Annotated in this window: 51 protein-coding genes, 2 tRNA genes and 2 pseudogenes (1 of these 55 cut by a window edge); 26 read left to right on the top strand and 29 right to left on the bottom strand. The window is 66.2% G+C overall.

Going from position 1 to position 56470, the window contains the following annotated elements:
* The 3 genes from ACR80S_RS07395 to ACR80S_RS07385 form a co-directional block, all read left to right on the top strand.
* Positions 1-94: the end of an exoribonuclease II gene (locus tag ACR80S_RS07395; RefSeq protein WP_435403021.1), read on the top strand. Its footprint begins 1847 nt before the window's first position; the window shows 94 of its 1941 coding nt (coding positions 1848-1941); its start codon lies off the left edge, out of view; it ends in the stop codon at positions 92-94.
* Between the two features lie 125 nt (positions 95-219).
* A complete protein-coding gene (locus tag ACR80S_RS07390) occupies positions 220-1338 on the top strand; it encodes a glycosyltransferase (protein WP_435402920.1) in 1119 nt (372 codons plus the stop codon).
* 52 nt (positions 1339-1390) lie between these two features.
* On the top strand, positions 1391-2353 hold the full coding sequence (locus tag ACR80S_RS07385; protein ID WP_435402919.1) for a lysylphosphatidylglycerol synthase transmembrane domain-containing protein: 963 nt from the start codon (positions 1391-1393) through the stop codon (positions 2351-2353).
* 8 nt (positions 2354-2361) lie between these two features.
* Here ACR80S_RS07385 and ACR80S_RS07380 read toward each other — a convergent pair whose 3' ends face one another.
* From ACR80S_RS07380 to ACR80S_RS07370, 3 genes are all read right to left on the bottom strand, one after another.
* On the bottom strand, positions 2362-3231 hold the full coding sequence (locus tag ACR80S_RS07380) for an urea carboxylase-associated family protein (protein WP_435402918.1): 870 nt from the start codon (positions 3229-3231) through the stop codon (positions 2362-2364).
* Between the two features lie 85 nt (positions 3232-3316).
* Positions 3317-4681 carry an extracellular catalytic domain type 1 short-chain-length polyhydroxyalkanoate depolymerase gene (locus ACR80S_RS07375; RefSeq protein ID WP_435402917.1) on the bottom strand — a complete coding sequence of 455 codons (1365 nt, stop codon included), beginning with the start codon at positions 4679-4681 and terminating at the stop codon, positions 3317-3319.
* Between the two features lie 23 nt (positions 4682-4704).
* On the bottom strand, positions 4705-5121 hold the full coding sequence (locus ACR80S_RS07370) for a CopG family transcriptional regulator (protein ID WP_435400028.1): 417 nt from the start codon (positions 5119-5121) through the stop codon (positions 4705-4707).
* 430 nt (positions 5122-5551) lie between these two features.
* Between ACR80S_RS07370 and siaA the strand changes: the two genes are divergently transcribed.
* The 4 genes from siaA to siaD are packed head-to-tail and all read left to right on the top strand — an operon-like array spanning position 5552 to position 9326.
* Positions 5552-7603: a biofilm regulation protein phosphatase SiaA gene (gene siaA / locus ACR80S_RS07365; RefSeq protein ID WP_435402916.1), complete on the top strand. Its 2052-nt coding sequence runs from the start codon at positions 5552-5554 to the stop codon at positions 7601-7603.
* A gap of 9 nt (positions 7604-7612) precedes the next feature.
* The gene (siaB, locus tag ACR80S_RS07360; RefSeq protein WP_435402915.1) at positions 7613-8146 is read left to right on the top strand and encodes a biofilm regulation protein kinase SiaB; all 534 of its coding nucleotides are present in this window, start codon (positions 7613-7615) and stop codon (positions 8144-8146) included.
* 8 nt (positions 8147-8154) lie between these two features.
* Positions 8155-8547, top strand: coding sequence for a biofilm regulation phosphoprotein SiaC (siaC, locus tag ACR80S_RS07355; protein ID WP_435400031.1), 393 nt, complete (start codon positions 8155-8157; stop codon positions 8545-8547).
* Positions 8544-9326: a biofilm regulation diguanylate cyclase SiaD gene (gene siaD, locus ACR80S_RS07350; RefSeq protein WP_435400032.1), complete on the top strand. Its 783-nt coding sequence runs from the start codon at positions 8544-8546 to the stop codon at positions 9324-9326. The genes siaC and siaD overlap by 4 nt, the downstream gene beginning before the upstream one ends.
* An 85-nt stretch (positions 9327-9411) precedes the next feature.
* Here the strand turns inward: siaD and sucD are convergent, their stop codons facing one another.
* The 9 genes from sucD to sdhC all read right to left on the bottom strand — a co-directional run bounded on the left by sucD (position 9412) and on the right by sdhC (position 21014).
* Complete coding sequence (sucD, locus tag ACR80S_RS07345; protein WP_435400033.1) at positions 9412-10284, bottom strand: succinate--CoA ligase subunit alpha; 873 nt, start codon at positions 10282-10284, stop codon at positions 9412-9414.
* Complete coding sequence (gene sucC / locus ACR80S_RS07340; protein ID WP_435400034.1) at positions 10284-11450, bottom strand: ADP-forming succinate--CoA ligase subunit beta; 1167 nt, start codon at positions 11448-11450, stop codon at positions 10284-10286. Before sucC ends, sucD begins: the two co-directional genes overlap by 1 nt.
* Before the next feature lie 139 nt (positions 11451-11589).
* Positions 11590-13029, bottom strand: coding sequence for a dihydrolipoyl dehydrogenase (lpdA, locus tag ACR80S_RS07335; protein WP_435400035.1), 1440 nt, complete (start codon positions 13027-13029; stop codon positions 11590-11592).
* 63 nt (positions 13030-13092) lie between these two features.
* Positions 13093-14649, bottom strand: coding sequence for a 2-oxoglutarate dehydrogenase complex dihydrolipoyllysine-residue succinyltransferase (odhB, locus tag ACR80S_RS07330; RefSeq protein ID WP_435400036.1), 1557 nt, complete (start codon positions 14647-14649; stop codon positions 13093-13095).
* A 42-nt stretch (positions 14650-14691) separates the two neighbouring features.
* A complete protein-coding gene (locus ACR80S_RS07325) occupies positions 14692-17526 on the bottom strand; it encodes a 2-oxoglutarate dehydrogenase E1 component (RefSeq protein WP_435400037.1) in 2835 nt (944 codons plus the stop codon).
* 262 nt (positions 17527-17788) lie between these two features.
* Positions 17789-18493: a succinate dehydrogenase iron-sulfur subunit gene (locus tag ACR80S_RS07320; RefSeq protein WP_435400038.1), complete on the bottom strand. Its 705-nt coding sequence runs from the start codon at positions 18491-18493 to the stop codon at positions 17789-17791.
* Positions 18494-18519: 26 nt separating this feature from the next.
* The gene (gene sdhA, locus ACR80S_RS07315) at positions 18520-20292 is read right to left on the bottom strand and encodes a succinate dehydrogenase flavoprotein subunit (protein WP_435400039.1); all 1773 of its coding nucleotides are present in this window, start codon (positions 20290-20292) and stop codon (positions 18520-18522) included.
* A gap of 3 nt (positions 20293-20295) precedes the next feature.
* Positions 20296-20643, bottom strand: a complete 348-nt coding sequence (gene sdhD / locus ACR80S_RS07310) for a succinate dehydrogenase, hydrophobic membrane anchor protein (protein WP_435400040.1) — start codon at positions 20641-20643, stop codon at positions 20296-20298.
* Complete coding sequence (sdhC, locus tag ACR80S_RS07305) at positions 20637-21014, bottom strand: succinate dehydrogenase, cytochrome b556 subunit (RefSeq protein ID WP_435400041.1); 378 nt, start codon at positions 21012-21014, stop codon at positions 20637-20639. The genes sdhD and sdhC overlap by 7 nt, the downstream gene beginning before the upstream one ends.
* A 453-nt stretch (positions 21015-21467) precedes the next feature.
* Here sdhC and gltA point away from each other — a divergent pair, with 453 nt between their 5' ends.
* Entirely contained in the window at positions 21468-22763 is a 1296-nt protein-coding gene (gltA, locus tag ACR80S_RS07300) for a citrate synthase (protein ID WP_435400042.1), read from the top strand.
* 110 nt (positions 22764-22873) lie between these two features.
* Positions 22874-23764, top strand: a complete 891-nt coding sequence (locus tag ACR80S_RS07295) for an NAD(P)-dependent oxidoreductase (protein WP_435402914.1) — start codon at positions 22874-22876, stop codon at positions 23762-23764.
* Between the two features lie 449 nt (positions 23765-24213).
* Here ACR80S_RS07295 and ACR80S_RS07290 read toward each other — a convergent pair.
* From ACR80S_RS07290 to gltX, 3 genes are all read right to left on the bottom strand, one after another.
* Positions 24214-24289, bottom strand: a tRNA-Glu gene (locus tag ACR80S_RS07290).
* A 22-nt stretch (positions 24290-24311) separates the two neighbouring features.
* A tRNA-Ala gene (locus ACR80S_RS07285) sits at positions 24312-24387 on the bottom strand.
* A gap of 56 nt (positions 24388-24443) precedes the next feature.
* Positions 24444-25925: a glutamate--tRNA ligase gene (gene gltX, locus ACR80S_RS07280; RefSeq protein ID WP_435400044.1), complete on the bottom strand. Its 1482-nt coding sequence runs from the start codon at positions 25923-25925 to the stop codon at positions 24444-24446.
* Positions 25926-26076: 151 nt separating this feature from the next.
* Here gltX and ACR80S_RS07275 point away from each other — a divergent pair, with 151 nt between their 5' ends.
* Both ACR80S_RS07275 and ACR80S_RS07270 read left to right on the top strand, forming a co-directional pair.
* Complete coding sequence (locus ACR80S_RS07275) at positions 26077-26817, top strand: SDR family NAD(P)-dependent oxidoreductase (protein WP_435400045.1); 741 nt, start codon at positions 26077-26079, stop codon at positions 26815-26817.
* Positions 26818-26942: 125 nt separating this feature from the next.
* Entirely contained in the window at positions 26943-27548 is a 606-nt protein-coding gene (locus ACR80S_RS07270; protein WP_435400046.1) for a helix-turn-helix domain-containing protein, read from the top strand.
* A 57-nt stretch (positions 27549-27605) separates the two neighbouring features.
* On the opposite strand, the gene ACR80S_RS07265 is transcribed toward ACR80S_RS07270, so the two are convergent.
* A complete protein-coding gene (locus ACR80S_RS07265; RefSeq protein WP_435400047.1) occupies positions 27606-28187 on the bottom strand; it encodes a hypothetical protein in 582 nt (193 codons plus the stop codon).
* A 71-nt stretch (positions 28188-28258) separates the two neighbouring features.
* A complete protein-coding gene (locus tag ACR80S_RS07260; RefSeq protein ID WP_435400048.1) occupies positions 28259-28582 on the bottom strand; it encodes a TraR/DksA family transcriptional regulator in 324 nt (107 codons plus the stop codon).
* A 243-nt stretch (positions 28583-28825) separates the two neighbouring features.
* On the opposite strand from ACR80S_RS07260, the gene ACR80S_RS07255 reads away from it, so the two are divergent.
* The 3 genes from ACR80S_RS07255 to dusA all read left to right on the top strand — a co-directional run bounded on the left by ACR80S_RS07255 (position 28826) and on the right by dusA (position 31162).
* Positions 28826-29632, top strand: coding sequence for a sulfite exporter TauE/SafE family protein (locus tag ACR80S_RS07255; RefSeq protein ID WP_435402913.1), 807 nt, complete (start codon positions 28826-28828; stop codon positions 29630-29632).
* A gap of 231 nt (positions 29633-29863) precedes the next feature.
* Positions 29864-30079 (top strand): hypothetical protein, encoded by a 216-nt coding sequence (locus tag ACR80S_RS07250; protein WP_435400050.1) that lies wholly within the window; start codon positions 29864-29866, stop codon positions 30077-30079.
* Positions 30080-30169: 90 nt separating this feature from the next.
* Positions 30170-31162 carry a tRNA dihydrouridine(20/20a) synthase DusA gene (gene dusA / locus ACR80S_RS07245; protein WP_435402912.1) on the top strand — a complete coding sequence of 331 codons (993 nt, stop codon included), beginning with the start codon at positions 30170-30172 and terminating at the stop codon, positions 31160-31162.
* A 390-nt stretch (positions 31163-31552) separates the two neighbouring features.
* On the opposite strand, the gene aptA is transcribed toward dusA, so the two are convergent.
* Positions 31553-32833, bottom strand: coding sequence for an omega-aminotransferase AptA (aptA, locus tag ACR80S_RS07240; protein ID WP_435403020.1), 1281 nt, complete (start codon positions 32831-32833; stop codon positions 31553-31555).
* A 93-nt stretch (positions 32834-32926) separates the two neighbouring features.
* Complete coding sequence (locus ACR80S_RS07235; RefSeq protein WP_435402085.1) at positions 32927-33958, bottom strand: succinylglutamate desuccinylase/aspartoacylase family protein; 1032 nt, start codon at positions 33956-33958, stop codon at positions 32927-32929.
* A gap of 175 nt (positions 33959-34133) precedes the next feature.
* On the opposite strand from ACR80S_RS07235, the gene ACR80S_RS07230 reads away from it, so the two are divergent.
* Entirely contained in the window at positions 34134-34751 is a 618-nt protein-coding gene (locus ACR80S_RS07230) for a TetR family transcriptional regulator (RefSeq protein WP_435402086.1), read from the top strand.
* A 60-nt stretch (positions 34752-34811) separates the two neighbouring features.
* Here ACR80S_RS07230 and ACR80S_RS07225 read toward each other — a convergent pair whose 3' ends face one another.
* From ACR80S_RS07225 to ACR80S_RS07210, 4 genes are all read right to left on the bottom strand, one after another.
* Positions 34812-35567 (bottom strand): enoyl-CoA hydratase-related protein, encoded by a 756-nt coding sequence (locus ACR80S_RS07225; RefSeq protein ID WP_435402911.1) that lies wholly within the window; start codon positions 35565-35567, stop codon positions 34812-34814.
* Between the two features lie 74 nt (positions 35568-35641).
* On the bottom strand, positions 35642-37051 hold the full coding sequence (locus tag ACR80S_RS07220) for an efflux transporter outer membrane subunit (protein ID WP_435402088.1): 1410 nt from the start codon (positions 37049-37051) through the stop codon (positions 35642-35644).
* Positions 37044-40187, bottom strand: a complete 3144-nt coding sequence (locus ACR80S_RS07215; RefSeq protein WP_435402089.1) for an efflux RND transporter permease subunit — start codon at positions 40185-40187, stop codon at positions 37044-37046. Before ACR80S_RS07215 ends, ACR80S_RS07220 begins: the two co-directional genes overlap by 8 nt.
* The gene (locus ACR80S_RS07210; protein WP_435402910.1) at positions 40187-41422 is read right to left on the bottom strand and encodes an efflux RND transporter periplasmic adaptor subunit; all 1236 of its coding nucleotides are present in this window, start codon (positions 41420-41422) and stop codon (positions 40187-40189) included. The genes ACR80S_RS07215 and ACR80S_RS07210 overlap by 1 nt, the downstream gene beginning before the upstream one ends.
* Positions 41423-41803: 381 nt before the next feature.
* Between ACR80S_RS07210 and ACR80S_RS07205 the strand changes: the two genes are divergently transcribed.
* Positions 41804-42718, top strand: coding sequence for an alpha/beta fold hydrolase (locus ACR80S_RS07205; protein ID WP_435402909.1), 915 nt, complete (start codon positions 41804-41806; stop codon positions 42716-42718).
* 10 nt (positions 42719-42728) lie between these two features.
* On the opposite strand, the gene ACR80S_RS07200 is transcribed toward ACR80S_RS07205, so the two are convergent.
* Positions 42729-44657 carry a sigma-54 interaction domain-containing protein gene (locus ACR80S_RS07200; protein ID WP_435402908.1) on the bottom strand — a complete coding sequence of 643 codons (1929 nt, stop codon included), beginning with the start codon at positions 44655-44657 and terminating at the stop codon, positions 42729-42731.
* Between the two features lie 291 nt (positions 44658-44948).
* On the opposite strand from ACR80S_RS07200, the gene ACR80S_RS07195 reads away from it, so the two are divergent.
* Genes ACR80S_RS07195 through cynS form a run of 4 tightly spaced genes read left to right on the top strand, consistent with a single transcriptional unit; the run spans position 44949 to position 48664 of the window.
* Positions 44949-46370, top strand: coding sequence for a CmpA/NrtA family ABC transporter substrate-binding protein (locus ACR80S_RS07195; protein ID WP_435402093.1), 1422 nt, complete (start codon positions 44949-44951; stop codon positions 46368-46370).
* A 1-nt stretch (position 46371) separates the two neighbouring features.
* A complete protein-coding gene (gene ntrB / locus ACR80S_RS07190; protein ID WP_435402094.1) occupies positions 46372-47232 on the top strand; it encodes a nitrate ABC transporter permease in 861 nt (286 codons plus the stop codon).
* 15 nt (positions 47233-47247) lie between these two features.
* Entirely contained in the window at positions 47248-48231 is a 984-nt protein-coding gene (locus tag ACR80S_RS07185; RefSeq protein WP_435402907.1) for an ABC transporter ATP-binding protein, read from the top strand.
* Positions 48224-48664: a cyanase gene (gene cynS / locus ACR80S_RS07180; RefSeq protein ID WP_435402096.1), complete on the top strand. Its 441-nt coding sequence runs from the start codon at positions 48224-48226 to the stop codon at positions 48662-48664. The genes ACR80S_RS07185 and cynS overlap by 8 nt, the downstream gene beginning before the upstream one ends.
* A 267-nt stretch (positions 48665-48931) precedes the next feature.
* Here cynS and ACR80S_RS07175 read toward each other — a convergent pair whose 3' ends face one another.
* On the bottom strand, positions 48932-49444 hold the full coding sequence (locus ACR80S_RS07175) for a fasciclin domain-containing protein (protein WP_435402906.1): 513 nt from the start codon (positions 49442-49444) through the stop codon (positions 48932-48934).
* A gap of 228 nt (positions 49445-49672) precedes the next feature.
* On the opposite strand from ACR80S_RS07175, the gene ACR80S_RS07170 reads away from it, so the two are divergent.
* On the top strand, positions 49673-49987 hold the full coding sequence (locus ACR80S_RS07170; RefSeq protein ID WP_435402098.1) for a YqfO family protein: 315 nt from the start codon (positions 49673-49675) through the stop codon (positions 49985-49987).
* A gap of 58 nt (positions 49988-50045) precedes the next feature.
* Here ACR80S_RS07170 and ACR80S_RS07165 read toward each other — a convergent pair whose 3' ends face one another.
* On the bottom strand, positions 50046-50603 hold the full coding sequence (locus ACR80S_RS07165) for an NUDIX hydrolase (protein WP_435402099.1): 558 nt from the start codon (positions 50601-50603) through the stop codon (positions 50046-50048).
* 78 nt (positions 50604-50681) lie between these two features.
* Between ACR80S_RS07165 and ACR80S_RS07160 the strand changes: the two genes are divergently transcribed.
* Genes ACR80S_RS07160 through ACR80S_RS07145 form a run of 4 tightly spaced genes read left to right on the top strand, consistent with a single transcriptional unit; the run spans position 50682 to position 54236 of the window.
* The gene (locus ACR80S_RS07160; protein ID WP_435402905.1) at positions 50682-51317 is read left to right on the top strand and encodes a CoA pyrophosphatase; all 636 of its coding nucleotides are present in this window, start codon (positions 50682-50684) and stop codon (positions 51315-51317) included.
* A complete protein-coding gene (locus tag ACR80S_RS07155; RefSeq protein ID WP_435402904.1) occupies positions 51314-52006 on the top strand; it encodes a 2OG-Fe(II) oxygenase in 693 nt (230 codons plus the stop codon). Before ACR80S_RS07160 ends, ACR80S_RS07155 begins: the two co-directional genes overlap by 4 nt.
* A complete protein-coding gene (locus tag ACR80S_RS07150) occupies positions 52006-53589 on the top strand; it encodes a PAS domain-containing sensor histidine kinase (protein ID WP_435402102.1) in 1584 nt (527 codons plus the stop codon). Before ACR80S_RS07155 ends, ACR80S_RS07150 begins: the two co-directional genes overlap by 1 nt.
* Entirely contained in the window at positions 53586-54236 is a 651-nt protein-coding gene (locus ACR80S_RS07145; protein ID WP_435402103.1) for a response regulator transcription factor, read from the top strand. Before ACR80S_RS07150 ends, ACR80S_RS07145 begins: the two co-directional genes overlap by 4 nt.
* Before the next feature lie 104 nt (positions 54237-54340).
* On the opposite strand, the gene ACR80S_RS07140 is transcribed toward ACR80S_RS07145, so the two are convergent.
* The 3 genes and pseudogenes from ACR80S_RS07140 to ACR80S_RS07130 form a co-directional block, all read right to left on the bottom strand.
* A complete protein-coding gene (locus ACR80S_RS07140; protein ID WP_435402104.1) occupies positions 54341-55396 on the bottom strand; it encodes a L,D-transpeptidase family protein in 1056 nt (351 codons plus the stop codon).
* A gap of 115 nt (positions 55397-55511) precedes the next feature.
* Positions 55512-55712 (bottom strand): annotated as a pseudogene (locus ACR80S_RS07135) (integrase core domain-containing protein); the annotation flags it as partial.
* Positions 55713-55748: 36 nt separating this feature from the next.
* Positions 55749-55910: pseudogene (locus ACR80S_RS07130) on the bottom strand (transposase); the annotation flags it as partial.
* 202 nt (positions 55911-56112) lie between these two features.
* On the opposite strand from ACR80S_RS07130, the gene ACR80S_RS07125 reads away from it, so the two are divergent.
* The coding region (locus tag ACR80S_RS07125; RefSeq protein WP_435402903.1) for a transposase at positions 56113-56470 on the top strand (358 nt) is incomplete at its 3' end.

The following is a 56470-nucleotide window of genomic DNA, read 5'->3' as shown; positions in this document are numbered from 1 at the left end:
CGAGGAGCGCTTCAAGCTGGGCGACCACATCCGTGTGGCCCTGACCGAAGCCCGCGAGGAGACCCGCTCCCTGGTGGGACGCCCGACCGACTGACCTTCCAGCAACGACAGGCAACAAAAGACGGCGACCCTAGGGTCGCCGTCTCGCATTGCAGCTGTCGCACAACTGTCGCATGGCCGCCCTAGGCTGGCAGAAAACATCTGAGCCAGGAGGACTTCTTGCATATCGTCGACGTCACCATGCTCCACGCGCCTGCCAGCGGAGGAGTGCGTACCTATCTCGAGGCCAAGCAACGCGTGTTGACCACCCGGGCGGGCATACGCACCAGCCTGCTGGTCCCCGGCGCCGAGCGCGGCTCGCTCGGTGGGGTGTATACCCTCCCGGCCCCGCGGATTCCCCTGGGCCTGGGCTACCGCTTCCCGCTGCGCCGCCGACCCTGGCGAGATGCCCTGATGACGATGGCCCCCGACCTGATCGAGGCCGGTGACCCCTATGTCACCGCCTGGGCCGCCGTGGAGGCCGGCCAGGCCCTGGGGGTGCCCACGGTGGGTTTCTTCCATTCCGACCTGCCGCGGCTGATGGGCGATCGCTTCGGGGCCGGTGTCCGCCGCCGCCTGCAGCGCTATGTCGGAGACCTCTATGGGCAATTCAACAGCGTCCTGGCCCCCTGCACCGCCATGGCCGAACGGCTGGCGGACTGGGGCGTCGACAACCTGCGTGTGCAGCCGCTGGGCGTCGATCTTGACGCCTTCCATCCGCGTCATCGCGACCCAGACCTGCGCCGACGCCTGGGGCTTGGCGACCACCAGCGGCTGCTGGTCTTCGCCGGCCGCCACTCGCCCGAGAAGCATATCGACGTGCTGCTCGAGACGATGGGGCGGCTGGGGACGGACTATCACCTGTTCCTGATGGGCCCGGGGATGCCCTTCCGAGTCCCCGACAACGTCAGCGTGATGCCCCGCTACTGTCCCCCGTCGGAAGTCGCCTCCACCCTGGCCAGCGCCGATGCCATGCTGCATGCCGGTACTCGAGAGACCTTCGGCCTGGTGGCCCAGGAGGCCATGGCCTGTGGAGTGCCGGTGGTAGCGGCCCGGGCCGGCGCCCTCAAGGAGTATATCCCGCTGGGTGCCGGCATCCTCTGCCGCCCCCGAGACCCCGACGACATGGCTCGGGCGACTCGTGAGCTATTCCTGAACGACCCCGCGGCCATGGGCCGCTACGCCCGTCGCCACGTCGAGCGTCACTTCGACTGGGAGCGGGTCATCGACGGCCTGCTCGAGCACTATCGACAACTGAGTCACGGCAGCGAGCGCCATGCCATCCCGCAGAACGGCTGATCCTCACCGACCATTGCCTCAGTGGCGGCCGCTGCACGGTCTGATGATCGTGATGGCGCTCATCGCACCTATCGGGGTCACCGCCTGGTTGGGCGGGGCCGATGCCCTGGCAGCGGTCAAGCGCTTCCCGCTGGATGTGCTGGGCCTGATGCTGCTGATGGCATTCGCGTGCTGGAACCTCAACGCCGCCCGGCTGCGCTTGATGCTGGATGGACGCATCGGCCGACTTGGCCAGCGTGGGGCACTGGGCATCGAACTGGCGTCCAAGTTCGCCCTGTGTGCCACGCCCGGGGGCAGCGGTGGCCCGGCCACGCTGCTGGTTATGTTGGCTCAGCGCGGTTTACCCGCCTCCAGGGGAGCGGCCATCTTCCTGCTCGACCAAGGCTGCGACCTGCTGTTTTTCCTTAGCATGCTGTCGGGAGTGGTAGCCCTCTCCCAGCTGGGGGAGACCCAATGGCCCTACCAGGCAATGATCCAGATGGCCCTGGTCGCGTTGGCTCTGATGGCCATTGGCTTTACGCTGGTGATAGCGTACCTGCCACATCTGCTGCGCTACCCCGCATCGCTGGGCACACGCTGGCTGAGCGGGTATCGGCGCCGTTGGCTTGCCCGCCGCCTGCTGAAGTGTCGCCAGGCGCTTCAGTCCACCCTACGGCTACCCATCGCTACGCTGCTGGCGATGTTGATGCTCACCGCAACCCATTGGCTACTGCGCTACAGCCTGCTCTACCTGGCGGTACTGGGAGCAGGTGGAAACGCCGACTGGCTATGGACCTTCCTGACCCAGATGCTGGCCATGGCGGCGAGCCAGTTCAGCTTTTTGCCCGGCGGCGCTGGTGCAGCCGAATTGGGGGTCGGCGGGCTGCTGCTGCCGATGATGGCACGCGAGCAGGCCGCCGCTGCCGTGCTGGTCTGGCGCCTGGTGTCCTACCACCTTTACCTGATCGCCGGTGCCCCGCTGTTTATACTGTCGGCCTATCGGCTGATGCGGCGACGGTCGCCCGAGCGAACCTGAGCGCTTACTCAGGTGTTGAAGCGACGCTGCTTCTCCGCCGTCCAGTCGACGGTAGGGGTTCGCATGCCGTGGCCGCCCCGGTAAGGCGCGTAGGCCGGTGACTCCCAGCCGGCCAGCAGTGAAGGCTCGAGTCGAAAGACCTCGACCCCGATGGGATGGCAGGTTTCCAGCGGGTCCCGGGCGTCGGGGCCCCACAGGTCTACCGACAAGTCTCCGCCCGGGCAGCACGACAGCGCACACAGCAGGTCGATTTCGGCGAACAATTCGATATAGTCGCCCTCTCGGGCCGGACAGGCCTTCATGAAGTACTGGTCATCGTCATTGAGTCCGGTGCATTGGAAGACATTGAGCACGTCATGCACATCAAACTCGGTGAGTCCGAAGGGGGCCACCGCACGCACCAGATTGGAGTGACAGTGATGGTCGAAATCTTCGCCGGTCAGCAGCTTGTTGACGTAAGGGTCGCATCGCGTACCCAACAGGTCATGCACGCGCCCACCGTCGGCGTCCATGCCGTAGACCGCCAGGGTATCGTCGATGATGGTCGCCATGGGTCGCAGATAGGGTAGTGTCGACCACAAGCGATCGAAGGTCGACACATGGGCCCCCTGCAGCTGGCGAGTCCGCGAGGCCCAGAAGCGCTCCCGCGGATTGTGGCGATGCCAGAGATTGAGATCGCCTACCTGGGGTCCATCACGCGTCGAGAAACGCAGCACATGGCCGGCCGGCACCTCCCAGGCCAGACCCTCGCGAATCGGCACGACCCGATCCTGGACACGCGTCCTCGCCTCTGGCGTCGTCAATCGGGCATAGAAGTCGCGATCCACGTCGAGAATGGAGCCTTTCGTGGCGCGATAGGCGGCCGGCACCTTTGCCATGTCCCTGTCCCCCTGGCTGATCAAACGATACCCGACATGCTAGCGGATTGTGCCCAAGGGCTCTCAACATCTGCTAAATGACACCTTAGCTCACGCTGAGTCCGTCCTGCCGATGGCGATAGAAGAAGCGCAGCATCTCCTTCGCAGCATCGGGGCCTCTGGGGTCGGTATAGCTTCCCTGCGCACTACCGCCCGACCAGGCATGACCCGCGCCCTGTACCTGCCACTGCTCCAGGCGTGGCTCACCCTTCGCATCGTGATGGGTGGTACGCGTATAGGCATGACCATTGGCCACCCGCCCCTGCTCAACCGTGACCCTGGCGTTGCCCTCACGGTGACTTGTCGTCTCACCCCCTCTACGCGCGGCGGCATACTGGGCGGCAACGCGTTCCGCATTGCTGGGGTGCACGGTGGTGTCGTGATCGCCGTGAAAGATGATGGCAGGCACCTCCGATGACCACCCTAACGCCCGGGCCGCGCCGCCACCGAGGGGACCCGCGCCCCCCCGCATCGCCCCCAGTGCATCGGGGAGACTCTGGGCCACCGCGTGGGGCAGCCCTGAATGCACGCCCACCGCCGCAAACAGATCCGGATAGGTCATCGCCAGGGTCGTTGCCATGGCGCCACCCGCCGATAGCCCGGCGACATAGACGCGGCTCGCATCGAGGTCATGGGTGTCGATGACCTGACGTGTCATGCCGGCAAGGATCGCCGGTTCACCCCCCTCGCGCTGCTGGTCCTCGGCCTTGAACCAGTTCCAGCACTTCGAACTGTTGGCGGTCATCGGCTGGGCCGGATAGAGCACGCAAAACAGTTGCTCTTCGGCCAGCCGGTTCATGTTGGTTCCGGCAGCGAAGTCATCGGGATTCTGCGTGCAGCCATGCAGCATGACTACCAGTGGTAGTGCCTGGCCGTGATAGCCGCTGGGGATATACAGCTTGTAATCGCGAGTGCCGGCATGATTGGAATAGCTACCAGCGGTGAAGGCGCCAGGCTCCGCTTTCTCGTTGGTGCCCCGTGCCTGCTCGGGCTGCACCACGGACTCACGCAGCTGGCGCCACTTGTCTCGCCATGCAGAAGGCAGCCCGATATCACCGCCCGGGATATGCCCGAGGGTCGCCGGTCGGGCATGGCCAAACGCCGAGGATCGCGCCGGTCCTGCTGACGGTTCACCTGCCCGGTACGAACCCGACTCGGCAGATGCCGGCCTTGACGCTGCCTCCTCTTCGTCGATGACCCGGCAGGTTCCTTCGAAAGTAGTGCCCGCGAAAGGCCTCCCCGCGAAGGGAGTGCCCGCACGGCCCAGGTCATCCGGCGCTTCCTCTCCCATGCCCTCGGACGTGGCCTCGGGCGTGGCGCCCTGGAGGATGGCCATGGCCTCGTGCAGCTTCCCGGCGCGGGTGAGCCGCGTCGCTTCTTCCATTCGTCGCGTCATGGTGGGGTCGATCATTGTCAATATTCCTGTTCAGTGATTTAGTGGATCCGATCCGCCAGGGCCGCCTTGACGGCCGTGCTGGCATGCAGGGCGCCCAATACGACCACCGATTCGATGGTGGCGCGGGCGAGTTCCGGTGATACGTCGTCGGCGATGCGGGCCAGCCCCAGCACCTGGATCTGCAACACCTGCCCGGCGGCCTGCAGCGCCTCGAGATCGCTGCGACTGTAGTCTTGCAGGCCCAGCACGAACGTCTTGCGCGCCACGGTTTCCTTGACGACGTCCGCATGGGTGGCCAACTGGTTGCGGATCGCCGTACGAATCAGGTCGGTACGGTTGGAGTAGAACCCTTCCTGGACCAGCAGATCGATCTGCCCCAGGTCGACCACCCCCAGGTTGATGGTGATCTTCTCGCTGGCGTCGCCGCTCTTGCGGCGCAGTTCAAGCGCGCTCATCGGTGATACCTCGTCGGCCCAGGAGGGAAGCCCCTCGCTCGGCGATGCAGAAACATCCTATTGGAATCCATGCGCCATCCATATGGATGGTCGGATAGAGGGTATACTAGACCCATCGGGGCGATAGTCAAGCCGGGGACAGACAAAACGACCCGGCGACGGGTGGGTCGTTACGCGGGTGCCGAGTTCGCAGGTGCCGAGAGAGAAGCAGCGGGAAAATAATTATCGCGGTGGATGAAAGCGTGGCGGCGAAGACGCGACTGTCGCCCATGCCCGCTTCGCCTGTAGGAGATCACCGCACACGAGGGGTGGGCAATGTCGGCAATTTGCGCTGCGTTGACGGTGCCGGGATCCGGCCATCGCCTGCATCGGCGCTTTATGGCAAGGTCTGAAGGTGGATGGAACCCAATCGTCACGAGACTCGCATGACATGGCAGCTCGACTCGGCCTACGCGGTAAATCGGTCAGCCTCCTCCTGCTGGCCTGCCTGCTGGCACTGATTCCAGCGGGGCTGATCGGCTGGAAGGCAGTCGCCGAGGTCCGTGATCATTTCGCCGGCGCCTTCGCCGAGCAGTACACCCTGCTGCAGATGCAGCGGGTGATCGCGCCCGTGACGCGGGAACTCGCCCTGTCACGACGCCTTGCCGACTCCATCGTGACCCGTGAATGGCTGCGCGCCCCCGAGGATCCGACGCGCCAGGCACGGTTCCTCGCCGAGGCCGAAGGCTTCCGGCAACACTTCGCCAGCCGCTCCTATTTCATCGTCGACCATGCCTCCGGGGACTACTACCTCGGGGATGGCGGCGGGGACAACGGCACAGAACCGCGCTATCGCCTTTCCCAGGAGGCGCCCGACCATGCCTGGTACTTCGCCACCATGGACAGCACCTCCACCTACGACATCAACGTCAGCGCCGACCAGGCCCTCGATCTGGCCATGGTCTGGTTCAACGTCAAGGTGATGGACAACGACACCCTGTTAGGCCTGGCCGGGGGCGGCATCGATCTTCAGCAGTTCATCCGACGCTTCCTCGGCAACACCCCGTCCGGCATGACGCCGATGCTGGTCGACTCCCGCGGAACCCTGCAGGTGCATCCCGACACCTCACGCATCGCCCTCGGTTCGGGCCGCCATCCCCTGGAGGACGGTGATCGCCCGCGGATCCAGGCACTCGTCGGCGAGTCCGACCGTGAGCCACTGCGGCGAGCCATGCACGACGCCATGCGCCGTCCCGGGACCGTGGTGGCCCTGGAGGCCGAACTGGAGGGGGAGCCCCGGCTGCTGAGCGTGGGCTACCTGCCGGAGCTGCAGTGGCTGCTGATCACCGCCCTGGACCTGCAGGCCGCTCCGCTCCTCGACCGCCGCTGGTTCTGGCCCATGGCGCTCGCCTTCGGCCTGCTGCTAATGCTGTTGACGGCCAGCTTCGCCTACAGCACCCATCGCCTGATCCTCACCCCGCTGCAGCGACTGAAGCTCTCCGCCCAGGCCATCGCCGAGGGCGACTACCACTCCGGGCTTCCCACCGAGCGCCGGGACGAGATCGGCGAGCTGTCGCGGACCTTTGCCCATATGGCAAGCCAGGTGGAAGGTTACACCCGAGACCTGGAAGCCCAGGTGCGCGAGCGCACACGGGATCTCGAACAGACCCATGCCCAGATGGTGACGGCCCACCGCCAGCTCGAGGCCTCCATCCAGTATGCCGGCATCATCCAGCAGGCGATTCTGCCCGACGACGCCCTCGATCAGCACCTGCGCCATCGCTATGGGGTCCTCTGGAAGCCGCGCGACGTGGTGGGCGGCGACTTCTATGTCTTCCAGGCCACCGAGCGCGGCTACCTGCTGGGCATCGTCGACTGCGCCGGCCACGGCGTGCCGGGGGCCCTGATGACCATGCTCGCCCGGGCCATCATCGACCACGCCCTCGCCCAGAAAGGCGCCGAGGATCCGGCGGCGGTGCTGGCAGAGATCGACCGCCAAGGCCGCTTGCTGCTGCCCCAGGACCAGCTGCCCGCCTCCATCGCCACCAGCATGGACATGGGCCTGGCCTGGGTCGACCCAGGCGCCGGGACCCTGACCTACGCCGGGGCCAAGATCGACCTCCATGCCAGCGACGGCGAGCGCCTGGAGACGTTGGCCGGCCACCGGCGCGCCCTGGGCCATCGCCGGCCGACCCGCTATGAAAACCGGGTGGCTCCGCTGCGCCGCGGCTGGACCTACACCCTGTGCAGCGACGGCTTACTCGACCAGGCCGGGAGCAACGACGGCTTCGGCTTCGGCAACCGCCGCTTCCGGGCCCTGTTACTGGCCCAGGCCGGTCAACCGCTGGCGGAGCAGATGGCGGCCTTTGAGGCGGCCCTGCGCGACCACCAGGGCGACCTCCCCCAGCGCGACGACATCACCCTGCTGGCCTTCCGCCTGGAGCCGCCACTCCCGGACGCCCCTTCCCCCTTGCCACCCGAGGAGACGGGCGACGCCCGTTGAGGAGAGCCCATGGACCTGCTGAGCATGCGGGAAAGTTACCAGCGCGATCGCATCATGCTGTGCTTCAACGGCCCCATCTCGCGCAGCCTCATCGAGGAGATCGGCAAGGCGCTGCGCAACTACCTAGACACCCAGCAGACGACGCCGTCGGCGGCCATGGATGTCTTCGCCGTGTATATCGAGATGACCCAGAACATTCGCCACTACGCCCGCCGCCAGGGCTATGACGAGACCCAGGCCTCGGCCACGGTGGCCGTGGCCCAACACGCCGAGGGGCGCTACCTGGTCTCGGCGGGCAACCTGGTCGAGCTCGCCGACGGCGAGCGCCTGGTCGGCATGATCGAGGCGCTGGCGCCGCTTGACCGCGCCGAGCTCAAGGCCGCCTACAAGAAGCAGCTGCGACGCCCGCGCGATGCCGAACGCGAGAGTGGCGCCGGCCTCGGGCTACTGGATATGGCCCGCAAGGCCAACCGCCCCCTGCAGGCCTCGCTGCAGGCGTTGCCCGACGGGCAAGGTTTCTTTAGCCTGACCGCTACCATCTGATGGGTACCATGATCACCATGACTCCTGACCTCGACATTCCCGGCAGCCAGTCGACGCCGGCCATCCAGAGCAACTGGAAGGCCGGCCGCCTGGCCATGCAGGGTGACTCCTACCCCGAGAACTCCTACGAACTCTTCGACCAGGTGATCGACTGGGTGCGTCGCTACCTCGACGACGAGGCGCGGCCGCTGCACCTCGACCTGGGCCTCGTCTACCTCAACACCAGCTCGGTGAAGGCGATGATGGACATCTTCGACCTGCTGCAGGAGGCCCACGGCGAGGGCCGCAAGGTCTCGGTCGAGTGGCTCTACGACGCCCGCAATGAGCGCATCGCCGAGTTGGCCGACGAGTTCCGAGAGGACTGCAGCTACCCCTTCGCCATCACTCCGGCGCTGGCATGAACCGCCGGGACGAGCAGGCGCTGCTGCAGCGGGTCGCTACCCTGCTGGCCGACCCGGCCCATGGGGAACACCCGCTCTTCGAGCCCCTGAAGGCCCTCGCTGAGCAGTACCGCAGCCAGCAGCAGCAGCTCGAGCGCCTGATCAGTATCTCCGACCGCTATCAGCAGTTGGCCCTGGAGGCGCGACAGGTGACCCAGAAGCGCTACGAACGCAGCCTTTGTCGTCAGCAGAAGCTGTCACGCATCTCCGACGGCTACCAGGCGATGATGCGCGAGCGCAACCGGGCACTTCACCAGGCCTCCACCCACGACCCGCTGACCCAGCTGGCCAATCGCCGGCTGATCGACGAACGCCTGCATGAGCTCGAGACCTCCGGACGAAACTACACCCTGGCCCTGCTGGATATCGACCGCTTCAAGACCATCAACGACCGCCATGGTCACGACGTCGGCGACCGGCTGCTGGTGGCCATCGCGGACGCCATGCGCGAGGTGCTGCGGGAGTCCGACCTGTGCGGGCGCTGGGGCGGCGAGGAGTTCATCCTGCTGCTCGCCGAGACCCGCATCGACGAGGCCCACACGATCGTCGAGCGGCTGCGGGATCGCGTGTCGGCCGTCATGGTCACCAGCTGCGAAGAGAGGCTCTCGGTGACCCTCAGCGCCGGGATCAGCGAGCATCGCCTCGGCGAACGCCACCTCATCACCCTGCAGCGCGCCGACCAAGCCCTGCTGGAGGCCAAGCGCAGCGGTCGCGACCGCTGCCTGATCACCACCCGCTGAGCGCCAGCGGCAACGGCCCAAACGCAGGACGGGCACCGCTGGGGGTGCCCGTCCTGTGGTTCCGCACTTGTCGGCAGGGATCGGCTTACCAGCCGGTCACTTCCTTCAGGGCATCGCCGATCTCGGCCAGCGAACGCACGGTCTTCACGCCGGCGTCTTCCAGGGCGGCGAACTTCTCGTCCGCAGTGCCCTTGCCACCCGAGATGATGGCGCCCGCATGGCCCATGCGCTTGCCCGCAGGAGCGGTCACACCGGCGATGTAGGAGACCACCGGCTTGGAGACGTTGGCCTTGATGTAGGCCGCTGCCTCTTCCTCGGCGGTGCCGCCGATCTCGCCGATCATCACGATCGCCTCGGTGGCCGGGTCCTTCTCGAACATCTCGAGGATGTCGATGAAGTTGGACCCCGGGATCGGGTCGCCGCCGATGCCCACGCAGGTGGACTGGCCGAAGCCGTGGTCGGTGGTCTGCTTGACGGCTTCATAGGTCAGGGTGCCGGAACGCGACACGATACCGACCTTGCCCGGCTTGTGGATATGACCTGGCATGATACCGATCTTGCACTCGCCGGGGGTGATCACGCCCGGGCAGTTGGGCCCGATCAGGCGCACGCCCAGCTGGTCGCACTTCACCTTGACGTCGAGCATGTCCAGAGTCGGAATGCCCTCGGTGATGCAGACGATCAGCTTGATGCCGGAGTTGGCGGCCTCGAGGATCGAGTCCTTGCAGAACGGGGCCGGCACGTAGATCACGCTGGCCTCGGCGCCGGTCTTCTCCACGGCCTCCTTGACGGTGTTGAACACCGGCAGGCCGAGGTGCTCCTGGCCACCCTTGCCCGGGGTCACGCCGCCGACCATCTGGGTGCCGTAGGCGATCGCCTGCTCGGAGTGGAAGGTCCCCTGGCCGCCGGTGAAGCCCTGGCAGATGACCTTGGTGTTCTTGTCGATCAGGATACTCATTACTTGCCCTCCGCGGCCTTGACGACCTGCTGAGCCGCATCGGTCAGACTGGTAGCCGCGATGATGTTCAGACCACTGGAGGACAGCTTTTCGGTCCCCAGTTCGGCGTTGGTACCTTCTAGACGCACCACGACCGGCACGTTGACACCGACCTGCTCGACGGCACCGATGATGCCCTCGGCGATCATGTCGCAGCGCACGATGCCGCCGAAGATGTTGACCAGCACCGCCTTGACGTTGTCGTCGGAGAGGATCAGCTTGAACGCTTCGGCCACGCGCTCCTTGGTGGCGCCGCCGCCCACGTCAAGGAAGTTGGCGGGCGAGCCGCCGTGCAGGTTGACGATGTCCATGGTGCCCATGGCCAGGCCGGCGCCGTTGACCATGCAGCCGATGTTGCCATCCAGCGCCACGTAGTTCAGCTCCCACTCGGCCGCCTCGGCCTCGCGCGCATCCTCCTGGGAGGGGTCGCGCATGGCCTGCAGGTCCGGGTGACGGTACAGGGCATTGCCGTCCAGGTTGAGCTTGGCGTCGAGGCAGTGCAGGTTGCCCTCGTCGGTGATCACCAGTGGGTTGATCTCGAGCAGCGCCAGATCCTTGTCGTGGAACAGCTTGGAGAGTCCCAAGAAGATCTTGGTGAACTGCTTCACCTGGTCGCCCTTCAGGCCCAGGGCGAAGGCCAGCTCACGCGCCTGGTAGGGCTGAGCGCCCACCAGCGGATCGATCTCGGCCTTGAGGATCTTCTCGGGCGTCTCCTCGGCGACCTTCTCGATCTCCACGCCGCCCTCGGTGGACGCCATGAAGACCACGCGGCGGGTGGCACGATCGACCACCGCGCCCAGGTAGAGCTCCTCGGCGATGTCGGTGCAGTTCTCGACCAGGATCTTGGCCACCGGCTGACCGTTGGCGTCGGTCTGGTAGGTCACCAGGTTCTTGCCAAGCCACTGCTCGGCAAAGGCCTTGGCCTCCTCCGCGCTCTTGATCAGCTTGACGCCGCCGGCCTTGCCGCGGCCACCGGCGTGGACCTGTGCCTTGACGACCCACTTGTCGCCGCCGATCTTCTTGCAAGCTTCCGCCGCTTCTTCCGGGGTGTCGACGGCAAAGCCCTTGGACACCGGAAGACCGTAGTCGGCAAACAGCTGTTTGCCCTGATATTCGTGAAGGTTCATCGATTCATGCCATTGGTTGCATGTGACTCGAACGGTGGTTCTGTCTCACCTGCTGGTGGACGCTTCGAACCACCACCGTCCCTTCCGATGCATCGCCGGAAGGGGCGCGCCGCCCGGTGGGCGGCGCTCGTTGTGCGACTTACTTGCGCTTCTTGCGGTTGACCATGTGGATGGCATGGCCCTCGACTGCCAGGGCCGCCTCGTGCACGGCCTCGGACATGGTCGGGTGCGCATAGCAGGTCAGCGCAAGGTCCTCGGCGCTGGAGCCGAACTCCAGGGCGATGACGCCCTGGGCGATCATCTCGCCGGCATGCTGGCCGACGATATGCATGCCCAGCACGCGATCGGTCTCGGCATCGGCGACGATCTTGGCCTGGCCATCGGTGGCGTTGTTGGCCATGGCGCGGCCGCTGGCGGCGAACGGGAAGGCGCCGACCTTGACCTCGAGGCCCTTGGCCTTGGCCTCCTCCTCGGTCAGACCGACCCAGGCCACCTCGGGGAAGGTGTAGATGACGTTGGGGATGGCGTCGTAGTTCATCTCGGCCTTGTGGCCGGCGATGATATCGGCCACCACCACGCCCTCTTCCGAGGCCTTGTGGGCAAGCATCGGGCCGCGCACGCAGTCGCCGATGGCGTAGACGCTCGGCACCCCGGTGCGGCACTGGTCATCGACGTGGATGAAGCCGCGTTCGTCCAGGTCGATGCCCAGCCCGTCGGCCACGACACCCTGGGTGTAGGGCTTGCGGCCGACGCAGACGATCAGCTTGTCGAAGGTCATCTCCTGGTCGCCTTCACCGTCGGTGTACTTGACGACCACTTCTTTGCCCTTGACCTCGGAGCCTGTGACGCGAGCACCCAGCTTGATGTCCAGGCCCTGCTTCTTGAGCAGCTTCTGGGTCTCCTTGGCGATGGCGGTGTCCACCATCGGCAGGAAGCTATCCATGGCCTCGAGCACGGTGACCTCGGAACCCAGGCGGCACCAGACGCTGCCCAGTTCCAGGCCAATGACGCCGGCGCCGATCACGCCGAGGCGCTTGGGTGTCTCCTGGAATTCCAGGGCGCCGGTGGAGTCGACGATCAGGCCCTCGGTCAACGGCGTCGGCGGGATCTCAACCGGCACGGAACCGGTGGCGATGATGATGTTGTCGGCGTCATACGTGGTGGCCTTGCCGTCCTTGTCGGTGACCTCGACCTGCTTGGCGCCGGTGACCTTGCCGGTGCCCTGGATGGCGGTCACGCCATTGCCCTTGAGCAGACCCGCCACGCCGCCGGTCAGGTTGGCGACGATCTTGTCCTTGCGGGCGATCATCTTCTTGACGTCCATCTGGACGTCGCCGGCCTGGATCCCCATGTCGTCGAAGTCGTGTTTGGCCTCGACGAACTTGTGGGAGGCCTCCAGCAGCGCCTTGGAGGGAATACAGCCCACGTTGAGGCAGGTGCCGCCGAACACCGGCTTGCCATCCTCGCTGATCCACTTCTCGACGACGGCAGACTTGAGGCCCATCTGGGCGGCACGGATGGCGGCCACGTAGCCGCCGGGGCCCGCACCGATCACGATCACATCGAACTTGTCAGCCATGTTGGCTCCCCTTGCGTGTCTTGAATTGGGGTGCCGCCGGGATCATCCGGCGGCACGTGCCGCTCAGATATCCAGCAGCAGGCGCGACGGATCCTCGAGCAGTTCCTTGATGGTGACCAGGAACCGGACCGCGTCCTTGCCATCGATCATGCGGTGGTCGTAGGAGACTGCCAGATACATCATCGGACGGATCTCGACCTTGCCGTTCACCGCCATGGGACGCTCCTGGATCTTGTGCATGCCCAGGATCGCGGTCTGCGGCGGGTTGATGATCGGCGTTGACATCAGCGAGCCGAAGGTGCCGCCGTTGGTGATGGTGAAGGTGCCACCCTGCATCTCGTCGATGCCGAGCTTGCCGTCACGTGCCCGCTTGCCGAAGTCCACGATGCCCTTCTCGACGTCGGCGATCTTCATGCTGTCGGTATCGCGCAGCACTGGAACCACCAGGCCGCGGTCGGTGGAAACCGCCACGCCGATGTCCTGATAGCCGTGGTAGACGATGTCGGTACCGTCGATGGAGGCGTTCACGTCCGGGAAGCGCTTGAGGGCCTCGGAGGCCGCCTTGACGAAGAAGCCCATGAAACCGAGCTTGACGTCGTGAGTCTTGGCGAAGGTGTCCTTGTACTGGGCGCGCAGGGCCATCACCGCGCTCATGTCCACCTCGTTGTAGGTGGTGAGCATCGCGGCGGTCTGTTGGGCCTGGACCAGGCGCTTGGCGATGGTCTGGCGCAGGCGGCTCATCGGCACGCGCTTCTCGGGGCGCTCGCCCTCCACGGCCGGCGCGGCGGCAGCGACCTTGGCGGCGCCGCCAGCGGCCGGCTTGGCGGTCTTCTTCGCAGCGCCTTCCTTGACCGCCTTCTGCACGTCCTCCTTGAGGATACGCCCCCCCTTGCCAGTGCCCTGGATGGCACTCACGTCGAGATCATGCTCGGCCACCATCTTGCGGGCCGCCGGGGCGAGGATCTTGTCGCCCACCTTCTCGTCGCCCGCGCCGTCATCGGCAGAGGCCGCCGGGGTCTCGTCGGCGGAGGTGTCGGCGCTGCCGCCGGCGCCTTCGGTGAAAATTGCCAGCACCGCCTCGGACTCGACCTGGCTGCCCTCCTCGGCCTTGATCTCGGTGAGAACGCCGTCGGTCGGCGCCACCACTTCCAGTACCACCTTGTCTGTCTCGATCTCGGCCAGCACCTCGTCACGGGAGACGACTTCGCCGACCTGCTTGTTCCAGCTGGCGACGGTACCTTCCTGGATGGACTCGGGGAAGGTCGGCGCCTTCACCTCGTGCTGCTTGCCACCGCTGGCGGCGGGCTTCTCGGCCTTGGCGCCGCTCTTCGGCTCGGCCTTGGCGTCGGCCTTGGCGCCGCTTTCCTCCTTGCCCGCCGCCTTGCCCTCGCCGATGCGGCCCAGCACCTGCTCGGACTGCACGGTATCACCCTCGTCGGCGAGCACCTCAGTGAGCACGCCGGCCTCGGGAGCCAGCACCTCGAGCACCACCTTGTCGGTCTCGATCTCGACGATCAGCTCGTCGCGCTCGACGCTGTCACCGGCCTTCTTGTGCCAGGCGGCCACGCTGCCCTCGGCAACGGATTCCGGAAAGGTTGGGGCCTTGATCTCGGTAGCCATGTCGTATCCCTTGTCTGTTCTCTCTCGTCCCGGTGGCGTGCCTTACAGATTGAAGGCGTCTTCCACCAACTGGCGCTGCTGTTCGATATGGACGGACATGTAGCCCGCGGCGGGTGCTGCAGAAGCCGGACGACCGGCAAACTTGAGCGCTCCGCCCAGATTGCCCTTGAGCATGTCGGCCACGGCCCGCAAGTGATGCTGGCTCGAATACCAGGCGCCCTGGTTGAGGGGCTCCTCCTGGCACCACACCACGTCCCTGACGTTGACATAGGCATTGAGCGCCTCGAAGAGCTCCTCCTTAGGGAAGGGGTAAAGCTGCTCGATGCGCACGATGGCGACGTCCTGGCGGTCGTTCTCCTCGCGCCAGGTGGCCAGGTCGTAGTAGACCTTGCCGGCACACAGGATGATGCGCTCGACCTTCTTGGGGTCGCGCACGCCCTGGTCGGGCAACACCATCTGGAAGTGGCCGGTGGCCAGATCGTCGAGGCTGGAGGTGGCCTCCTTGTGACGCAGCAGGCTCTTGGGCGACATCACCACCAGTGGCTTGCGCAGCTGGCGAATCACCTGGCGACGCAGCAGATGGAAGATCTGCGCCGGGGTGGTGGGGACGCAGATCTGCATGTTCTGCTCGGCACACATCTGCAGGAAGCGCTCCAGGCGCGCCGAGGAGTGCTCGGGACCCTGGCCTTCATATCCGTGGGGCAGCAGCATGGTCAACCCGCACAGGCGGCCCCACTTGGTCTCGCCGGAGGAGATGAACTGGTCCACCACCACCTGGGCGCCGTTAAAGAAGTCACCGAACTGGGCTTCCCAGATCACCAGGTGGGTGGGCGCCGTGGTGGCATAGCCGTACTCGAATGCCAGCACCGCCTCCTCGGAAAGGTAGGAGTCGTGGATGGTGAAGCGCGGCTGGCCGTCGGCCATGTGCTGAAGTGGCACGTAGCTACTGCCGTCCTTCTGGTTGTGCACCACCGCATGGCGGTGAGAGAAGGTGCCGCGCCCCACATCCTGGCCGGTGATGCGCACCGGGTGGCCCTCATCGAGCAGCGTGGCGTAGGCCAGGGTCTCGGCGAAGCCCCAGTTCAACGCCATGCCGCCGGCCTGCATCTTGCGGCGGTCTTCGTAGATCTTGGCGACCTGACGCTGCACCTCGACCCCGTCGGGGACCTCGCACATCCTGGCGGCCAGGCGCTGGAGGCGCTTCATCTCCACGGCGGTATCGGCATGGCCGGTCCACTCATGGCCCAAATAGGGCTTCCAGTCGACGAACAGCGAAGTGTTGGGCTCCTGCACCAGGGCGTTGGCCACGTGGTTGCCGGCCATCAGATCCTGGCGATAGGTCTCGATCATCGCCTTGGCGTCTTCCTCGGAGAGCACGCCCTGCTCGACCAGACGCGCTGCGTAGAGCTCGCGGGCGGTCTTCTGCTCGCGGATCTTCTGGTACATCAGCGGCTGGGTGCCGCTCGGCTCGTCAGCCTCGTTGTGGCCGCGGCGACGGTAGCAGACCAGATCGATCACCACGTCCTTCTTGAATTGCTGGCGGAAATCGAGCGCCACCTGGGTAGCATGCAGCACGGCGTCCGCGTCGTCGCCGTTGACGTGGAAGATCGGCGCCTGGACCATCTTGGCGATGTCGGTGCAGTACTCGGTGGAGCGCGTATCCAGCGGGTTGGAGGTGGTGAAACCGACCTGGTTGTTGATCACGATATGGATCGTGCCGCCGGTCTTGTAGGCGCGGGTCTGGGACATCTGGAACGTCTCCATGACCACGCCCTGACCGGCGAAGGCGGCGTCGCCATGGACGTTGATCGGCAGTACCTTGGTGCCGTCGCTGTCGTCGCGGCGATCCTGGCGGGCGCGCACCGAGCCCTCGACTACCGGAGAGACAATCTCCAGGTGAGAGGGGTTGAAGGCCAGCGCCAGGTGCACTTCCCCGCCCGGGGTCATGACGTTGGAGCTGAAGCCCTGGTGGTACTTGACGTCGCCGGAGCCCCGCTCGATGACCTTCTTGCCGTCGAACTCGTCGATCAGCTCGCCGGGGTTCTTGCCGAGGATGTTGACCAGCAGGTTGAGGCGGCCGCGGTGGGCCATGCCGATCACCATCTCCTTGATGCCATAGCCGCCGCCACGCTGGATCAGCTCGTCCATCATGGGGATGAAGGCCTCGCCTCCTTCCAGGCCGAAGCGCTTGGTGCCGGGGTACTTGGACGCCAGGTAGTTCTCCAGGCCCTCGGCCGCGGTCAGCCGCTCGAGCACATGCTGGCGCACCTCGTTGCCGAACTTCGGCGCGCTGCGCACCGATTCGAAGCGCTGCTGCAGCCAGCGCTTCTCCTCGGTGTCGACAATGTGCATGATCTCGCAGCCGATGGAGCGACAGTAGGTGTGCTCCAGGGCCTCGACGATCTCCTTGAGCGGGGCGCGATCCAGGCCGAGGAAGAAGGAGCCGGTCTGGAACTCGGTATCCATGTCGCTCTTGGAGAGCTGGTGGAAGGAGAGGTCGAGGTCGGGAACCGGCGTTGGGCTGCGCAGGCCGAGCGGATCGATATTGGCCTTCTGATGGCCGCGGAAGCGGTAGGCGTTGATCAGTTGGAGAACCTTGACCTGCTTCTTGTTCTCTTCGCCGTCGGCGGCGGCGGGGGCCAGGGCGGTGCGGCGAGCGCGGCCTAGCTGGTAGAACTGGTCGCGGACCGGGGAAAGGGGGACGTCCCGGGAGGCGCTGCCTTCAGGGGCCGGCAACTGGTCGAAGTAGTTGCGCCACTCATCCGGGACAGCGGCGGGATCATCGAGGTACTGCTCGTAGAGCGCTTCCACATAGTGGGCATTGCCGCCACTGACGTGGGAGGAGCGCCACATCAACTCCATTATGCCTTGTTGCATCTCTCGGTCACCCTGCACTGATGGGGTGGTATCGGCGTCACCGCACACGTGGTGCAGCGACATCGGTGGTGCCCTGCCGGTCGGGCCAAGCTCATTCCGGCGCTAACGGCCAGCGGCCGAAAGCCTTGAATTCCATGCTCAGGAGCCGGTGCCTTGGGCACCGGCTCCTGACGCTACTGTGCCGCCGTGCGGCCGCGACAAGGCGTCGCAGCCGGAAACCGTGACTCATGATAACAAGCCCCGGACCACGTTTTAAGTGGCATTAAGTGGCATTCGCCAGCAGCATGTCGCGGATCTTGCCGATCGCGCGGGTGGGGTTGAGCCCTTTCGGGCAGACCGCCACGCAGTTCATGATGCCGCGGCAGCGGAACACGGAGAACGGATCCTCAAGCTCGGACAGGCGCTCACGGGTCGCGGTATCGCGGGAGTCGGCCAGGAAGCGATAGGACTGCAGCAAACCGGCCGGACCCACAAACTTGTCCGGGTTCCACCAGAACGACGGACAGGAGGTGGAACAGCAGGCGCACAGGATGCACTCGTAGAGACCGTCGAGCTTGTCGCGATCCTCCGGCGACTGCAGACGCTCGATGGACGGTGCCGGGGTGTCGTTCTGCAGGTACGGCTGGATGCGCTCGTACTGCTTGTAGAACAGCCCCATGTCGACTACCAGGTCACGGATGACCGGCAGGCCAGGCAGCGGACGCAGCGCCAGCTTGCCGTTCTTCACCACCTCGGAGAGCGGGGTGATACAGGCCAGGCCGTTCTTGCCGTTCATGTTCATGCCATCGGAACCGCACACGCCCTCGCGGCAGCTGCGGCGGTAGGCCAGGCCGTTATCCTGCTCCTTCATCAGGTGCAGTACATCCAGCACCATGATGTCACGGCCCTGGGTGTCAACCTGGAACTCCTGCATGTACGGCGCGGAGTCGGTTTCCGGGTTGTAGCGATAGATGGATACCTGAAGCATCTTGACTCACCCTCGTGATGGCGGAGTTAGTAGGTGCGGATTTTCGGCTCGAAGGTGTCGACGGTCTTGGGCTTGAAGTTGACGTCGCGCTTGGCGAGCCGCTTGTCGGCCGGGAAGTAGAGCGAGTGCTTCAGCCAGTTGACGTCGTCACGGTCCGGATAGTCGTAGCGGGAATGCGCGCCGCGGCTCTCCTTGCGCTCCAGGGCCGAGATGGCGGTGGCTTCGGCCACTTCCATCAGGTTGTCCAGCTCCAGGGCCTCGACACGAGCGGTGTTGAAGGCGTTGGTCTTGTCCGGCAGGTAGGCGTTGGCGATGCGCTCGCGCAGTTCGGCCAGCTGCCCGACGCCCTTCTGCATGTTCTCTTCCTCGCGGAACACGCCGAAGGAGTTCTGCATGATGTTCTGCAGGGCGCGCTTGAGCTCCGGCACGGTCTCGCCGCCCTCTGACTCGTTCCAGCGGTTCATGCGCTTCATGGCAGACGCGATATCGGACTCGGAAGCGTCGAGGTACTCGATACCCTCGTTGAGCGCGCCCTCGATGAACATGCCGGCCGCACGACCGAAGACCACCAGGTCGAGCAGCGAGTTGCCGCCCAGGCGGTTGGCGCCGTGGACCGAGACGCAGGCCGCTTCGCCGCAGGCGAACAGGCCGTTGACGATCTGGTCGTTACCATCGGCGTCCTGCATGATCGCCTGGCCATGCACGTTGGTGGGGATCCCGCCCATCATGTAGTGGCAGGTCGGCACCACCGGGATCGGCTCCTTGGCCGGATCGACGTGGGCGAAGGTCTTGGAGAGCTCGACGATGCCGGGCAGGCGCTTGCCGAGCACTTCCTCGCCCAGGTGGTCCAGCTTGAGGAAGACGTGGTCGCCGTGCTCGCCGCATCCGCGCCCCTCGAGAATCTCCATGACCATGGAGCGCGCGACCACGTCGCGGCCGGCCAGATCCTTGGCGTTGGGCGCGTAACGCTCCATGAAGCGCTCGCCATCCTTGTTCACCAGGTAGCCACCCTCGCCGCGGCAACCCTCGGTCACCAGGGTGCCCGCGCCGTAGATCCCGGTCGGGTGGAACTGCCACATCTCCATGTCCTGCATCGGGAAGCCGGCGCGCAGCGCCATGCCGATGCCGTCGCCGGTATTGATCAGCGCGTTGGTGGTGGAGGCGTAGATGCGCCCGGCACCGCCGGTGGCCAGCACGGTGGCCTTGGACTTGACGTGCACAACCTCGCCGGTCTCGATGTCCATGGCGATGCAGCCCACCACATCGCCGTTGGCGTTCTTGACCAGGTCGACGGCATACCACTCGTTGAGGAAGGTGGTGTTGTTCTTCAGGTTGTTCTGATAAAGCGTATGCAGCAGGGCGTGACCGGTACGGTCGGCCGCGGCACAGGTGCGAGCCGCCTGGCCGCCGGCGCCGAAGTCCTTGGACTGACCGCCAAACGGGCGCTGGTAGATGCGACCGTTGTCGAAGCGGGAGAACGGCAGACCCATGTGCTCGAGTTCGAACACCGCCTTGGGGCCCTCGGAACACATGTACTCGGCCGCGTCCTGATCGGCGATGTAGTCGCCGCCCTTGACCGTGTCGTACATGTGCCAGCGCCAGTCGTCATCGGGGTCGGCGGAGGCGATGGCACAGGTGATGCCGCCCTGGGCCGAAACGGTATGTGAGCGGGTCGGAAAGACCTTGGAGAGCACGGCGGTCTTCTTGCCGGACTTGGCCAGCTCGAGGGCGGCACGCAGGCCGGCACCGCCACCGCCGATGATGATGGCGTCGAAAGAAAGGCTACGCAGGTTGGACATGTATCAAGCTCCCCACAGAATCTGAATGCCCCAGACCAGGAACACGAAGATGGCCAGGATGATGACGGTCTGGGCGCCGACGCGAATGCCGGTCGGCTTGATGTAGTCGGTGGTCACGGTCCACAGGCCGACCCAGGCGTGGGCCGACAGCGACACGAAGGCCAGCAGAGAGAAGATGCGCATCCAGGTCTGGGCGAACAAGCCGCTCCAGGTGGCATAGTCGAGGCCCGGGTTGAACAGCAGATAGAGAACGATGAAAACGGTGTAGAGCGCCAGGATGACCGCCGACACGCGCTGGATGAGCCAGTCGGAGAGGCCGCTGCGGCCGAAACTCGTAATGTTGGTTACCATACCCAGACTCCCGCCAGAATGATCAGGACAGCACTCACCACCACGGTGATCTGTGCTTTCTTGTGGCCGCCCTCGAGGGTCACGCCGATATCCATGTCCATGATCAAGTGCTTGATGCCGGCCACGAAGTGAAAGGCCAGCGCCGACAGCAGGCCCCAGGCGATCAGCTTGGCCAGGAAGTTGTTGGACAAGGCATCACTGACGGCGGCGAAGCCCGCCGGCGACGACAGCGACTTGCCGAGGGCCCAGAAGGCGAAGATCAGGCCGACGAACAGGATCACGCCGGTGATGCGGTGAGCGATCGACGTCAGGGCGGGAAGTGGAAACTGTATCGTGGACAGATCCAGATTTACGGGTCGTTTGCTATTCACGGCTCTCTACACACTCTCTATGGCCCACTTGACGACAGGACGGGCAAGGCCCGAGCGGGCGGTGGTTTCGGGAAATAGCGGTACTTGCCAAGATGCAGGGCAAGACCGCCTGTTCCTGCCAGTCGCGCGGGGTGGATTATAGGGACATGGCCAGGCCATGACAAACGAAGCGACGGTTAACTAGACCATGGTGCAAAGGCCCCCGCCTCCCCAACTACACCCTTCGGGAGCAATTCCGTTCGCGCGTCCGCACAGGAATGGTGCACAGCACCATTAATTATACAACACTTTTAACTTGATGAGTTATGTGCACAACCACTGAGTCGCCATGGGCTAATTGACAATCGCTGGAACGCTTCTATAGTGGGCGAACCTTTTCGCCGGCCATCGCCGCGAACTCGCTAGTGAAATAAACGACTTATCGCCCTAACACGAACTCGAGAGGAGGCTTCCATGGCTGACAGGAAAGCGACGCTGACGGTAGACGGTCTGGACAAGACGATCGAACTGCCTGTCTATTCGGGCACCTTGGGCCCGGATGTGATCGACGTGCGCGGGCTTGGTGCCGAAGGCCTCTTCACCTATGACCCCGGCTTTATGGCCACCTCTTCCTGCCAGTCTGCCATCACCTACATCGATGGCGGTCAGGGCGTGCTGCTGCATCGGGGCTACCCGATCGACCAGCTGGCCAAGGAATCCAACTTCGTCGAGATGTGCTACCTGCTGCTGTTCGGCGAACTTCCGGACGACGCGCAGTACGCCGATTTCGAGTCGCGGGTTCGCAACCACACCATGGTTCACGACCAGATCAACAACTTCTTCAAGGGCTTCCGCCGCGATGCCCATCCTATGTCGATCCTGTGTGGCGTCGTGGGTGGCCTGGCCGCCTTCTACCATGACCACATGGACACCACGATCGAGGAGGATCGCATCATCAGCGCGATCCGCCTGATCGCCAAGATGCCGACCATTGCGGCCATGTCCCACAAGTACAACGTAGGTCAGCCCTTCAACTACCCGCGCAACGACCTGAGCTATGCAGAAAACTTCCTCTACATGATGTTCAGCAACCCGTGCGAGGAGTACAAGATCAACCCGGTCTACGCCAAGGCCATGGACCGCATCTTCATGCTGCATGCGGACCACGAGCAGAACGCCTCCACTTCCACGGTGCGCCTGGCGGGCTCCACCGGCGCCAACCCCTTCGCCTGCATCAGCGCCGGCATCGCGGCTCTCTGGGGCCCGGCCCACGGCGGCGCCAACGAAGCGGTGCTGAAGATGCTCGACGAGATCGGCGACGACTCCGAAGAGAACATCCAGCGTTTCATCGACAAGGCCAAGGACAAGGATGACCCCTTCAAGCTGATGGGCTTCGGGCATCGCGTCTATCGCAACTTCGATCCCCGCGCCAAGGTGATGAAGGAGAGCTGCGACGAGGTGCTGGCCGAACTGGGCCTGGCCGACGACCCGCAGCTCAAGATCGCCAAACGCCTGGAGCAGATCGCCCTGGAGGACGAGTACTTCGTCGAGCGCAAGCTCTACCCCAACGTCGACTTCTACTCCGGCATCATCCTCAAGGCCATGGGCATCCCGACCAACATGTTCACCGTGATCTTCGCGGTGTCCCGGACCATCGGCTGGATCTCCCACTGGAACGAGATGCTCGGCGACAGCTACAAGATCGGCCGCCCGCGTCAGCTCTATACCGGCCACACCCAGCGCGACTATCCTGCCGCCCCTGCCAAGTAAGCAGCCGGCAGAGGCGGCCAGGGCCGCTTGCGCTACCCTGCGGAAAGCCGCCTTCGGGCGGCTTTCTGCGTCATGATCCCCAATACCCCCAACAAGAGTGAGTCATCAGGATGAGCAAGAGCATTTCCACAGTCGCCTTCATCGGCCTAGGCGTGATGGGCTATCCCATGGCCGGCCACCTGGCCCGCGCCGGCCTCACCGTCCGCGTCTACAACCGCACCGCCACCAAGGCCGATGCCTGGGCCGCGGAGCACGGTGGCAGCGACCACTCCACCCCGCGCGAGGCGGCCCAGGGCGCCGAGCTGGTCCTGCTCTGCGTGGGCAACGACGACGATGTGCGTCAGGTCACCATCGGCGACGACGGCGCGCTGCACGGCATGACCGAGGGCAGCCTGCTGGTGGACCACACCACGGCATCGGCGGATCTCGCCCTGGAACTCGACGCCGCCTGCAGCGAACGCGGGATCGGCTTTGTGGACGCCCCGGTCTCGGGCGGCCAGCAGGGTGCCGAAAACGGCGCCCTGACCATCATGTGCGGCGGCAGCGAGGCCGACTTCGCCCGCGTCGAGGGCACCCTCGGGCACTTCGCCAAGGCGGTGACCCTGATGGGTCCCGCCGGCAGCGGCCAGCTGACCAAGATGGTCAACCAAATCTGCATCGCCGGGCTGGTCCAGGGACTGGCCGAGGGCCTGCACTTCGCCGAGCAGGCCGGCCTCGATCAGCAGCGCGTGATCGATGTCATCTCCAAGGGGGCCGCCGGCTCCTGGCAGATGGAGAACCGCCACGGCACCATGATCGCGGACAAGTACGAGCACGGCTTCGCCGTGGATTGGATGCGCAAGGATCTCGGTATCTGCCTGGAGCAAGCACGGCGCCTGCAGGCACGCCTGCCGGTGACGGCACTGGTGGATCAGTTCTACGCCGACGTCCAGGTGATGGGAGGAGGACGCTGGGACACCTCCTCGCTGCTGCGTCGACTGCGTGCCCTGGGTCACCGCTGAGGACTCGGGCAGCGCCTGGGCGCTGCCCTCATCCAGCCCTCCTGCCAGCATGAATTTACTACTATTTTAGGTTGACAAGTCTCATACCAGAGGCATCCGAACGGTCTAAAACCGTTGTCCACACATTCTGTGGATAAACCTGTTCACAACCACGCAAAAACGCCGTCAAATCGCCATGGAATGGGGGCTCGGCTTAGATTGATCAATTTTTGACCTCATTTAAGCCATTGATTTTAATATGTTTTAAGAAAATCCCTGTGATCACGGGCGATTGCATACCTGCTGTGCACAGACACCGGGGCGGAACCCCGGCTAGTGGACAAGTCAAGCGAAATTCACCTTGGAAAAGGGGTCGTGAGGGAGGCCGTTCGTGGGGGGCTTCAACGCTGACGGCTGGCGTCCGGCGATGAAAAAAGGGCACTCGAGGAAGAGTGCCCTTTCAGGAAGAGTGGCGTCCCATAGGGGGTTCGAACCCCTGTTACCGCCGTGAAAGGGCGGTGTCCTAGGCCACTAGACGAATGGGACGCAGATGCCTCGAGGACGGGAATGGTGGAGCCTAGCGGGATCGAACCGCTGACCTCGACACTGCCAGTGTCGCGCTCTCCCAGCTGAGCTAAGGCCCCTCGCCCTGAAGACGAGTCGTATAGTACTGATTACTCTCGTCTTCGTCAACAGGAAATCACGCGATTTCTTGAAACTCCTTCTCGAAGCGCTTGGCCTGCTTCTTGGAGACGCCGCCCAGCACCTCGATGGCGTGACGCAACCGCGCACGGGTCATGTCGGAGCCGAGAATCGCCATGGCGTCCATCACCGAGGTGCTGGCGGTGGAGCCGGTGATGGCGATGAACACCGGCGCCAGGAACTCCTTCATCTTCAGATCGAAGTGACCGGCCAGCGCCTTCACCTCGGCCAACAGCGCCTCCTTGTGCCAGGCCGGCACGACCTCGAAGCGCCACACCAGGAACTGCAGCAGCCTGAGCAGGTCCTCGCGGCCGAGCTTGACAGCGTCAAAGCTCTCCTCGGTGATGCGCGGCAGCCCCGAGAAGAAGTGGCCGGCCAGGGGCACCACCTCGGAGAGGGTCTCCACCCGTGGACGCACCTGGGGCAGGATCTCCATCACGTAGCGCTCGTTGAAGGCCCACTCCATCAGCGCCCGGAGGAAGGCCCCGTCGTCGAGCTCCTCCCGAATATAGAGGCCATTGAGCCAGGTGAGCTTCTCCAGATCGAACACCGGGCCACCCAGGGAGACCCGCTGGATATCGAAGTGGGCCATCATCTCGTCGAGGCTGAACTTCTCGCGCTCGTCGGGCATCGACCAGCCCATGCGGCCCAGGTAGTTGGTCACCGCCCGGGGCAGGTAACCCATGCGCCGGTAGTAGTTGATCGAGGTCGGGTTCTTGCGCTTGGAGAGCTTCGACTTGTCGGGGTTGCGCAGCAGCGGCATGTGGCAGAGCTCGGGCATCTCCCAGCCGAAGTACTCGTAGAGCAGCTGGTGCTTGGGTGCCGAGTTGATCCACTCCTCGCCGCGCAGCACATGGGTGATCCCCATCAGGTGGTCGTCAACCACGTTGGCCAGGTGATAGGTGGGCATGCCGTCGGACTTGAGCAGGATCTGGGCATCCACCTGGGCCCAGTCCACCTCGATGGTCCCACGCAGCATGTCCTGAATCACGCAGGTGCCGCTGGCAGGTACCGCCATGCGCACCACATGGGGCCAGCCCTCCTTCTCGCGACGCGCCTGCTCCTCGGCAGGCAGGGCCAGGTCGGCGGGCTTGAGCGCCAGGTGCATGCCGGCGGCCTTGCGCGCCTCACGCAGCTCATCGAGCTCCTCACTGGTGCGGTAGCACCTGAAGGCGTGCCCCGCCTCGATCAGCTGACGGGCGTACTCGGCGTAGATGTCGCCGCGCTCGCTCTGGCGGTAGGGACCATGGGGGCCACCCACGTCGGGGCCCTCGTCCCACTCCAGACCCAGCCAGCGCAGGGAGTCGAGGATCATCTGCTCGGACTCGGGCGTCGAGCGCACCCGGTCGGTATCCTCGATGCGCAGGATGAACTGGCCGCCGTGCTGACGGGCGAAGCAGAGGTTGAACAGGGCGATGTAGGCGGTGCCGACGTGGGGATCGCCGGTCGGTGACGGCGCGATACGCGTGCGTACGGTCATGTCGTTGCGGTGTCCCGGTGCTGGTGATATGGATGGCCGCATTATACGCACCTGCCGCCCACTCGGCAGCCGTCACCGGGAATCATCCGCGTGGATCGCGGTCAACGTCTCGCCACCTGACCTGGACAACCGGCCGACCAGGAGACACATCATGCTTGCGCAACTTCCCGAGGGCTTTACCACGCTGGTGACAGGGGCCGGCGGCGGCATCGGCCGGGCGGTGGTGGAATCCCTGCTGGCCAGCCCCAGACCGGGACGCGTGATCGCCGCCAGCCGGCGCCCCGGGCCCCGGACGGATCCCCGCCTCGAGACGCTGGACGCCGACCTCACCACACCCGAGGGCCGCGAGTGCCTGACGGCCCACCTGAACGGCGCGCCGCTTCACCTGACCTTCAACACCATCGGCATGCTCCATGACGAGGCCCTCGGCATCCACCCCGAGAAGAAGCTCGACGACCTGGACGCCGAGGCCCTGGCGCACCTGTTCCATGTCAATGCCACGACCCCGGCACTGCTGCTCCAGGCCCTGCAGCCGAGCCTCAAGGGCCAGCATCCGGCACTGGTGGCGAGCCTCTCGGCCCGGGTCGGCTCCATCGAGGACAATCGTCTGGGCGGCTGGTACGCCTATCGCGCCAGCAAGGCGGCGCACAACATGCTGATGCGAACCGCCGCCGTGGAACTGCGGCGGCTCAACAGGACCCTCGCCGTGGTCTGCCTGCATCCCGGCACCACGGATACCGGACTCTCACGCCCCTTCCAGGCCCGCGTGCCGGAAGGAAAGCTGTTCACGCCGGCATTCGTGGCCGAGCGGCTTCTCGCGGTGCTGGGGGAGCGCCCGCTCGGGAGTGCTGCCAGCTTCTTCGACTGGGCCGGCGAACCCGTGGCCTGGTGATCGGCACCACCGGTGAATCAACGTTGATGGGCGACATTGCACAGCCGCATGGGATCCCGGATCATCCCATCCGGTTTTTTCCTACCGTTCCGATAACAGAACGCATGCAACGACAGGATAAAGAGATGGATTCACTAGGCCCGCGTATCAAGGAACTCCGGCTGGAGGCTAACCTCAACAAGGCAGCCCTGGCCCGTCGGGTTGGCGTCTCCGATGTGACCATCTCCTACTGGGAGTCCGGTGCCATTCGCCAGATCGGCCATGAGCGGCTGGTGGCCCTGGCCCAAGCGCTGGGTTGCCCGCTGTCGAGGCTGCTCGAAGGCAACAGAGGTGACCGGCCAGCCCCCCTCTACCTGCGTCGTCAGCCCCCCGCGCCCTGGCAGGACCCCGCCGCCGGCCGCATCGAAGTGCCCGATGACCTGCTGCCCCTCTCGCACAACCCGGGCCAGCGATGGCACAAGGAGTGCTATCTGATGACCCCGGCGCCCGGCGATACCTTCGATTTCCTGGGCAATCACGACCTCGTTGCCGTGGCCCCCACGGAGGATTTTCGCCAGCCGGGCCACTACCTGGTGGAAGAGGACGGCAGGCTCTGCGTCCGCCGGGTCTCCCAGCAGGAGGACGGAGGGCTGCAGTTCAGCAGAGAAGGGGACGCCACTGCCTACCCAGCGGCCCCCGACACCCGCCTGCTGGGCATTCTCCTGGCCCACTGGCAGGCCTCGCCGCTCTAACGCAGCGCGGGCACTTCGCCCGCGCGTCTCGATCCCGGGCGCTATTCGCGTCCCGTGCTATTGGACGCCGAGCACCTCGACGTTATCGTGAGTGCGACGCGGTTCGCTTCCGATCAGAAACCGCCGCGAGGCGCTCGCGACCTGTCCCAGGCCGTGACGCGAGGTACCCACCAGCGGGCCGCTCAGATGCTCGCCCCGCTCGCCGATCCGAGCGCGAACCTCCGAGGGTTGCACGGTGGCCTCGGAGAGATTGACGGTGATGGTGTAGCCCCCGTCCGGGAGGCCGCTGCCCGACCCGAAGGGTCCGGCCTGGAATCGGCCGCCCGTCAGCGTCGTACGCTCCTGCCAGCGGACTCCGCTCAGCTCTCGCTCCACCACCACCTGCAGGCGGGTGGTATCCGGCAGGTTGCTCTCCCCTTCCACCAACAGGCGCCGGTCACTGCCGAGGCTGACCGCAAACTCGATCGCCACCGGCTCGGCAAAGGGCTCCACCTCTGGCTCGGGCTCAGCGGGGGGAGATGGCTGGGCAACCTGCTCTGGCTCGTCCGGCGCCTCCGCGGTGTCGTTGCCGTTCCCGCCGCAGCCCGCAAGCAGCACCAGCATCACGCCCAGGCCGCACCATCGATACCACACGTTCATGCATGACCTCCGAAGCGATGATTCCCTGGCCAAGGCTATCATCGGCCGGGGCTGCCCGTCCCGTCGGTCACTCAACGTGGCTCGGCGCACTGCCGGCAAAGCGTGGTGAAAGGCACGGCGTCGAGACGACCGGGCGCGATCGGTTCCTCGCACACCTCGCAGAGGTCCCCCTCCCCGTCAGCGATGCGCGCCAGGGCGTGCATCACCTGGCGCAGTTCCTGCTCGGCCTCCCTTTCCAGGGCATCGACCACCTCGTCGTTCTGCAACTCGATGGCCTGCTCCTCCATGTCCTTGTCCAACGGGCCCGCGCGCTGCTCCTTGTGGGCCCGGTAGCGCTCGAGTCGCTCGATCAGCTCGTCGCGCAGCCCTTCCAATACTCCTTTCCGGTCCGCCATGATGCCCTCTCCTGTCAATGTGACATGATCCGCAGCGCCCTGGCGGCGCCACCCTGCCCTACTTCATAGCACATCGCCGCGTCGGCCGACCCCGAGGCAGGGCACGCCTTGCCCCTCCAGCGGTGGCGGGCCGCTCAGCGCAGAACCCGCTATACAACGATTTCCTTTAGAATACTGCCTCTACTGCCCGAGTCCGGAGCTGAATCTCAGGCATCAAACAGCACAGAAGAAGGAGTGAGGGCATTGGATCCCATCTGGTGGTTGGCCTACCTGGCCTTGGGAAGCTTCGTCGGCCTGATGGCCGGTCTGCTCGGCATCGGCGGCGGCGGCATCATGGTCCCGATCCTGACCTCGCTGTTCGTGATCCAGGGGGTCCCCCACGAGCACATCGCCCACCTGGCCTTGGGCACTGCCATGGCCGCCATCGTGCCGTCTGCCTCGGCCAGCCTCTGGTCGCACCATCGGCATGGCGCGGTACGCTGGCACATCGTGCGCCACATCACCCCCGCCATCCTCGCCGGCACCTTCCTGGCGACCTTCATCGCCGCCCTGATGCCGACCCGCGGTCTGGCGATCTTCTTCGCCGCCTTCATGGTGCTGATGTCGCTGCAGATGCTTGTCAACCTGAAGCCCAAGCCGACCCGCACCCTGCCAGGGCCGATCGGCCTGTCCGGTGCGGGGCTCGGCATCGGCAGCATCTCCGCGCTGGTGGCCATCGGCGGTGGCTCGCTCACCGTGCCCTTCCTGACCTGGTGCAACGTGCGCCTGCCCCACGCCATCGGCACCTCGGCCGCGGTGGGGCTGCCGATCGCCCTGGCCGGGGCACTGGGCTATCTCATCAATGGCTGGGGAACTGCCGGCCTGCCGGAGGCCGCCTGGGGCTATGTCTACTTGCCCGCCCTACTGCTCATGGCGCCGTTCAGCATCCTCACCGCGCCCCTCGGCGCGAGGCTCGCTCACCGCCTGCCGGTGGCGATCCTCAGGCGGGTGTTCGCCTTCATGCTAATGGCCCTGGCGCTGCAGATGCTCTACACGGTGTTCACCGCCTGAACTCCTGTCGAGCCAAGCAGGCCTCCGTAATCGTCGTGCAGCGCCGGCAGCAGGGCGTACTCGCCTGGGTGGCCACCACCTCGCCGGAAAGGTTCCAAGGTTAGCGCCGGTCGGTCTTGAGGGTTTTTCACGGGCGCTCGAGCGGGTGATGGCTTAAATTCTTAGTGAGACGCTTGGACCTGCCTTCCCGCATCCCTGCGGTACTCCCTCATTCCCAAGCAGGAGGTCGGCATGGACACCATCACCCTCACTCACAAGGTACGTGGCCTGACCCTCATCTGCCGCCAGTGCGGCAACACCGAGGAGCCGGTCACCCTCGACCTCGGACGCTTTCGTGTCGAGGGGCTCACCCGCGACACCGCCACCCTGCGCTGCCTGAACTGTCATGCCGCGGTGACCATCCAGCTCCACGAACTGGACCCCATCGCCTTCGCCAGGGCCGGCTAGGGGCGAACGGGCGTCGGCGACGCCGATATGGGCAACCCGCCGAGGGGGCTGGTAGAATACTGCCCCTTCCGAACAACCCCGTGATGCCCGATGCCCCAGCTCGACCGCACCTTCTCCGTGGCGCCGATGATGGATTGGACGACCCGCGACTACCGCGCGTTCGCTCGCACCCTCACCCGTCATGCGCTGCTCTACACCGAGATGGTCACCACCGGTGCCATCCTCCATGGCAGCCCGCGGGCACGCTTCCTGGGCTTCGACGGGGTGGAGCATCCGCTCGCCCTCCAACTGGGCGGCAGCGACGCCGGCGAGCTGGCCGAGTGTGCGGCGATTGCCGAGGCCTGGGGCTATGACGAGGTCAACCTCAACGTGGGCTGCCCCAGCGACCGGGTGCAGAACAACCTGATCGGCGCCTGCCTGATGGCCAATCCCGAGAGGGTCGCCGCCGCGGTGCTCGCCATGCGCGAGGCGATCGCCATCCCGGTCACCGTCAAATGCCGCATCGGCATCGACGACCAGGACGAGGACGCCGATCTTGCGCGTTTCATCGCCACCGTCGCCGACGCCGGCTGCGACACCTTTATCGTGCATGCCCGCAAGGCCTGGTTACGGGGCCTCTCCCCCAAGGAGAACCGCGATATCCCGCCGCTGAACTACCCCCGGGTGCACCGCCTCAAGGCGAGCTACCCGGAGTTGCAGATCGGCATTAACGGCGGCATCAAGACCCTCGACGCCTGTCGCGAACAGCTCGAACATGTGGACAGCGTGATGGTGGGTCGCGAGGCCTACCAGAATCCCTGGCTGCTGGCCGGTGTGGATGCGGCGTTCTATGGCGAGCCGGGGCCTGCGGCCAGCCGCCACGCGGCGGCGCGGGCCTTCCGCCCCTATATCGCCCGGCGCCTCGAGGAGGGCGCCAAGCTCAACCACATCACCCGCCACCTGCTGGGCCTCTTCCAGGGTCAACCGGGGGGGCGTCGCTTCCGTCGCCACCTCTCCGAGAACGGCCACCTGGACGGCGCCTGCCTGCGCGTCTTCGACGATGCCCTGAGCCTGGTGCCCGAACGCGAAACCGCCGCGGTCTGAACCTGCCCTTTATTCGAGCCGGTCCAGCATTCCCGCCACCGCGTCGAAGAGCCACTCCAGCTCAGCCTCCGTGCTGCCGAAGGAGGGGCCAGGAACTGATAGAGAGTGTGTCGCCGCCCCGGCGGCGAGGACCGCCTTACTCCAGCGTGTCCAGCACCTCCCCCACCGCATCGAAGAGCCGCTCCAGCTCAGCCTCCGTGCTGGCGAAGGGGGGGCCAGGAACTGATAGAGCGTGTGTCGCCGCCCCGGCGGCGAGGACCGCCTTACTCCAGCGTGTCCAGCCCCTCCCCCACCGCATCGAAGAGCCGCTCCAGTTCAGCCTCCGTGCTGGCGAAGGGGGGGCCAGGAACTGATAGAGAGTGTGTCGCCGCCCCGGCGGCGAGGACCGCCTTACTCCAGCGTGTCCAGCACCTCCCCCACCGCATCGAAGAGCCGCTCCAGCTCCGCCTCCGTGCTGGCGAAGGGGGGGCCGAACTGCAGGGTGTCGCCACCGTAGCGCACGTAGAAGCCCGCCGCCCACAGCGCCAGGTGGGCATCCCGCGGGCGGATGGTGGGGTCACCCTCCCGTGGCGCCAGTTGAATGGCGCCGGCCAGACCGTAGTTGCGGATGTCCACCACCCAGGGCCGGCCCTTCAACGCATGCAGCTTCGCCTCGAAGGTCGGAGCGATGGCGCGAACCTGGGCCGGGAAGTCCTCGCGCTCGAACAGCTCAAGGGCCGCCAGGGCCGCCGCACAGGCCACCGGATGACCGCTGTAGGTGTAGCCGTGGGGGAACTCGATGGCGTGCCTGGGCCCACCGGCGTGCATGTAGGTGTCGAAGATCTCCGTGGAGGCGACCACCGCCCCCATGGGCAGCGCACCGTTGGTGAGCTGCTTGGCGAGGGTCATCATGTCGGGCACCACGCCGAAGGCCTCCGCGCCGGTTCGCGCGCCGCTGCGCCCGAAGGCGGTGATCACTTCGTCGAAGATCAGCAGGATGTCATGGGCGTCGCAGATCGCCCGCAGCCGCTCGAGATACCCCTTCGGCGGCACGATCACGCCCGCGGAGCCGGACATCGGCTCGACGATCACCGCGGCGATGCTGGAGGCGTCGTGCAGGGCGATCTGCTCCAGCAGCGCATCGGCCAGTTCGGCGCCCGTTTCGGCCTGGCCCCGCGTGAAGGCAAGCTTCGGCTGCAGAGTGTGGGGAAGATGGGTGACGTCCATCAGCTGGCCGTAGTGCTTGCGGTTGCCGCCGATCCCGCCAAGGCTGGTGCCGCCCACGTTGACGCCGTGATAGCCCTTGGCGCGGCCGATCATGCGGGTCTTTTCGGGGCGCCCTTTCAGCCGCCAGTAGGCCTTGGCCATCTTCACGGCGGTATCGGCGGATTCGGAGCCGGAGTCGGTGAAGAAGACGTGGTCGAGCCCCGCCGGGGTCAGGCTAGCCACCTTTTCGGCGAGCTCGAAGGCCAGCGGGTGGGACACCTGAAAGCACGGCGCGTAGTCGAGGGTGCCGAGCTGTTTCGCCACCGCCTGCTGGATCTCGACCCGATTGTGTCCCGCCCCGCAGGTCCATAGCCCCGAGAGGGAGTCGAACAGCCGTCGGCCGCGGTCATCGATGAAGTAGCGCCCCTCCGCGCCGACGATCACTCGCGGGTTGGCATGGAAGTCACGGTTGGCGCTGAACGGCATCCAGTAGTGGTGATTGATCTCACCCAGCCCACCGCTGCGCGAGAGCTGAACATCATCCTGTTGGTGCCTGAGATCGAACATGCTGATGTCTCCTCAATAGAGCGAATCGGGCGGGGGGATCAGGCTGGAGTGGAAGTCCTCAACGGCGCTCTCGGCCTCCTCGATGGCATCGAAGCGGGCGATATGGAAGAGCGCCTCACCCTCGTTGGCCAGCGGCAGCCGGCTCATGCCGATGACGATGCCATCCGCCATGGAGAGCACCTCCCCTTCCGCGTTGCCGAAGGGGTCGGCGACCCGCCCCAGCAGCTCCCCCCTGGCCACCCGGGCGCCGAGACGCACCTGGGGCCTCAGGATGCCGTCGATGGGCGCCCGCGCCCAGCTCGAGCCGTTGGCGAGCTCCGCCGCCGCCGGCGAGCGACGGCGATGCTCGCCGGTCAGCATCCCCAGGCGGCGCATCACCCTCAGCACCCCGCGCACCCCCGGGGCAATTGCCCACTCGTCGAAGCGCAGCGCCTCGCCCGCCTCATAGGTGAGCACCGGGATGCCCCGGTTCTGGGCGTAGTGGCGCAGGCTGCCCTCGCGCAGCTCGGCGTTGAGGATCACCGGCGCACCGAAGGCATTGGCCATGCGTTCGGTCTCGCTGCCGGTCTCCAGCTGGGCGCGGATCTGCGGCAGGTTGGTGCGGTGGATCGCGCCGGTGTGCAGGTCGATGATATGAGTGGCGTGGTCGACGATCTGTTCCCGGAACAGAGCGGCCACCCGCCCGCCCAGCGAGCCCGATTCGCTGCCCGGGAAGCAGCGGTTGAGATCGCGGCGGTCGGGCAGGTAGCGGCTGTGCTGCACGAAGCCGAAGACGTTGACGATGGGCGCGGCGATCAGGGTGCCGCGCAGGCCCTGGATCTGCTTCGAGCGCAGCAGGCGGCGCACGATCTCCACGCCGTTGATCTCGTCGCCGTGGATGCCACCGCACACCAGCAGCGTCGGGCCCGACTGGCGGCCATGCACCACCTCCAGGGGGATGTAGAGCGGCGCATGGGTATAGAGCCGCGCCACCGGCACATCGATCTGGGTGCGGGTGCCGGGGGCAACGCGAATGCCGGCGAGGTCGAAGGGCGCTCGGGCCATGGCGGGGGGTCATCCTGTGACGGGTGCAGGGTCCCTTTATACTCGGGTCGTCAGGGCGTTGGCGAGGACGGCCCGGAATTGCCGACACCGCCGCACCAACCATACAATGACGAATGTAAAAGTCGCGTCAATCGGGTAGAATGACCGCCTCACCGCTTGATGGAGTCCGCCACGCATGGCGCGAAAGACCAAGGCCGAGGCCGCCGCGACTCGCGAGGCCCTGCTCGATGCCGCCGAGGAGGTCTTCCTCGACAAGGGCGTGGCCCGCACCTCCCTGGAGCAGATCGCCCGCCACGCCGGCATGACACGGGGCGCCGTCTACTGGCATTTCAAGAACAAGGCGGACCTCTTCCAGGCCATGCTCAACCGGGTACGCATGCCCTTCAAGGAGCTGGTCGAGGAGATCGGCGACCCGGGGCTCGCCGAGGCGCCGCTGGAGGCGATCCGCCTGGCCTGTTTCAGCGGCTTCGAACGCCTCGAGCGTCCTCGCTACCGCCGTGTTCACGCCATCCTGATCCACCACTGCGAGGTGTTCGGCGATATCGATCCGCTGGCCATGCAGAACGAGATGGCCGAGGAGTCCTGCGGCGCCCTGCGCGACTATCTGCAATGTGCCGCTCGGCTCGGCCAGCTGCGCGCGGACCTCTCGCCGGAATTGGCCGCCAAGCTACTGCAATCGATGCTGGGCGGGTTGTTCCACGACTGGCTGCGCAATCACGAGCAGTTCTCCATCGTGGAGCAGGGCAACCTGCTGGTGGAGACCCAGCTAAGGCTCTTCAGCCGCCAGGCCTGACTCGGCCTGGCAGCCCTCCTCCTGCGGTGGCAGCCGCGCTAGCCCTTCACGCATAGCCCTTCACGCATGGCGCCTTCTGGCGTAGAAGGCGTCGATGGCGCCCTGGGCCTCGGGCGTGCGACAGCGCGCCAGCAGCGCCTTCTCCTCCCGGTCCAGCGCCGCGTTGACCGCCTCGACTTGCCCCTCTCGCAGCAGCGCCTTGGTGGTCAGCAGCGCATCGAACGGCTTGGCGAGAAGCCGCCCCGCGCAGTCGAAGGCCTGCTCCAGCGCCCGTCCGTCGGGGGTCGCATCGGTCAGCAGGCCGACCTCCCTCGCCTCGTTGGCCGTGAAGGCCTGGCCCAGCAGCAGCATCTGCGCCGCCGCCTTGTGGCCCGCCAGCCGCGGCAGCAGCCAGGTGGTCCCCCCCAGCGGGCTCAGAGCGAAGTGGGTGAAGGGAAGCTGGAAGCGGGTCGAGTGGCCCCCGTAAGCGAAATCGCAGTGCAGCAGGATCGAGATGCCCAGCCCCAGGGCGATGCCCTCCGCCGCGGCGATGGCCGGCTTGGGAAAGGCGTGCAGGCGACGCAGGAAGGTGATCGCCGTGACGCTGTCGGCCTCGGCCAGGGCCTGGTAGTTGGCCAGGTCGTTGCCCGCCGTGAAGCAGTTCTCGGTGCCGGTGATGATCAGTACCCTGACGCTGTCGTCGGCCTCGGCCGCCTCGAGCCCCTCGATCAGCTGCGTGTAGCTCGCCTCGTCGAGGATATTGCGCCGCTCCGGGCAGCTGATCTTGAGCACCATGATGCCGTTGTTTCGGCGGGAAGCGCTGATTCGGGTCGCCATGAGATGTCTCCCTTGTGGTGGTTCGGGCAGGCCGACCTGCCGGGCCGCCCTCATTCCCTGGGCCTTTCGGCCCTTCAGCCGTCGACCTGCCAGCCGCCGCCCAGCGCCTTGAACAGTGTGGCGGTAGCGGTCAGCCGGTCGCGCATCGCTTCAGACAGCGCCAGCTCCGCGGCGAGCATGGCGCGTTGGGCATCGAGCAGCTCGATGAAGCCGACGAAGCCCTCCCGGTAGCGCACCTCCGCCAGTTCCAGGGTGCGCTCGAAGGCCGTCAACTGGCGGCGGATCGCCTCGACGCGCTCGCCGCTGGCCTCATAGGTGACCAGGGCATTGCGCACCTCGTTGAAGGCCTGGGCCACGGTGGCGCGGTACTGCACCTCGGCCTGCTCGGCCAGTGCCTCGGCAGTGTCGATGCGCGAGGTGCTGCGGCCGAAGTCGACCAGCGGCCCCATCACCGTGGCTGAAAGCCCCCAGGTGCCGGCCGCCGAGGTGAAGAGATCCCCGGCATCCCCGGCGGCGGTGCCCAGCAGGCCCCCCAGGTTGAAGCGCGGCAGGCGGCTCGCCTCGGCCACGCCGATGCCGGCATTGGCGGCGATCAGCCCCGCCTCGGCGGAGCGGATATCGGGGCGACGCGAGAGCAGCTCCGAGGGCAGCATCGCCGGCACGCCGTCGGGCAGGGAGATCGCCTCCAGATCGGTATCACCGTAGTCCAGCTCGCTCATCAGCTCCGCGGGACTCATGCCCACCAGCAGCGCCAGGGCGCCTTCCAGCACCCGCACCCGCTCGCGCTGGCCCGGCAGCTGGGCCAGGGTCGACTCCAGCTCCGACTGCGCCTGGCGCAGCGCCAGCTCGTCGCTCTCGCCCACGTCGAAGCGCAGCTGCTCGAGGCGGAAGGTCTCCTCGCGGGATTCCGCGGTGGCCTGGGTGATGCGCAGCTGGCGCTCGGCGCTGCGCAGGTCGAAGTAGGTGGCGACCACGTCGACGATCACGTTGAGGCGCACCGCGTCGTGGGCGAACAGGCTCTGCTCCAACAGCGCCTCGGAGGCCTCCCGCTCACGGGCCAGGCGCCCCCAGAAGTCGAACTCGTAGTCGAGCACGCCGGCAAGGGAGAAGGTATTGGCGGTGCTCTGGCCGAAGGGCGACACGGTTCCCGGCGTGCGCTCCCGGGCCGCCTCGGCCTGGGCGCTCACCGAGGGGAGCTGCTCGGCGCGGGCCAGCCCGAGCCTCGCGCGGGCCTCCTGGATCCGCGCCAGCTGCAGGCGCAGCTCCAGGTTGTCATCCACGGCCCGCGCCACCAGGCCGTCCAGGTAGGGGTCCTCGAACTGGCGCCACCACTGCTGCCAGTCGGCCCGCGCCTCGGCGGAGAGCAACACGTGCTCGGGCCACTGCTCGGGCAGGTCCAGCGCGGGGGCCCGATAGTCGGGCCCCACGGCGCAGCCGGCCAGCAGGGCGGTGGAGAGCAGCAGGACAGGCAGTGCCTTACGCATGGGTCGTCTCCTTGTCCAGGCGGCTGGCCTTGCGCTCGCGGCGCCAGGTCACCAGGTCTTCCAGCACCTTGTAGGCCAGCGGCACGAAGATCAGCGCCAGGGAACTGGCAAGGATCATGCCACCCACCACCACGGTGCCGATCTCCTGGCGGCTGTTGGCGCCGGCGCCGGTCGCGAACACCAGCGGCATGGTGCCAATGATGAAGGTCAGGGCCGTCATCAGAATGGCACGAAAGCGCTGCCTCGCCGCGCCCAGGGCGGCCTCGGTGGAGCTCATACCGGCGCGGCGGTTCTGGGCGGCGAACTCCACGATCAGGATGGCATTCTTGGCCGCCAGGCCGATCAGCACCAGCAGGCCCACCTGGAAGTAGATGTCGTTGGGGAAGCCGCGCAGCATGGCGGCAAGCGCCGCGCCCAGCACCCCGAAGGGCACCGCGGTGGCCACCGCCAGCGGCAGCGTCCAGCGCTCGTACTGGGCGGACAGGATCAGGAACACCATCAGCAGGCCCAGCCCGAAGGCCAGGGCGCCGGCGCCGGCCGCGGCGTCGAGCTGATAGGCCTCGCCGGTCCAGCCCAGCTGCACGTTGCCCTCCTCCAGCACCTCGGCGGCGACCTGATCCATGGCGTCCTTGGCCTGGCCGGTGGTGAAGCCCGGCGCGGCATCGGCCAGGAACTTGGCGGCCGAGTAGACGTTGTAGCGGTTGAAGATGTCCGCTCCGGATTCGCGGGTCAGGGTCACCACCGAAGAGAGCGGGATCATCTCGCCGCCCTGGGAGCGCACGAAGACCTTGTTGAGATCCTCGGGCTTACTGCGGAACTCGCCCTCTGACTGCAGGTTGACCTGCCAGTTGCGCCCCGAGAGGGTGAAGTCGTTCACGTACATGGAGCCGAAGGTGCTCTGCATCGCGGCGAACACCTCGTTGACCGGCACCCCCATGGCGCGGGCCTTCTCGCGGTCCAGCTCGGCGCGATAGCGCGGGATCGTGGTATCTAGGGTGGTGCGGGCGTTGGTCAGCTCCGGGCGCTCATTGGCCGCGGCGGCAAGCCGATTGGCCAGGTCGGCGATCTGCTGGGTGGTGGCGTCACCGCGCACCTGCAGGTAGCCCTCCACGCCACCGGTCAGCGACAGCCCCATAATCGGTGGCGGGGTAAAGGCGATCACCAGCGCCTCGGGAATGCCGCCGCCCATGCCCATGATCTGCCCGGCCAGCGACTGGGCGTCCTGGCCGGGGCCTTCCCGTTCACTCCAGTCGGCCAGGTTGGCGAAACCCACCCCGGTATTGCTGCGTAGGGCACCGGCGATGATGTCGAAGCCGGCGAAGGAGGTGAACTCGTCGACCTCATCCATCCCCAGCAGCATCTCGGAGACCTCATCACGCACCGCCTCGGTACGCGGCAGCGCCGACACCTGGGGCAGCTGGTAGACCACCAGCGCCACGCCCTGGTCCTCCTGGGGCACTAGCCCCGGGGGCAGGCGCGACATGGTGAACAGCGTCGCGGCGATCACGCCGATGAACAGCACCACGCCGATCACCGCGTGGCGCAGCAGCTTGCCCACCAGCCAGCTGAAGCCGTTGGTAAGCCTGTCGAAGCCGGCGTTGAACCACTGGAAGGGCTTGGCCACGCGGTGAGTCTGCTTGTCCAGCAGCAGCGCGCACATGGCCGGGGTCAGGGTCAGGGCCACCACGCCGGAGACCACCACCGAGACCGCAATGGTCACCGCGAACTGGCGATAGAGCTCACCGGTCAGGCCACCCAGGAAGGTCACAGGGGCGAATACCGCCACCAGTACCAGAGTGGAGGAGACCACCGCGCCGGCCACCTGCTTCATGGTCTCGATGGAGGCCTCGCGGGCCTTCATGCCCTGCTCGTTGATCAGCCGGTCGACGTTTTCCAGCACGATGATGGCGTTGTCCACCACGATGCCGATGGCCAGCACCAGGCCGAACAGCGTCAGCAGGTTCACCGAGAAGCCGAAGACGAGCATGCCGGCGAAGGTGCCGATCAGCGACACCGGGATGGCCACCACCGGAATCAGGGTGGCGCGCAGGTGCTGCAGGAACAGGAAGGTGACGATGACCACGAGGCCCACCGCCATCAGCAGGGTGATGAACACCTCGCGGATGGAGATCTCGACGAACTCGGTGGTGTCGTAGGGCACCGTGTAGGTGAGGCCCTCAGGAAAGCGCCCGGCCATCTCTTCCAGCGCCTCATGCACCGCCTCGGCGGTCTCCAGGGCGTTGGCGCCCGGCTGCAGGTAGACGCCCATGGGCACGGCGTTCTGGCCGTTGTAGGTAGCCGAGAAGGCGTAGTTCTGGGAACCCAGCTCGGCGCGGGCTACATCCCCCAGGCGCAGGGTGCTGCCGTCCTGCTCGGCGCGCAGGATGATTGATTCGAATTCTTCGGGATCGGAGAGCTGGCCGCGGGTCGTCACCGTGAAGGTGTAGGCCTGGCCCTCGGGCGAGGGCTCGGCGCCCAGGCTGCCGGCGGCGAACTGGGCGTTCTGCTCCCGGATCGCCGAGGCCACGTCGTTGGGGGTCAGGTCATACTGGGCCAACTTGTCGGGGCTGAGCCAGATGCGCATGGAGTAGTCCTGTGCGCCGAACAGCGAGGCATCACCCACCCCGGGGATGCGCACCAGCTCGTCGAGCACGTTGAGCAGCCCATAGTTGGACATGTACAGCACGTCGCGGCTGCCGTCCGGCGAGAACAGCACCGGTACCATCAGGATGTTGGTGGAGCGCGCCTCGACGCGCACGCCCTGGTCGCGCACCGACTGGGGCAGACGCGCGGTGGCGGCCTGGACCCGGTTGTTGACGTTGATGGCGGCCTGGTCGGGGTCGGTGCCCATCGCGAAGGAGACGGTGATCTGCAGGCTGCCGGAGTCGGTGGAGGCCGACTCCATGTAGAGCATGTTGTCGACGCCGTTGATCTCCTGCTCCAGGGGGGCGGCTACCGCCTCGGCGATCACCTCCGCACTGGCACCCGGGTAGGCGGCCTGCACCACCACCTGGGGCGGCACCACGTCGGGGTACTGCTCCACGGGCAGCATGCGCAGCGCGGCGAGGCCGGCCAGCACGATGATGATGGAGATGACCGACGAGAAGATCGGTCGATCGATGAAGAACCTGAGCATCACGCCTCCTCGTCGGCGGCGGGTTCGTCGTCCAGCGACACCTCGCCGGCCGTCTTGTCGTCAACGACATCCTCGGCGGAGTCCGCGACGCTCACCTGCACCGCCATGCCGTCCTGCAGGGTGACCTGACCGCTGACCACGATGCGGTCGCCCTCCTCGAGGCCCGACAACACTACCTGGCGGTTGTCGACGATGGGGCCGAGCGCCACGCCACGCGCGTGGGCGGTGTCATCCTCGATCACGAAGATGCGAGGGCCCTCGGCGCCCTGGCCCACCGCTTCCTGGGGTATCAGGAAGACGTCATCGAGCTCCTGCACCAGCACCCTCACCCGCACGAACTGGCCGGGGACCACCATGCCCTCCGGGTTGGGGAACACGGCACGGGCCGAGACGCTGCCGGTGCGCGGGTCGATGGTGCTGTCGGTGAAGTCGAGCAGGCCGCGTTCTTCATACTCGCTGCCATCGGGCAGGGTCAGCCAGGCCTCGCGGGGCGCCTCCGCCTGGGCATCGCTCATGGCGCGGCGCGCGGCGCGCTGCAGGGCGGCATCGCGCTCCGGTAGCGAGAAGCGCACGTGGACCGGGTCCTGCTGGGTCACGCTGGTCAGCAGGGTGCCGCGCTCGATCAAGCTGCCCTCGGGAAAGCTCTCCAGCCCGGTCAACCCGGCCAGAGGCGCCTGCACTTCGGTGTAGCTGAGATTGAGCTCGGCGTTGGCCACGCCGGCCTCGGTGAGGGCCAGGCGCGCCTCGGCCAGCTCCCGGGCGGAGAGCGAGCTGTCACGCTCCCGCTCGCTGACCGCATTCTGGTTGAACAGGGTGGAGATCCGCTGCCACTCGCGGTTGGCCTGGTTCAGCTCGGCGCGGGCATTAGCACGCTCCGCCTGGGCACGCTGGAGCTCGATCTCGTAGGGTTCGCGATCAATGCGAAACAGCGCATCCCCCTCGCTGATCACCTGACCCTCGGTGTAGAGGCGCTCCTCGAGGATGCCCTCGACCCGGGCGCGCACCTCCACCTCGCGGGACCCCCGCACGCGGGCCGCATACTCCTCGATCACCTCCACGCTGCGCGGCTCCACGCCGATCACCACCACCGGGGGCGGCGGGCGGTCTCCGCCACCGCCGCCGGGCGCTACGGCCTGATCGTTGTCCTGCCCGCAGGCGGACAGCCCGACGGCCATCAGGCCGGCCAGGGCCAGGAGTGTCAGGGGCCTGTGCCCCTTCAGGGGTGCCAATTGCATGGAAGTCTCCACTCTGGGTGATCTCGTCAGGAGCCCGGCGGCGGGGGAAGCGCCGGCGAGCAGGTCGAAAACAGGCCGGGATTATAGCTACATTCATGTATGTATACTAGCCACATTTATGTTCCCGGCCCGCTCGCCGGCGAAAAAAAACGGCCGAAAAGGGCGGTAAATCAGGGTTGGGTCAGAGACGGCTTGAAACGAGTCACGGATCATTAAGCAGAGGGCTGTGGAGCTCTAAATTGAAATATTATACAAAAACACTACTTTGATCAACTTTTGTATAGATTTACCCGTCTCGACCCGAGGTCGCAGCGCGGCTAAGCTGCCGCGAGAGCCGCAAATGCTTACCGCCACACTCACCGCGACAACGGAGCAACGGGAATGGATGCGCTGGAACTGGTAAGGATCGAACAGCTGGAGGTCGCGGTGCGCATCTGGCACCCCGAGGCGACCAGGACGGTCGTTGCCTGGCATGGCCTGGCCCGCCATGGCGGCGATTTCGAGGACTTCGCCAGGGCGCTGGGCCCCACCTGGCGAGTGCTCGCCCCCGACACCCCGGGGCGGGGCCTCTCGGGCTGGCCGCTCTTTCCCGCCCAGGACTATCTCTACTCGCGCTACACGTCACTGGCCGTCGCCCTGCTCGACCACTTCGGGCTCGACAGCGTGCCCTGGGTGGGCACCTCCATGGGGGGGCTGGTCGGCATGCTGCTCGCGGCGCACCCCGAGACGGCCCCGCGCATAGAGCGACTGGTGCTCAACGACGTGGGTCCCGAACTGGACCCCCAGGGCTTGGCCGACCTGGGCCGCTACTTCGCATCATCCCACCGATTCACCCGCTTCGGCGACCTGGAGGCCGAGCTGCGCCGCCACTATGCCGGCTTCGGCATCGACGGCGACGATGCCTGGCGGCGACTGGCGCTGGGCAGCGCGCGCCGACTGCCCGACGGCAGCTGGACCTACCACTACGATCCCCGCATCGGCGAGCAATTCATCCACGATACTCCCCGGGACACCTGGGCCGACTGGCGAGCCATCCGCTGCCCGCTGATGGTGGTGCGCGGCGCCGACTCCCCGCTGCTGCGCCGCGACAGCGTCGAGAAGATGGCCAAGGCCCAGCCGGGCCTGGTCACGCTGGAGGTACCCGGCTGCGGCCACGCGCCCATGCTCGACCGGGCCGCCCAGATCGACCCCATCGCCGACTTCCTCGAGCGGCCGAGGGAGACCCTGCTGCCGGCCACCCCGGAGGCTCCCTCCCCCGGCTGGTTGAAGCGCCTGATCGCACGGCTCAGGGGTTAGGCAGCAACGCTCATCGCGTCTTGAAGTCCCGGGGATCGATCGCCCACGCCTTGAGGCGCGAGCGTAGGGTCGTCGGCTTGATGCCCAGCCGCTCGGCGGCCCCGCCCTGCCCCGACACCTTGCCGCCGCAGGCGCGCAGGGCCGCCAGCGCATTCTGGCGCTGGCGGCGGACCAGCTCGCTCTCGGTCAGAAGTCCGGGCTCGGCCGTTTCCGGGAAAACCCGGGGCGGTGGCGCAGGGGCTGCGTACGATGGGGCCGGCAGCTCATGGCCGGAGGCCGGGTTCAGGTCGTCGAACGCCAGCAGGCGCCCTTGGGCCACGATCACCTGGCGCTCGATCACGTTCTCCAGCTCGCGGATGTTGCCCGGCCACGGATAGCGCTTGAGCACCTCCAGCTGGGCCGGGGGAATGCGCACCCCGGGCTTGTTGAACTTCTGGCAGGCGCGAATCAGGAAGTGCCGCGCCAACAGGGGCACGTCCTCGATGCGCTCGCGCAGCGGCACCGAGGCGATCGGGAAGACGTTGAGACGAAAGTAGAGGTCCTCGCGAAACGCCCCCGCCGCGACCATCTCGCGCAGCTCGCGGTTGGTCGCGGCGATCACCCGCACGTCCACCTGTCGGGTGCGGTTGTCGCCCACCCGCTCGAACTGTTGCTCCTGAAGCACCCGCAGCAGCTTTCCCTGCAGCTCGAGGGGAATCTCGCCGACCTCGTCGAGAAACAGCGTGCCGCCATCAGCCAGTTCGAAGCGCCCGGTCCGGTCGTTGACCGCCCCGGTAAAGGCCCCCTTCACATGGCCGAAGAACTCGCTCTCGAACAGGTCGCGGGGGATGGCGGCGCAGTTGACCCGGATCAGCGGCCGGCCACCGCGCTTCCCCCCCGCGTGAATGGCCCGCGCGATCAGCTCCTTGCCGGTCCCCGATTCGCCGCTGATCAGCACGTTGGCATCGGTGGGCGCCACCAGCGCAATCTGGCGCACCAGATGGGCCACGGCTGCGCTCTCGCCGACGATCTCGCGATGGTTTATCTCGGCCTTGATCTCCTCCTGCAGGTACTGGTTCTCGAGCTCCAGGCGCTGCTTGAGCGACTCCACCTCAGCCAGGGCATCGCGCAGCTGCCGCTCGGCGTGCTGGCGTTCCGAAATGTCCCGGAACAGCACCACGGCCCCCACCAGCCGTCCCATCTCGAAGATCGGTGTGCTGGTGTACTCCACTGGAATCGCCTCGCCGTTTTTGTGCCAGAACACCTCGTCATCGACCCGATGCACCTGGCCGTCGCTGAAGGAGGCGTGGATCGGGCACTGCTGCACCGGAAAGTGGCGGCCGTCGGGGTGGGTGTGGTGGAACAGCAGGTGGGCATCATGGCCCACCATATCCTCGGTACTCCAACCGAGGATTCGCTCGGCGGCCGGGTTGACGAAGGTGGTACGGCCCTCGGCGTCCAGGCCGTAGATGCCCTCGCCCGCCGCCCCGAGGATCAGCTGGTTCTGCCGCTCGATACGTTCGAACACCTGCTCGACCCGCTCCCAGCCCACCTGCCCGCGCCGGTGCTGGCGCCGCAGGTCAGCCATGGCGCGGCGCTGCTCCGCCTTCTGGCGGTCGACCAGGGTCAGCAGCAGTCGCCCTTCGCCGAGCGTCTGGGCCTGCACCTCCACGTGGTGGGGCTGGCGCTTCAGATCGAGAACCACCAGGTCATCCGACCAGGCGGGGGACCGGGTGAGGGCCTCGTCGGTGAAGCTGACCCACAGCGGCAGCGAGGCCCCCAGGCGATGGCTGAAGGGGTCGATGGAGAGCGCCTCGGCATCGCCGCTCAGCAGCTGGCAGGCCGCCGCATTGGCGCCCAGCAGCCGGTCGGCCACGGGGTCGACCACCAGCAGGGCCTGAGGCGCCCGGGCGAAGGCCTCCTGGACGAGCGATGGCGGGGAAAGGTCGGGCAACAGCATGTCGGCACTCTCGCAGAGATGGATGCCCTCTCCATACAAGCCTCGGGCCAGTGACGAGAAATCGTCAAAGTTTCAACGAGATCTCGCCGTTAACGAGATCTCGTCATGCTACCCGCCAGGGAGCCTCAGGAAGAGAGAAAACACAACCGACTGAAAATTAAACTTTATCCTGAAAATAACCCGACATGGCACAGACTTCGCAAAATTACTCATGAGTGGCCAGTCGACGGCCTCGATGCACCGAAATGGCGCAAGGACGGCCTTCCCCTGCACTAGCGAAGCGAGACTACCATGAACAACGACCACAACAGTCTGGGCAACCCCTTCGATCACCGGCAATCCCTGGTCCATGGACGCGGCTGCGACTGCACGACCTGTACGGATGAAAAACAGGTTGCCGCCACGATTGCTTCCTCAGACGATACCGACACCCCAAGCGCCTCCGCCCCTCAGCAGCAGGAAGAGATGATGGACCGGGTGGTAGAGAGCGCCCTGGTGCGCGGCATGTTCGGCCACAGCGACATACACCGCCGCCAGTTCATGAAGCTGGTAGGCGGCGGTACCGTGGCCGCCGCACTGGCGAGCCTGTTTCCCATGGACGCCATCAAGGCGGCGGTGAAGGATGGACTGGGCCCGCTGGAGAAGACCCGCCTGGATGTCGGCTTCGTCCCGATCACCTGCGCCACGCCGATCATCATGGCCCATCCCATGGGCTTCTATGAGCGCTACGGCCTGGATGTCTCGGTGATCAAGACCGCCGGCTGGGCGGTGGCCCGCGACAAGTCGCTCAACCGCGAGTACGACGCCGCCCACATGCTGACCCCGATGCCGCTGGCCATGACGCTGGGCGCGGGCTCCAACCCCGAGCACTTCATCATGCCCGCCGTGGAGAACATCAACGGCCAGGCGATCGTGCTGCACAACGACCACCAGGACAAGCGCGACCCTCGGCAGTGGAAGGGCTTCACCTTCGGCGTGCCCTTCGAATACTCGATGCACAACTTCCTGCTGCGCTACTACGTCGCCGAACACGGCCTCGACCCCGACCAGGACATCCAGATCCGGGTGATCCCGCCGCCCGAGATGGTCGCCAACCTGCGCGCCGGCAACATCGACGGGTTCCTCTCGCCGGACCCCTTCAACCAGCGGGCCGTCTACGAGCGCATCGGCTTCATCCACCTGCTCACCAAGGAGATATGGGAGGGCCACCCGTGCTGCGCCTTCGCCACCAGCGCCCAGTTCGCCCGGGAGAATCCCAACACCTATGGCGCCCTGCTGCGCGCCATCATCGACGCCACCCAGTACTCCTCGGACCCCGCCAACCGGTCGGAGATCGCCGAGGCGATCGCTCCCACCAACTATCTGAACCAGCCGGTGACGGTGATCGAACAGGTCTTGACGGGCACCTTTGCCGATGGCCTGGGCGAAGTGCAACGAGTGCCCGACCGCATCGACTTCGACCCCTTCCCCTGGCACTCCATGGCGGTGTGGATCCTCACCCAGATGAAGCGCTGGGGCTATATCGAGGGACATGTGGACTACCAGCAGATCGCCCGCGACGTCTACCTGGCCACCGATGCCCGAGAGGTGATGCGCGAACTGGGCTACGAGGCGCCGGAGGAGAACGCGCGCAACTACGAGATCATGGGCAAGACCTTCGACTACACCCAGCCCGAGGCCTACCTCGAAAGCTTCGCGATCCGGAGGAGCTGACATGGACCGCACGACGACCGAATGGAAGTTCAGCCTCAACGTCCGTGCCACCCTGCTGGCCGTGCTGATGCTGATCACCGGCATGGGGCTCTGGGAGGGCCTTCACCAGGTACCCGCCCTCGCCGGTGGCGGTGGCCAGCTGAGCGAGTACGAACAGCTGATGGCCGGCGCAGACCAGACCGCCAAGGTGCCACCGCCCTCGGAGGTTCTGGTGCGCGCCTGGGAGGAGCTCTCCAATCCCTTCTATGATGCCGGCCCCAACGACAAGGGCATCGGCATCCAACTGGGCTATTCGCTCTACCGGGTGCTCACCGGCTACCTGATGGCTGCCGTGATCGCCATCCCGATCGGCTTTCTGATCGGCATGTCGCCGCTGATGTACAAGGCGTTGAATCCCTATATCCAGGTGCTGCGACCGATCTCGCCACTGGCCTGGATGCCGCTGGCACTGTTCATCATCCAGGACTCCGAGGCCTCGGCGATCTTCGTGATCTTCATCTGCTCGATATGGCCGATGCTGCTCAACACCGCCTTCGGGGTGGCCGGCGTGCGCCAGGACTGGGTCAACGTGGCCCGCACCCACGAGCTTTCGTCGATGAAGACCGCCTTCAAGGTGATCCTGCCCGCCGCCGCGCCGACCATCCTCACCGGCATGCGCATCTCCATCGGCATCGCTTGGCTGGTGATCGTCGCCGCCGAGATGCTCGTGGGCGGTACCGGCATCGGCTACTACGTGTGGAACGAGTGGAACAACCTCGACCTGACCAGCGTGATCTTCTCGATCCTGATGATCGGCGTGGTCGGCATGCTGCTTGACCTGGCGCTGTCCTCGATCGCGCGACTGGTCACCTATCAGGAATAACCCCGGGAGAGAGACATGAGTCATGCCTTCGTGGAAGTTCAACAGGCCGCCAAGCGCTTTCCCGGCGACCGCGGCGAGGAGGATCTGACGGTCTTCGAGAACGTCAGCTTCAGCCTCGAGAAGGGCGAGTTCGTCTGCATCATCGGCCACTCCGGCTGCGGCAAGTCGACCATCATGAACGCCCTGGCCGGGCTCGACAGCCTGAGTGACGGCGCCATGATCATGGATGGCCGCGAGATCAATGGCCCGGGCCTGGAACGGGGCGTGGTGTTCCAGAACTACAGCCTGCTGCCGTGGCTGTCGGCACTGGAGAACGTGCGCTTCGGGGTCCGCGCCCGCTGGAGGGAGTGGAACGAGGCCAAGGTCACTGAACACAGCCTGGCGTACCTGGAGATGGTGGGACTCAAGGGCGTCGAGGATCGCAAGCCGGCCCAGCTTTCGGGGGGCATGCGCCAGCGGGTCAGCATCGCCCGGGCGTTTGCCACCAAGCCGGAGCTGCTGCTGCTCGACGAGCCCTTCGGGGCACTGGACGCCCTGACCCGCGGCGTCATCCAGGACGAGCTGGTCAAGATCTGGAGCCAGGACCGCCAGACGGTGTTCATGATCACCCACGACGTGGATGAGGCGATCCTGCTGGCCGACCGCATCTTCCTGATGACCAACGGCCCCCAGGCCCGTATCGCCGAGGCGGTGGAGATCGACCTGCCGCGGCCGCGCGCTCGGGCCGAGATCGTCAAGCACCCGCACTTCTACCTGATCCGCAACTACCTGGTCGACTTCCTGGTGAACCGCTCGGGAGAGCTGCGTACCGCCGATATCGACCGACGCGGCCTGAACTATCCCCGCGCGGTCAACCCGGTCACCGAGGCGGCGCCCGAGCCTGCCACCTCGACCACCCGACCCGCCGTGACCGATACCGATAGCGCGGATGCTCCCTCATCCGCTTCCGCTACCCATAAGCTGGTCAAGTTCACTCCCAAGGAGACTCACCATGGATAAGCTCGAGATGCGCCACACCCTGCTCGCCGCCAAGGCCCGCAAGAAGATGAGCTGGGACGACATCGGCAACGCCGTGGGCATGTCACCCGTGTGGGTGGCGTCCGCCTGCTACGGCATGAACAGCGCCAGCGCCGATGTCGCCCACAAGATCGCCGACGTACTTGGCGTCGACAAGGAGGTGGCCGACGCACTGATCACCTTCCCCACCAAGGCCTGGGACGAGGCGATCCCCCAGGATCCCTTTGTCTATCGCCTCTACGAGGTGGTGGGGGTCTACGGCGAGACCCTCAAGGACGTGGTTCAGGAGCAGTTCGGCGACGGCATCATGAGCGCCATCGACTTTACCATGGAGGTCGACAAGATCGAGGACCCCAAGGGCGACCGGGTGCTGCTGACCCTCAACGGCAAGTTCCTGCCCTACAAGGCCTGGTAGGCCGCAAGGCCCGCCACCGCGCACTCGAACGCCCGGCGACAGCCGCTGCCGAACAGAATGGTAGGAGGAGGAGCAGAGGGCTGAGCAGCGCAGGAACGAAGGAAGCCAAGGAAATGACAGACGCTCAGTAAGCGAAAGCAGCGCCTCGGCCATCGGCCGGGGCGCTGTCGTTCCATCAGGTCCGAATGACAGCGCCCGAGGCGCACAAAAAAGCCGCCCCGAAGGACGGCAAGAGCAAGGGACTGGAGGAATAGCGAAGAGGGACAATCACTCGGGCAGCAACACCCCGTCGATGACGTGGATCACGCCGTTGCTGGTCTCGATATCGGCCTGGATCACGGTGGCATCGTTGATCATCACGCTGCCATCCATGGTGGTGATGGTGATCGACTGACCCTGGACCGTCTCGGCGCTGTCCAGGCCCATGGCGTCTTCGGCCATCACCTTACCGACCACCACGTGGTAGGTCAGGATCGACTGCAGGGTCTCCTGGTTCTCCGGCAACAGCAGCTCATCCAGGGTGCCTTCGGGCAGCGCAGCGAAGGCCTCATCGGTCGGTGCGAAGACGGTGAACGGGCCTTCGCCCTTCAGGGTGTCGACCAGGCCGGCGGCCTCGACGGCGGCGACCAGAGTCTCGAACTGCCCGGCGGCGATGGCGGTATCGACGATGTCATGAGACTCCTCGGTGTGGGAGTGGCTGCCGGCGTGTACGGCGCCCGCCATCATCAGGCCGGCCATGCCGGCGCCCATCCAACGGGTTGCTGTCTTGAAGCTTGTCATGGTGTCACTCCTCGGGAAGTTGTCCAGCGGGCAATGAGTCAAAGGCCTTGGATCGCTCGGGTGTGCCTGAGGGCATCCTTGTACGCGACAATATATTTGTACATGTCTTGAACAGGAAGTTCACCCTGTCACGGACTTTTTTTCCTGGCACCGCATGCAGCCCCATGGCACAACGGACTGCGGGAAACTCGACCCCCTGCCGTCAGCCACCCTTCAAGGAGAACCGCGATGTACAAGCTGGCCTTCTTCGTGCCCATGGCGGACGCCGAGGCGGTAAAGGAAGCCGTCTTCGCCACCGGCGCCGGACGCATCGGTGACTACGAGGCGTGCTGCTTCGAAACGCGAGGCACCGGGCAGTTCCGGCCGCTGGCCGGCGCCAAACCGCATATCGGCCAGGTCGGCGACCTGGAGCGGCTCGAGGAACTCAAGGTGGAACTGGTCTGCGAGGATCACCTGATCCGCGACGCGGTGGCGGCGCTCAAGGCCGTCCACCCCTACGAGGAGCCCGCGTTTGATGTCTGGAAACTGGAGAGCCTGGAATGACGGGATGCCGCGCGGCTCGCGGCTCGCGGCGTGCGGTAGACGAGTCAGGACTGGCCCATCATGCCGACCCAAAGTAGCGCTCGCGATCCTCTGGGCTGATATCGCTCACATGCAGCGGGTAGTCGCCGCCGTGGCGGTCGCTGTAGAAGTGACGCAGAGTGCGCTCGATGGTGGGAAAGGCGAGCTCGTCCCAGGGGATCTCGTGCTCCTCGAACAGCGCCACCTCCAGGCTCTCGGAGCCGGGCTCGAAGCCGCCGACGAGATCGGCCCGGAAGATCATGTAGACCTGATTGATATGCGGCAGATTGATCAGGGTATAGAGCCCGTGGATCGCCACCTCGGCGCAGGCCTCCTCGCGGGTCTCCCGGGCGGCGGCCTCCACGGTGGTCTCGGCGTTCTCCATGTAGCCCGCCGGCAGGGTCCAGTAACCCTTGCGCGGGGCGATCGCGCGGCGGCACAGCAGCACCCGGGTGCCGCTGACCGGCAGGGTGCCGGCGACGATGCGCGGGTTCTGGTAGTGGATGGTGCTGCACTCATCGCACAGGTAGCGGGGGCGGTCGTCCCCCTCGGGGATGGCGAAGCGCACGGTATGGCCGCAGTGGCTGCAGAAATTCATGAGACTCCCAGGCAGTCTGGCGGGCTTGACGCCACTCTCGAGAGACGGGTAGAAGGAATCAAACCCGACGGATACCCCATGTTAGAGAATCTTAGAGAACGCCTGCAAGCGCACCGGCCCCGCCGGGCCGCCCTGCTCCTGCCGGAGGCGGCGGTGCTGATGCCCATCGTCGACCGCCCCGAGCCTACCCTGCTGTTCACTCGCCGCGCCGCCCACCTCAACACCCACAGCGGCCAGGTGGCCTTCCCCGGCGGCAAGCGCGAGGCGGGCGACCCGGACCTGCTGACCACCGCCCTGCGCGAGTCCCATGAGGAGATCGCCCTGCCGCCCTACCGGGTAGAGCTGCTCGGACGGCTGTCGGATGTGATTTCTCTGCACGGTATGCGCGTGACGCCCTATGTGGGCCTGATCCCGCCGAACCTGCCGCTCGTCGCCGACCCCAGTGAACTGGACGCTATCTTCGAGGTACCGCTCCGCCATTTTCTCGAGGATTGCCGCCACCACACCGACGTCATCCCCATGGATGGCCGGCCCCTCTATGTGCCCAACTACCAGGTGGACGGCCAGGTGATCTGGGGCCTCTCCGCCATGATGCTGGTGGAGCTGCTGGCCGAGGGATTCGGCTGCCCGGTGAACCTGGACCGAGAACCGCCCGGCCGCCTCTGCTACTTTCCCGAGCGCCTGCTGCGCATCCAGCAGCAGGCCACCCGATGACGTCCCATACGCTCGAGGAGACCACGACGCTGAGCGCCTTCCCTCCCCCCGCCCTGTCCGCCGAGGCCCTGCCACAGCTGATCGACGCCCTGGTCGAACAGGGTTGGTACCTGGGCACAGGGGTTCTCGACGGTGACCTGTGCGCCGAGCTTCACGCCGAGCTGAGCGCCCTGGCCGAACACGACGCCCTGGAGGCGGCCGGTATCGGCCGCGGCAGGGAGCTTAGGCTGCGTCGAGATATCCGCGGTGATGCCATCCACTGGCTCGACCGCGAGAGCCTCGCCCAGCGCCGCTACCTGGAGGCCATGAAAGAGGTGCAGCAGGCGCTGAACCAGACGCTCTTCCTGGGGCTCTTCGAGTACGAGGCCCACTTCGCCCACTACCCGCCCGGCGCCTTCTATCGCCGGCACCTGGACAGCTTTCGCGGCCGCGCCAACCGGGTGGTCTCCACCGTGGGCTACCTCAACCCTGACTGGCCCACCGATGGCGGCGGCGAGATGGTGCTCTACGCCCCTGATGATCCCGAGCGCGTGGTGGCCAGGGTATGCCCCAGCGCCGGCACCTTTGCCTGCTTCCTCGCCGAGACGGTCCCCCACGAAGTGCTGCCGACCCGCCTGCCGCGGGCCAGCATCGCCGGCTGGTTCCGGCGCAACGCCTCGCTGGGCGGCCAGGTGGACCCGGCCCGCTGATGGCCGACGAACGCAATCGGCCCGAGGGCCTCGACGCGCGCTGCGCCGAGCTGGAGGCGGAGAACCATCGGCTTGCGGCCCGCGCGCAGCACCTCGAGGACGAGCGCAACCACTATCAATGGCTGGCCGAGAGCACCACCGACCTGATCAGCCGCCACGCCCGGGACGGCACCTTCCTCTACGCCTCCCGCGCCGCCCGGGACCTGCTCGGCTATGAACCCGAGGCGCTGATCGGCGTCTCCGCCTATGATCTCTTCCACCCCGCGGATCTCGCCGACCTGCTCAACAAGTCACCGCGGGTCTACTACCACGCCGGCTTCTACCAGCAGACCTACCGCTTTCGCGCCCGAGACGGCCACTACGTGTGGTTCGAAACCACCAGCCGCACCCGCCGCGACCCCGACACCGGCGAGTTGCTCGACATCCTCTGCGTCTCCCGGGACGTGGGCCGGCGCCTGAGCGCCGAGGCCAACCGCGAGCGCCTGGCGCGGGTGGTGGAGTCCACCACCGACCACGTGCTGTTCATGGACGAACGCGAACGGCTGTTCTACGCCAACGAGGCCGCACGGCGCCTGCTGCGCCTGCCCCGGGAGGGCATCACGGCACGCCTGGCCGATGCCTATGACGAAGGATCGCTGGTCGAGCTGCGCGATATCGTGCTGCCCGCCGTGTCCCGCTACGGCTCATGGAGCGGTGAGCTTGCGATGCGGGGCCCCGGCGGGCCGGTGCCGGTGCTCAGCGTGGTGATGGCCCACCGGGGGCCGGGGACCAAGCCCGGCCACGTATCGCTGCTCAACCGCGATATCGGCCTGCGCAAGGCCGCCGAGGCCCAGGCCCATCGCCACCAGGAGCAGATCGCCCACGCCAACCGGCTCGCCACCACCGGCGAGTTCGCCTCCAACATCGCCCACGAGCTCAACCAGCCACTCGGTGCCATCGCCAACTACGCCAGCGGCGCTCTGCTCAAGCTCGATGCCGACCCGAGCCAGCCCGCCGAGGCGCTGCGCCTGCCACTGGCGCGCATCAGCGAGCAAGTGGCGCGCCTGGCCGAGCGCCTACGCCATATCCGCGACTTCGTGCGCAAGGGGCAGACGCGCCCACACCCGATCGCCCTGCTGGAGGTGGTCGACGCCGCCTGCCGGCTCTGCGAGTGGCAGTTCCAGCAGGCCGGCATCGGCCTGGAGCACCACCTGCCCGAGTCGCTGCCCAGGGTGGTTGCCGACCCGGTGGCCCTGGAGCAGGTGCTGGTCAACCTGCTGCTCAACGCCCTGGAGGCGAGCCGCGACCACCCGGGCGCCAAACGGGTCAGCCTGCGCGCCCGCCAGAGCGGCCGGCGCGAGGTCATGCTGACGGTGAGCGATCAGGGGCCCGGCGTGCCGGCCACCGAGGCCGAGCGCATCTTTGCCCCCTTCCACTCCGGGCGACCGGAGGGGCTCGGCATGGGGCTCGCCATTAGCCACTCGCTGATGGAGGCCATGGGCGGTGAACTGCGCCTGCTACCCGCCGCCGGTTCTGGCGGCGCCACCTTTGCCGCTACACTGCTGGCCGAACCCGCTCCCCTGGCTGCCTCGAGGCGCACGTGACTGACACCCCGAACGCCTGCATCGCCATCGTCGACGACGACGAGGCCCTGCGCGAATCGCTGGCCTGGCTGCTCGACTCCGTGGGCCTGGCCAGCCGCGCCTTCACCGACGGCGAGGCCTTCCTGGCCGCCGACCCCGACGCCCTCGACGCCGTACTGCTCGACGTGCGCATGCCGGGCCTCTCCGGCCTGCAGGTGCAGCAGCGCATGAACGAGCGCGAAGATGATCTCCCGGTGATCTTCATGACCGGCCACGGCGACGTGCCCATGGCGGTGGCGGCCCTCAAGGCCGGCGCCCTGGACTTCCTCGAGAAGCCATTCAATCACCAGCAGCTGATCGACACCCTGCAGCAGGCGCTGCGGGTGCACCAGCAGCACCGCCGAGAGAGCGCGCGCCACGACGACCTGCAGGCGCGCTATGCGGCGCTGCGCCCCAAGGAGCAGCGGATCCTGGTGCACGTGGCCGAGGGGATGACCAGCCGCGAGATCGCCGAGCACCTGGGCATCAGCGCCAAGACCGTGGAGGTCTACCGGCTGCGCGCCATGAAGGCGCTGGGGGCAACGAGCCTGGCCGAGCTGGTGCGGCTGTGCGTGGCGCTGGAGCTGGTGGCGGCCCTGCCTGACCAAGGCCCGGCCAACGCGGACTGAGCGGCCCGCCGCCTCCATAAGCCGTCTCCTTAAACAGGAGCGGGCGCCCTCGGGCACCCGTTCTGCGTTCGCTACTCGCATCACTTCTTGGAACACCGCTCGCATTACTCCTCGCGGAGGGCGAGCTCCTCGAAGATGCCATTAAGGGTCGGCGCTTCGTCGGGCTCCGGCGCGGCCGGAGGCTGGAGAGCCACCAACTGTCCGGTGGGTTCGTCCAGCAGGCCGCGCAGCTGCTCGTAGTCGAAGGCCTGGCCGTTGGCATTGCCCTCGTTGAGGCGAGCGATGGTGTCGATCAGTGCCGACATGCCGTGCTCCTGCTCTTCCAGGGATTCAAACACCTGCACCAACGGCTTGCCATCCTGCCAGCCGACCTTGATGGGCTGGTCGATGATAGCGACCTGGGTGCCCACCGGTACGTTGTTGAACACCGACTCGATGTCCTCGGGAAACATGCGGATGCAGCCGCGGCTGGCGCGCATGCCGATGCCATCGGGCTCGTTGGTCCCGTGGATCAGGTAGCCGGGGATGTCGAGCAGCACGGCATGGCGCCCCAGCGGGTTGTCCGGGCCCGGCGGCACCACGGCCGGCGGCGGGTCGCCACGCTCGGCGGCCTCTTCGCGGATAGAGCGCGGCGGATACCAGGCCGGGTCTTCCAGGCGCATGGTGGTCTTGGTGACCCCCAGCGGCGTGTCGTAGCCATCGCGGCCGATGCCGATCGGATAGGTCTCGACCCGCGCCGTCTCGCCCTCGCCCACTTTCGGAAAATAGTAGAGGCGCAGCTCGGCGATGTTGATCACGACCCCGGTGCGCTCGGCGTCGGGCAGAATGTGGGCCCCGGGAATCGTCACCTCGGTGCCCTCGCCCGGAATCCAGATGCTCACATCGGGATTGGCGCTGATGATCTCCTCGTAGCCGACGCCGTGCTCGCGGGCGAGGTCCATCAAGGTGTGCTCGTGATCCTCCACCGTCACCGTGTAGGCCTCGCCGATCACGTTGCCCTCTGCCGGCAGCGGATAGTGGCCACGGAGCCACCCGCCCTCCTCCTCGGCCAGCGCGGCGCCGGAAAGCGCCAGCATGCCGGCGAGAAGCCCGCTCATGGTAAGAGCCAACCACGCCGGGATCACCCCCGACTCGCCTGGCTTATCTCTTGTCATTGCCATCTATTCACCTCGTCAAGGCAACCTCGGCCGCATGGCCTCGGATATCCATCGTGTATGCAGTGTAACGGGGAGCGCCACCGTCATGTGTTCTAATCAAGTCAGAGCGGACAAATTTTCAAGCCGCAGCTGCCAATTCAATCTCCCTCGGCGTCTTGTAGCCCAGGGTCGAGTGCAGTCGGCAGCTGTTGTACTCCATCTCGATTTAGTCGATCACGTCCCGCCTCGCTGCCTGTCGGCTCCCGTAGCGCTGACCAGCCAGCCACTCGCTTTTCAGTGAGCCGAAGAAGCGCTCCATGACGGCATTGTCCCAGCAGTTTTTTAAAATATCCGTTTCAATGTGGAGCTTACGTACTTCCTCGCGGAGTTTCTTGATCTCGGCGTCGCGATCGTCCTCCCGCCGCCCCAGGCTGCCGATGCCTTGCTGACGATGCTTGCGGCACCAGCGGTCCAGTACGCTGCGCTCCACGCCCAGGCGCCGGGCGGCCTCGGATACGGAATACCCCTGATCGATCACCAGGGCTCACCGCATCCGCCTTGAATTCATCGGAAAACCGACGTCGCTTCTTCTTGGTTATGAACACCTCCAATGCTTCCATTATGAGGCTTACCGAGAGTTAAGCCCCAATTAGCCCGGATATTGCACCGGGCATGAAAAAAACGGCTGAAAATCGGTTATGATTCAAGCTACTACACCAGAACCAACCGCCTCAGCCGCCATGACAAAATGTACCATTCCTTCCGCTTCCTTTCCACGCTGCAAAGGCCGTCAGATCACCGCCCGCTTCGATGGCGGCGATGTCACTTCCGACGGCGGCATCCTGCTGCTGCGTCAGCTCGATCGCGAGATGGGCCTGACCCGCGCTATCGCTCGCCAGCTGAGCGATGAACGCGACCCTCAGCGCTGCCAGCACCGCACGGAAACCCTGGTCCGACAGCGCGTGTTCGGCCTGGCGCTGGGCTACGAGGACCTCAACGACCATCATGCGCTGCGTCACGACATCGCCCTGCAGACCGCCGTCGATACCGACGGCGTGCTGGCCAGCCAGTCCACCCTGTGTCGCTTCGAGCAGCAAG

Source organism: Halomonas salsilacus (assembly GCF_051216275.1).
Classification (GTDB): Bacteria; Pseudomonadota; Gammaproteobacteria; order Pseudomonadales; family Halomonadaceae; genus Halomonas.
The sequence above is the reverse complement of the archived record's forward strand: the minus strand, read 5'-3'. Positions and strand labels throughout refer to the sequence as shown.

Coding starts and splice junctions, on each gene's coding strand:
- ACR80S_RS07170 (WP_435402098.1), top strand. CDS start 49,673: ATGTACAAGCTGGCCTTCTTCGTGCCCATGGCGGACGCCGAGGCGGTA.
- lpdA (WP_435400035.1), bottom strand. CDS start 13,029: ATGGCTGACAAGTTCGATGTGATCGTGATCGGTGCGGGCCCCGGCGGC.
- sdhD (WP_435400040.1), bottom strand. CDS start 20,643: ATGGTAACCAACATTACGAGTTTCGGCCGCAGCGGCCTCTCCGACTGG.
- gltX (WP_435400044.1), bottom strand. CDS start 25,925: ATGACCGTACGCACGCGTATCGCGCCGTCACCGACCGGCGATCCCCAC.
- ACR80S_RS07150 (WP_435402102.1), top strand. CDS start 52,006: ATGGCCGACGAACGCAATCGGCCCGAGGGCCTCGACGCGCGCTGCGCC.
- sucD (WP_435400033.1), bottom strand. CDS start 10,284: ATGAGTATCCTGATCGACAAGAACACCAAGGTCATCTGCCAGGGCTTC.
- ACR80S_RS07270 (WP_435400046.1), top strand. CDS start 26,943: ATGGATTCACTAGGCCCGCGTATCAAGGAACTCCGGCTGGAGGCTAAC.
- ACR80S_RS07175 (WP_435402906.1), bottom strand. CDS start 49,444: ATGACAAGCTTCAAGACAGCAACCCGTTGGATGGGCGCCGGCATGGCC.
- sucC (WP_435400034.1), bottom strand. CDS start 11,450: ATGAACCTTCACGAATATCAGGGCAAACAGCTGTTTGCCGACTACGGT.
- siaD (WP_435400032.1), top strand. CDS start 8,544: ATGAACCGCCGGGACGAGCAGGCGCTGCTGCAGCGGGTCGCTACCCTG.
- ACR80S_RS07185 (WP_435402907.1), top strand. CDS start 47,248: ATGAGTCATGCCTTCGTGGAAGTTCAACAGGCCGCCAAGCGCTTTCCC.
- siaB (WP_435402915.1), top strand. CDS start 7,613: ATGGACCTGCTGAGCATGCGGGAAAGTTACCAGCGCGATCGCATCATG.
- ACR80S_RS07230 (WP_435402086.1), top strand. CDS start 34,134: ATGGCGCGAAAGACCAAGGCCGAGGCCGCCGCGACTCGCGAGGCCCTG.
- ACR80S_RS07165 (WP_435402099.1), bottom strand. CDS start 50,603: ATGAATTTCTGCAGCCACTGCGGCCATACCGTGCGCTTCGCCATCCCC.
- ACR80S_RS07195 (WP_435402093.1), top strand. CDS start 44,949: ATGAACAACGACCACAACAGTCTGGGCAACCCCTTCGATCACCGGCAA.
- ACR80S_RS07215 (WP_435402089.1), bottom strand. CDS start 40,187: ATGCTCAGGTTCTTCATCGATCGACCGATCTTCTCGTCGGTCATCTCC.
- ACR80S_RS07210 (WP_435402910.1), bottom strand. CDS start 41,422: ATGCAATTGGCACCCCTGAAGGGGCACAGGCCCCTGACACTCCTGGCC.
- ACR80S_RS07200 (WP_435402908.1), bottom strand. CDS start 44,657: ATGCTGTTGCCCGACCTTTCCCCGCCATCGCTCGTCCAGGAGGCCTTC.
- aptA (WP_435403020.1), bottom strand. CDS start 32,833: ATGCCGTTCAGCGCCAACCGTGACTTCCATGCCAACCCGCGAGTGATC.
- ACR80S_RS07140 (WP_435402104.1), bottom strand. CDS start 55,396: ATGGCAATGACAAGAGATAAGCCAGGCGAGTCGGGGGTGATCCCGGCG.
- ACR80S_RS07220 (WP_435402088.1), bottom strand. CDS start 37,051: ATGCGTAAGGCACTGCCTGTCCTGCTGCTCTCCACCGCCCTGCTGGCC.
- ACR80S_RS07375 (WP_435402917.1), bottom strand. CDS start 4,681: ATGATCGACCCCACCATGACGCGACGAATGGAAGAAGCGACGCGGCTC.
- ACR80S_RS07385 (WP_435402919.1), top strand. CDS start 1,391: ATGGCGCTCATCGCACCTATCGGGGTCACCGCCTGGTTGGGCGGGGCC.
- ACR80S_RS07380 (WP_435402918.1), bottom strand. CDS start 3,231: ATGGCAAAGGTGCCGGCCGCCTATCGCGCCACGAAAGGCTCCATTCTC.
- sdhA (WP_435400039.1), bottom strand. CDS start 20,292: ATGTCCAACCTGCGTAGCCTTTCTTTCGACGCCATCATCATCGGCGGT.
- gltA (WP_435400042.1), top strand. CDS start 21,468: ATGGCTGACAGGAAAGCGACGCTGACGGTAGACGGTCTGGACAAGACG.
- ACR80S_RS07235 (WP_435402085.1), bottom strand. CDS start 33,958: ATGGCCCGAGCGCCCTTCGACCTCGCCGGCATTCGCGTTGCCCCCGGC.
- ACR80S_RS07295 (WP_435402914.1), top strand. CDS start 22,874: ATGAGCAAGAGCATTTCCACAGTCGCCTTCATCGGCCTAGGCGTGATG.
- ACR80S_RS07250 (WP_435400050.1), top strand. CDS start 29,864: ATGGACACCATCACCCTCACTCACAAGGTACGTGGCCTGACCCTCATC.
- siaA (WP_435402916.1), top strand. CDS start 5,552: ATGGCAGCTCGACTCGGCCTACGCGGTAAATCGGTCAGCCTCCTCCTG.
- siaC (WP_435400031.1), top strand. CDS start 8,155: ATGATCACCATGACTCCTGACCTCGACATTCCCGGCAGCCAGTCGACG.
- ACR80S_RS07225 (WP_435402911.1), bottom strand. CDS start 35,567: ATGGCGACCCGAATCAGCGCTTCCCGCCGAAACAACGGCATCATGGTG.
- ACR80S_RS07160 (WP_435402905.1), top strand. CDS start 50,682: ATGTTAGAGAATCTTAGAGAACGCCTGCAAGCGCACCGGCCCCGCCGG.
- ACR80S_RS07275 (WP_435400045.1), top strand. CDS start 26,077: ATGCTTGCGCAACTTCCCGAGGGCTTTACCACGCTGGTGACAGGGGCC.
- cynS (WP_435402096.1), top strand. CDS start 48,224: ATGGATAAGCTCGAGATGCGCCACACCCTGCTCGCCGCCAAGGCCCGC.
- ACR80S_RS07260 (WP_435400048.1), bottom strand. CDS start 28,582: ATGGCGGACCGGAAAGGAGTATTGGAAGGGCTGCGCGACGAGCTGATC.
- ntrB (WP_435402094.1), top strand. CDS start 46,372: ATGGACCGCACGACGACCGAATGGAAGTTCAGCCTCAACGTCCGTGCC.
- ACR80S_RS07320 (WP_435400038.1), bottom strand. CDS start 18,493: ATGCTTCAGGTATCCATCTATCGCTACAACCCGGAAACCGACTCCGCG.
- ACR80S_RS07325 (WP_435400037.1), bottom strand. CDS start 17,526: ATGCAACAAGGCATAATGGAGTTGATGTGGCGCTCCTCCCACGTCAGT.
- ACR80S_RS07155 (WP_435402904.1), top strand. CDS start 51,314: ATGACGTCCCATACGCTCGAGGAGACCACGACGCTGAGCGCCTTCCCT.
- dusA (WP_435402912.1), top strand. CDS start 30,170: ATGCCCCAGCTCGACCGCACCTTCTCCGTGGCGCCGATGATGGATTGG.
- odhB (WP_435400036.1), bottom strand. CDS start 14,649: ATGGCTACCGAGATCAAGGCCCCAACCTTTCCGGAATCCGTTGCCGAG.
- ACR80S_RS07205 (WP_435402909.1), top strand. CDS start 41,804: ATGGATGCGCTGGAACTGGTAAGGATCGAACAGCTGGAGGTCGCGGTG.
- ACR80S_RS07265 (WP_435400047.1), bottom strand. CDS start 28,187: ATGAACGTGTGGTATCGATGGTGCGGCCTGGGCGTGATGCTGGTGCTG.
- ACR80S_RS07370 (WP_435400028.1), bottom strand. CDS start 5,121: ATGAGCGCGCTTGAACTGCGCCGCAAGAGCGGCGACGCCAGCGAGAAG.